Raw genomic sequence first — 57671 nt, forward strand, 5'->3', positions numbered from 1 at the left:
CGCGAGCGTGAGCGGCGGTTCCGGGGACGCCGCTTCAGCCGGCGTTCGCAGTGCGAGACAGGCCAGCGCCGGCCAGACGGCCAGGGTGGCCAAGCCTGCCAGGGCCGCTCTGGCGAAGGCCATCGGGGGCGCGGCCGGCGCGCCGGAAGCCGGCGTGTCTGGTTTCGCAGGCCGTACGTCGCGCCAGCGCGCGCCGACCCAGAACATCGAGGTCGCGACCAGGCCGAAGAATAGCCAGCCATAGATCAGATGGTCGATGCCGACCGCCAGGGTCATGTTGCTGTAATGCCCGATCAGCACGATCATGAAGGCGCGCGCGCCGTTGGCGACGATGGGCAGGATGAGCGACATGGCAACAAACGCCACCTGGCGAGCGCGGCTGTGGTAGCTCAGGTGGGCGTAGAGCGTGCCCAGCGCGGCCGAGGCGATCAGGTAGCGCAGGCCGCTGCACGCTTCCTCCACCGACCAGTTGCCGCTGGGCAGAGATAGAAGATTGTTATCGCGGAACACGGGGATGCCGGCCAGCTGCAAGGCGCCGACCGTGAAGCTGGCGGTGAAGTCGATCAGTGGCGAAATGAACACTTCGCCGAACGGGACGGCAAGCAGCAGATAGGCCAGCGCGAAGGTGATGGCGCGCGCATAGGACCAGCCCAGCACCAGGGCGACCAGCGCCGCCACCATCAGCACCAGGCTGTACTGCTGCAGGACAGGGACATTGGCCACGGCGGCAAGCAGCCACAGCAAGCCCAACGCCGCCAGCGGCAGCAGCATGAACGGCGAGGGGCGGAGGGCGCAGCCGGCCAGCCGGGCGCGCTGCCGCCACGCCAGCCAGCCGCTGACCGGCGCCACCACCAGCCCGTGGGCGAAGGTTTGCGAATGCCACCACAGGCCGGCCATCGCCGCGACAGTGGACCAGTGCAGGGCCAGCAGGCCAGCGAGCGCCGCCAGCAGACAGGCATGGGCCCAGCGCCCGGCCGGGGTGGCTTGCGGATCGGCCGCCGGTAGCGGCAGTGGGGACAGCGCGGCAGTCATGGCGCAGGCTCCGGCTGCGGACTGGCCGTCGCGCAGACGTAGAGCACGTCGCCGAGCCGCTGCAGGTTGCGCTCCCACTGATAATCGTGCAGCACGCGTTCGCGGGCGGCCGTTCCGAGCGGCTGCGGTGCATGCAATTGCTCGCCGATGCGCTGGATAAATTCGATGGCGGTGGCGGCGCAGATCAGATCCTGCCCGGGCACGGCGGACAGTCCTTCCAGCGCTTGCGGCGTCGCCACCACGGTCTTTGCCATGGCCATGGCTTCCAGGATCTTGTTCTGGATGCCGCGCGCGATCTGCAGCGGCGCCACCGCCAAGGCTGCGTGTTGCAGGTAGGGGCGGATGTCCGGCACCGCGCCGCTGACGTGGATGCCCGGCAGCCGCGCCAACATCCTCACCTGCGGACCGGGCCGTGCGCCGACGATGTGGAATTGCAGGCCGGGGAAGCGCCGCCGCAGCGCCGGCATGACCCGCTCCGCCATCCAGACGACGGCTTCGATATTGGGCGGGTAGTCCATGGCCCCGGTGAACACCAGCGCGCGGGCGCCCTGGTAAGGATCCGGCACGTCGGGCTGCGGCGTGAAGTAGGCGGTGTCGACGCCGTTGCTGAAATATCCGGTCTTGTGTCCGGACTCGGGCGCGCGCAGCCGGAACAGATCGGCTTCCGCGCGGGAGACCAGCAGTACCTGGTCGTAGCCGCGGGCGGCTGCCCGCTCGAATTCCAGCAGGTTGCGGCCTTCGCGCCGGTACAGCGTTGACATCGGCCAACGCCGGTGGTCGGCATAGTTCTGCCATTTTTCGGAATCGACATCGACCAGGTCCAGCACGCGGTGCAAGGGCCCACGCGCGGTGCGGGCCGGAAGGTATTGCGCCATGGGGCCGGAAAAAGCCAGGGCGGTGTCGATGCGGTGTTGCGCCAGCGTGTCGCGCACCCAGTCGCGCATGGCCGGGTGACGATAGTAGGCGACGCTGAGCGCTTGGCCGCGCCACAGCGCCGGGACGCTGGACAGCCGCGCCAGGCGCGGATGCAGGCGGATGAAAAAGGCGCTGGCGCAGCCGGTGGCCAGTTGCCTGGCGTATTGCAGGTCGGCCGGATCGTCGATGAAGGTGCCCAGGTGCACGCGGAAGTGGCGTTGCAGGTAGCGCAGCACGTTGTAGGCGCGTATCTTGTCGCCCTTGTTGGGCGGAAAGGGGATGCGATGCGTCAAGTACAGCAGGTCGCGCATGGCATTACCCCAATTGCCGCACGATGTGCGGCCCGATCGCGTTCGCCATCGACAGCGGCAGCAGCCGCCAGGCGCGTATCAACCACCGCAGGCGCGGATTCAAGGGCTGCATGTCCTTGAGCTGCTTGCCGCGATGTAGCTGGTAGTCGTAGCGCAGCGGCTGCGGCTCGAAGCCCCAGTTCTTTTTGAAGTGGAAGGCACCGGTGCCATACTTGCTGCGGCCGAAGTCGAACAGGCTGCGGCCGCGGTCGGCGGCGCGGCGCATCACTTCCCAGTACATGAAGTCGTTGCCGGCGCAGGCGCGGGCGGCGTCGCCTCCGCCGCCGTAGTAGGGCAGGATTTCGCCGCGAAAATGGAAGCTCATCACCGAGCAGATCGCGCTGCATCCCTGTTGCACGCTGAGGATTTCACAATCGTCGCCGAAGGTGTGTTGCAGGGCGTGGAAGTAGCGCCGGCTGAATACCGGCGTGCCGAGCCGGTGCACGCTGGTGGCGTAGTTGGCGTAGAGCCGGTCGCTATTGGTGTCGATCGTGGCGCGCAGGCCGGCGGCCATGCCTTTGCGCACCATGGCGCGCTGCTTGCGCGGGATGGACAGCAGATTCTGGTCGTTGTCGGCGGCCAGCGGCTTGCGGAAGGTGGCGTACAGGTCCTTGTGCAGCCAGTCGGCGTGCCGCGTTTGCAGGTGGCGGTATTCCAGGTGGTCGACCCGCAGGCGGCTGGCGAGCTGCTGTGCGGCCTGATCGAGCGCGGCGGCCGCTTCTTCCTGCTCGGCGGCGATGCCGCCATAGACGCAGAACGGCAGCGAACACAGCGTGTTGCCGAACAGCCGGCTGTTGACCTGGGCCAGCGGCAGCACGGCCTGGATCTGGCCGGCCGACTCGGCATAGAAATACCAGGTGGGATGGTCGAAGACGTCTTCCATGATCCGTTGCCAGCCGGCGCGGTGGAAAAACGTGGCGTCCGGGCAGCGTTGGACGAAGGCGTCCCAACGTGCGCGGTCATGTGCCCCCATTTGTCCCACGTTCCACTGCATCATGCATTCCCAAGAAAGATGTGGTCGATCCGGCCCCAGTCGAAGTCGCGCAGCAGGCGGACGATGCGCCCCTCTGTGCGGTGCAGGTTGAGGTAGTGGCGGAACCTGGTCTTGAAGCCAACGCCGCGCTGCCTGGGCTGGCCGGGATCGAGCTCCCACGGATGAAAATAGAATATGCCAGCTTGGCCATCGACTGAATTGATGCGTCGCAAGGCCCAGCGCGACACGGCGTAGGGCAGCAGGCGGAAGTAGCCGCCGCCCCCGGCCGGCCAGTTGCGGCCGGCGATGTGGAGCGTGCTGATCGGCAGTTCGAGCACGCCGGCCTCCCCCCTCGGACGCCAGGCGAAACGGGCGCCGTCGGGCATGCCGTAGTGGTCGTGCTGGATGGGATAGATGCTGGAGCTGTAGCGGTAGCCGGCCTCCAGCAGGCTGTCCAGCGCCCGCAGGTTGCGCGCGCCGATGGAGAAGCTGGGCGCCCGATAGCCGAGCACGGCTTTGCCGCTCAGCTGCTCCAGCAGGTGTTTGCTGCGCCGGATGTCGTCGCTGAATTGCGCGGGCGTCTGTTCGCTGGCGCGCAGGTGGGCGTAGCCGTGGCTGGCCAGCTCATGGCCGCTGTCGGCGATCCGCCGCACCAGCGCCGGGTAGCGCTCGGCGATCCAGCCCAGCGTGAAGAAGGTCGCTTGGGTGCGCCGCTGGTCGAGCAGGCCGAGGATCAGGTCGACGTTGCGCTCGACGCGGCATGGCAGCGTTGCCCAGTCCGCGCGCCTGATGTGGGCGGCGAAGGCCGAGACCTGGAAATAGTCCTCGACGTCGATCGTCAGCGCATTGCGCATCAACCCGGCTCTCCGTTGATGCTGAGCCAGCGTGCGATATGCCCGCCGATGCGTTCGGCTGCGTGGCCGTCCCAGAAGGCAGGGATGCGTCCGGCCTTGCCGCCGTAGCGCAGGATGTCGCGGCTCAGGGCCAGGATGACGGAGGCGTCGCGCCCGGCGATGGCGTTGCTGCCCTCGGTGACGGTGACCGGGCGCTCGGTGCTGTCGCGCAGGGTCAGGCAGGGAATGCCGAGCGCGGTGGTTTCTTCCTGCACGCCGCCGGAATCGGTCAGCACCAGGCTGGCCTGTTTCATCAGCCCCAGCATGGCGCGGTAGGCTTGCGGCGGCAGGCAGGCGACGCGCGGGGTGTCGAGCAATTTGCCGAGCTCGTACCGCTGCAGCATCGCGCGGGTGCGGGGATGGAGGGGAAACAGCACTGGCACGTCCTCGCTGAGTTTGACGATGGTCTCCATCAGCATGCGCAGCCGGCGCGGGTCGTCGACGTTGGAGGGACGGTGCAGGGTCAGCAGCGCGTAGCGCGTATCGTGCTGGAGGAAGCCGGCGAGGTTGACCTGGCGCAGCACCTCCAGCACCGGCGTGGCCCGCGCCAGTTCGCGCTGCAAGGTGTCGATCATGACGTTGCCGACGAAGTGGATGCGTGCCGCGGGGATGCCTTCGCGCAGCAGGTTGTTCATGCCGCTGGCCTCGCTGGTGAACAGCAGCGTCGACAGCTGGTCGGTGAGGACGCGGTTGATCTCTTCCGGCATCGCGCGGTCGTAGCTGCGCAGGCCGGCTTCCACGTGCAGCACCGGGATGCGCATCTTGGCCGCGGTCAGCGCGCACGCCAGGGTGGAGTTGACGTCGCCGACCACCAGCACGGCGGCCGGCGCGGCCGATTCCAGCACCGGCTCGAAGCGCTCCATGACCAGCGCGGTTTGCGCTGCGTGGCTGCCGGAGCCGACCTGCAGCTGGATGTCCGGCGCGCGCATTCCCAGCGTGGTGAAGAAGTCACCGTCCATGTCGGCGTCGTAGTGCTGGCCGGTGTGGACCAGGATGGATTCAATCGGCGTGTCGCAGGCGGCCAGGGCGCGCAGGATGGGCGCCATCTTCATCAGGTTCGGGCGGGCGGCGACGACGCAGGCGATGCGATAGGGCGTGGACATCTTGGATTCCGTTCAGAAAGCGATAGCGAGCGCGGCGCCGATACCGTTTTCACGATAGCCGCCGCCCGCGTTGCTGGTGTGGCGGACATGCCGCAGATCGACGCTGGCGCTGACCTTGGGCTGCAGTTGATGGGTCAAGGCCAGGGTCAGCACGCTGTTGCGGTCGCTGCGTCCGGTGCTCAGCGATTCGGCCCTGCTGTGGCTGGCGCCCACAGTGACGCTGCTGCGCGGCGACATGCGCCAGTTCCAGCCGGCTTGGGCGGCGCTCTGGCGGGTGCGGTCTTCCAGCGCCAGTTCGTCCGGCTTCAGCAGGGGACTGTCGATGGCGCTGCTGCTTTGCGCGGTGCGGCGCGTGGTTGTCAGGCTGAGCGCCAGGGCGCTGCGCGCGCTGGTGTAGACGGTGGCCAGTTTCCAGTCTTTCTGCAGGAAGTAGCGATGGCTGAAGAAGTTGACGTTGCCGTTCGGGCCCAGCATCTGGGAAATCAGCAGGAAGGCCTTGATGGTCTGCAGGCGGGTCTGCGGGTCGGGGATGCGGGTAGCCCACAGCTGGTAGAGGAAATCGCTGAGGCCGGTTGGTTCTATGCGGAGGAACTCGCCGTGCGTGGTGGTGATGTCCTCGTTGTAGTTGAGCGACCAGAACATGCTGTGCATCCGGTATGCGGCGTCCAGGCTGTAGGTGTTGCCGAAATAGCGGCGGCCGACGCTGGCCGCGACCTTGGTGCGCGGCGATGGCGTCCAGTTGCCGCCGGCTGACCAGTAGCTGCCCTGCGGCTGCGCGCCGCCGGTATGGTAGTCGCTCTTTTCGTAACCGCCGGTGGCCGACAGCGACAGCCGGCTGTTGAGTGGATAGCTCAGCGTCAGCGCGGTGTCGTTCATGGTGACGGGCGGCAGCGCATTGTCGGCGATGTGCTTGCGGTCCGCGCGCATGTCCCAGTTCCAGCCCTGGCCGTCGTTGTCGCCGGTTAGGCGCAGGCTGGTGTCGTCGCTACGCACGCCGAGCAGTCCGCCGCCGGTGACGCGCTGGTAATCGTAGCGCAGCTGGGCGGTGGCCAGGCCGTGGAAATGGTGCTGCAGATAGGGACTGATACTGGTCGCGCGTACCGTGCTGCTGTTGGCGGTGACCTGGGTCGGCTCCAGCACTTGGGGACCGAAGGCCGACATGTTTTGCTGGCTGATGCTGGAGCGGGCGTCCAGGTACAGCCAGTCGCGCACCAGGCCGGCATGGCCCTGGGCGTCGAGCTGCTGGGTGCTGCGGTCCGTGCGGTGCGTGTAATGGATTTGTTGCAGAGAATAGTCCAGCGCCAGCTTGAGGTGCGGGCCGTCGGTGCTGACGGCGATGCCGGGCGCCAGCTCGGTGGTGAACTCGCCTTGCGCCTGGCCGGGCGGGGCCAGGTTCATATTGTCGGTGTAGGATTCCCGCATGCGCAGCGAGGGGACGACGGTCCACTCGGCCGGGATGGCGCAGGCCGGCAGCGACAGCAACACCAGCATGCTCAGTTGATACGGGGCGCCGCGCGGAGCCAGGTTAATCATAATAACCATAGTATTCGCCGCCGGGGAAGGCCTTGCTTTTGTTGTAGATCAGGCTGACATGCGGGCATTGCTCGATATGGCGCAGCGCCTCCTTGACCGCATGCTGGCTGGTGGTCTCGGACTCGACCACCATGACGATCTGGCCCATCTGGGCGGCCAGCACGCTCGCTTCCGTGGTCATCAGCAGCGGCGGCGAGTCGAAGATGACGATGCGGTCGGCGTAGCGCTCGGCGATTTCGGTCAGCAGGCGGCTCATGCTGCGGCTGGCCAACAGCTCGGTGGCGTGCTTGTTGGCACGGCCGGCCGGCAGGATGCTGAGCGTGGCGACGTTGGTCTTGAGGATCACATCGGAGAGTTCGGTGCGTTCGCGCAGCAGGATGTCCATCAACCCGGGCTCGGCGGGCAGGCCCAAGACCTTGAGGACCGACGGCCGCGCGACATCGGCGTCGACCAGCAGCACCGTGATATCCATTTCCATCGCAATGCTCATCGCCAGGTTGACGGCGCAAAAGGTCTTGCCTTCGCCGGGGAGGGCGCTGGTCACGACGATCAGGTTGCCGTGCCGTAGCGGGGCGACATCGTGGTCGCCGCGGGCATTGCGCAGCAGCGGGCGCTTGATGATGCGAAAATCCTCGGCCACGGCAGTACGGCCGCCGTCATGGGTGACCATGCCCAACTGGCTTAACCGTTCGAGATTGATTTCGATATGCCGCGGGACGCCGCCCGAATGCGGCGCATGCTCGGTGTGTTGCTCCATATGCTGCTCCTAGTATCGAAAGGCCGACACCGCCAGGACGGCGCCGTAGGCCGCAAACAGGCAGGACAGTGCGGTGCCGAAGGCGTAGCGATCGCGTTTGCGTTTGATTTGCTGGCTTTCAGTCCAGGTCATCGATACCGTGCCCAACACCGGCAGGCCGGTGCGTTCGCGCAGCTCGCTGGGGCTGAGGAAGGTGGGGCGCACCTGGCTGATCAGCAAGGCTGCCGCCAAGCCGGTGAGCAGCGCCCCGCCCAGCACCAGGCTGGCCAGCAGTACGCGGTTGGGGCCGACCGGCAATAGCGGGATGATCGGCGCGTCGATGATCTTGAAGGTCATCATGTCGGTGTTGGAGCTCAGTTCGCCCGACAGCTTGGCCGCTTCGCGCCGGCCGATCAGCTTTTCGTAGTTGTCCTTGTTGATCAGATAGTCGCGGTTCAGCTGGGCCAGTTCGGATTCGATTTCCGGCACCGCGTTGGCCTGGGCCAGCAGACGCTGGTGGCGCGCGGTGTACTCCTGTACGCGGGCGCTGATGGCGGCCACCTTGGCGTCGGCCTCGGTTTGCGCGACCTTGAGCTGCTGCAGCATCGGGCTGTAGTTCTTGCCCGGGTCGCCTGCAGGCTTGAGCTTGCTTTCCTCCACCTTGCGCGCCTCCAGCTGCGCCACCAGACGCTTGGCGGCGATGATGTCCGGATGGAGTTCGGTGTATTGCATGCGCAAGGCGTCGAGGTTCTTGTTCAGGGCGGCAATGCGGCCGTCGAGCTCGGGGCTGTCGATGCTGGCCGGATTCAGGTCCGCGCCCAACACGGGCTCGTCGCCGCTGATCTGGCTGCGGATGGCGTTGCGCGCCTGCTCGGCTTCCACCAGCTCCAGACGGGCGGTGTTGAGCGTGTCCGCCGACTGCATCAGCTGGTTGCTGTAGTCGACGCCCTGGCGCGGCAACAGGCCGTTGTTCTTCAGTTTGAATTCCTTGACGGCGTTTTCCGCGCTGATCAGCTTGTCTTCATATGCCTTGATCTGGTCGTCAATGAACTGCACGGCCTTTTTGGTTTCGCCATTCTTGCCTTTGAAACTGCCTTCGACAAAGATGGTCAGCAGGGATTGCACGACGTCATGCACCAGCTTGGGGCTGCGGCCGTTGTACGTGATGGTGTAGATGTCGTTGGTGCCGGTGCTGCCGATCTTGATCTTGCTCATCAGCTCTTCCAGCTGTTGTTCGTGGTCGCGTGCGGTCTTGGTGTTCAGGTCCAGGTCCACCGTGCGTATCACGCGCTCTATGTTCGGACGGCTGAGCAAGGTGCGGCTCATGATGGAGACCTGTTGCTCGACATTGGGCACGCTGGTCATGCCCGCCAACAGCGGCTTGAGGATGCTCTGGGTGTCCACAAAGACGCGCGCCGAGGTTTGATAATCGTCGGGCAGCAGCGCCACCTTGGTCCAGCCCGCCAGCGCCACCAGCCACATGACCGCGATCGCATACCAACGATATTTCCATATCCCCTGCAAACTGATTAACAGCTGGCTAATCATCTGCTCCATGTTGCGATTGCTCCGTTGGCCTGGGGAAGGTGAAGCTAAATTATATGGCTCGTTATCCGGGATGTTTTCCTAATTGCTCAGTGATTGAGACAGATCAAGCAGCGCCGGGCGGCTTTTCTGAATCATGAAAGCTGGACCATTGAAGCGAGATTCGTCATGCATCCACTATTGCGTATTGCCGCCACAGCCTGGCTCTTGTTGGTGTTGCTGGCGGGCTGCGCGCACCGCGCCGCGCTGCCGCAGGAAGAGCTGTCCGCGCCGCCGGGCGACTATCTGATCGGCGCCGGCGACGTGGTCAACATCAATGTCTGGCGCAATCCCGAGGTTTCCGTAAGCGTGCCGGTCCGGCCGGACGGAAAGATCACCACGCCGCTGGTCGAGGACTTGCAGGCGGCCGGCAAGACATCGACCCAGCTGGCGCGCGATATCGAGAAGGCGCTGGAAAAGTATATCCAGCAACCGATGGCGACCGTGATCGTGACCAGCTTTGTCGGCCCGTACAACCAGCAGATCCGGGTGATCGGCCAGGCGGCCAAGCCGCAGGCGCTGGCCTACCGGCAGGGCATGTCGCTGATGGACGTGCTGATCGCGGTGGGTGGCATCACCGACTTCGCGGCAGGCAACAAGGCGCAGATCATCCGGACGGTACGCGGCAGCCGGCAGAGCTTGCCTGTACGCCTGCAGGACCTATTGCGTGACGGCGACATTTCTGCCAATGTGGCGGTGCAGCCGGGGGATGTGTTGGTGATCCCGGAAAGCTGGTTCTGAAACGTAAAAATATATTTTGATTGTTGGGGAACTTTCTATCAAAAAGGCAGGTCTGAAGAGCATGAGCCCCAGTTTGTCCTAATTTGGCAACTGGCCGACAGACCTGACAGGATCCCCACCGTGCAATATGACGACGCGATAGTTTCATTTGAAGCCGGTCCAGGCCTGCGCGACCTTGTGGTCGGCGAAGGCACCACCAACAAGGAACTGGACCACACAATAGACCAGCAGATTTTCCATATCCGTATGGCGAACTCGCAAGGCCGCCGCGAAGCGGCCAGCCTGTTGCTCAAAAAGATGTACGGGTGGCGCGGCTACTCGGTCGACCCCGGCGCGCCCCATGCGCTCAACAAGATTACGCTGTTTGCCGAGACCAGCGGTCAAACCGTGGGCACGATGTCGCTGTGCCTGGACAACGATGAAATCGGCTTGCCGGCCGATGAGAACTTCCGGGACAAGCTTGACGATCTGCGCGCCCAGCACCGGCGCCTGTGCGAGCCGTCGCGGCTGGCGATCGACAAAGGCGTATCCAAGCGCGTGTTCGCGGCGCTGATTCATATTTCGTATATCTATGCCCATAATATTCACGGCTATACCGATTATGTGATCGAGGTGAATCCACGCCACGTCATGTTCTACAAGCGCATGTTGGGCTTCCGGGATTTTGGCGGTGAGCGGCCGTGCACGCGGGTCGGCGCGCCGGCCGTGCTGTTGCGCCTGGAACTGGACTACATGGGCGAACAGATCCGCAAGTTCGGCGGCCTGATGGAGCAACAGACCACGGAGCGTTCGTTTTACCCCTACTTCTTCCCGACCTGGGATGAGCCGGGTATCACCGGACGCCTGGTCAACGGAAAAAGTTAGCTACTCCGGCGGCGTGCGAAGGAAACTGATTGGTATCGCGTAAGCGATGCCGCTGGGCGCGCTGATCGCTGTTTCCTTGAGCCCTTTCACGAACACCATGTTGACGACACCGATCACCTCGCCGGTGTCGGGATCGAACAGAGGACTGCCACTGTTGCCGGGATAGGCTGTGCCATCGAGTTGGAACACCAGATAGGGGGACTTTTGCAGCTGGTTCAGCAGCTTGCCGTCGAGCTTGCTTGAACTGAGCGTAGGCATGGCCACGGGGGTGATGGCTGAGACCGTGCAGCGATGGGTCACCTGGCGCAGCCCCAGCACCATGCCAAGTGGAAATCCCATGAAGGCCAGCGACTTTCCTTCGTGGATTTCGGCGGAATCGCCCAGTTTGAGCGCGGGGATGGGCGCGCCACGCACCCGCAGGCGGGCAAGGTCGTGCTCCTTGTCAAGCATCGTGATCGTGGCGGCGCGGAATTGCGAACTTTCGCCCTGGCGCACCAGGACGCCCAACATGTCGCCCTGGTCAGTGCGGAGCAGCTCGCTGACCACATGGGCCGCGGTGACGATGGTCAGTCCGTCGTCGATCGCGAAGCCGGAGCCGATAAACGACAAGGCCGGGCTGCGGGTTTTCTGAAAGCTGCCTATGCCGACCACCGAGGGTTTCACCAGTTCGATGGTACGGCTGAGCTCGTCGGCGTGGGCCTGCATCGCAAGGCACAAGGCCAGCAGCATGGCACGGTGGAGAAGTTTCAGCATGGGGCACTCCTTGCAGGCATGGCAGATGGTGCCGCCTGAAGCGCGGAAGCGCACAGCAGCAACATGAAGAGCAGCGTGATGCGGGGGACGTCAAACAGACTGTCGAACAGGCCTACCACCTGAAACGCGACCAGCGCTGCAAGCAGGGCCAGCGACAAGGCCTTCTCGTGGTCGGCGGATGAGCGACGCAACAACTCCGCCCCCGCGCTGCCGAGCAGGCTTGCGTAGGCCAACAGGCCAGGCCAGCCCATTTCGAAATACAGGTTAAGGCCGAGGTTCTTGATATGCCAGGGTAAATGATAACGATCGCTGCTGAAGAACCAATAGTCGTTCACCGCGGAAAATGAGCCATTGCGCACCAGCTCATGTTGATCGGCCTGTCTGCGCAGGCTGAGGTTGTCCAGGTCCAGCACGGCCTGATCCCCCTCGATGGCGAGCTCCAGTTGCACCCGGCGGCCCGACCGGCCAAGCATGCCGGAGGACAACTTGAATTGATACCGCCGCCAAGCCTGCGTCAATGGCGTTTGGTGCAGGGGCAGGGCGATACAGCCTTGTGGGTAGAGCAGTTGACGTTCGCATAAATTCACGTGCAGGAAAGCTGGAGCGCCGGTGTTACGGACGTCCAGCGCCAGCAGGTAGGAGGTATCAGGCTGAACATCGACGACTTGCAGCACACGCAGCATTTCGCCGTAGCCTGCCGCATATTCGCCTGCGGTGAGCCGAAGGTAACGGTTGCCGTCCTGGTCCATGTAGCGATAAGTTGGCGGGACCTCATGTTGCTGGTTGCGCCAAAAATACATCGATGGAAATGTACCCAGGCCCGCACCCAACAGCGTGCTGCGCCAATCGTCATCCATCAACTGGAGTGTCTGCTTCCAGTGCTGTATTCGCGTGGACAGGTCGCCTCCGGTGTGGGCAAAACGCTCGCCGACGAAGTAGCCGTTGTAGACGGGAATGACGGTCGCCAGCACCACCACGCCGGCCATCAGCGCGGTCAGGCCATGCGGACTTGAACGCCAGAGGGATCGGCCCAGCAGGAGATTGAGGATTAGCGGCGACATGGCGATTAGCACCACGCCGACGCTCATGGCTAAGGTTGCCGGCCCCGCGTGATGATAAGCGATCCAGACCATGGTGACCGACAACCCCGCCAATGCCAAGGTGGAGAGCGGCAGCAGGCGGGCCGGGCGCCGGATGCTCAAACCGAAAGCCAGCGATGAGCCCAGGAAGAGCAGATACGGCGTCTTCAACAGCCCCCATGGCGGTTCGCCCACCGGCAGCATCCAGGCCAGCGCGCCGGCGACCAGCATTCCGCAGATTAAGCCGCTTGCGGCGACTAGCGGCCTCATGGTGTGTGCCGCCATTATCAACCCAGCCGCCAGCAGCACCAGGGCTGCGCAGAATCCGCGATAGCCGCTGCTTTTAAATACCGCATCGAGTACGTAGGCAAGCACTGCAATGCCCATCGCGACGGGCAACGCCATACGCCAGCGGCGCCATACCAGGCCGCCGTTCCACATGCCTAGCAGCATGAGCGCGGCGGCGGCATGGGCCAGATACAGGCCGCGGGAAAATGTGCTCAGTCCCGCATAGAGCGCCAGCGGCAACAGCAGTAGCGCGCTTGCCCGGCGCGTCAGCGAATGCGTGCCAAACAGCCACGCCGCAAGAAGCGGCGTGCTCATCGCGAGGTAACCATCCAGCGCCGCGCCGCCTGTATGCATGGCGGAAAAGGGCGCCGTAATGCGATAGTCGCTGGCGAAATTGAGTAGGCCAGGAAACTGCCAGCGCTCCAGCGTGGCAGCGCCCGCCACCACTGCCAACCCGATCAACATTCCGGGCAGCAGGAAGCGCTGCAAGCCTGCCAAGTCCGGGCCGGCGGCTTGCTTCAGGGGCGGCAGCAGGACGAATGCCCAGAACCAGGCCTTGCCAACGCGTAGCGCGTTATAGGGGCTGAGATAACTGTTGAAGGAATTGGCGTCGATCGGCGGCAGTGGTTGTAGTCCCCGCCAGAGAGCTATGCCGGTGGCGCCCGCCAGGATCAGCAAGCCGATCCTGAACAGCGGCGGAAAGCGCGGCCGAGGGCCGAAGGTGTCGAGGTGCCAATAGCTGAAGCCTGCGGTTATCAGGAGCAGCAGGTCGATTTCCTCGACGAAGAACCAGCCGGTGTGCGGTGCGAGGTCCAGCACCGGAAGCAAAGCGGGTAGGGCCGTCAGCCATAGCACGGGGCGCCACCAGAGCAGCGCGCCATACGCCAGCAGGATGCCGGCCAGCCAGCTGTCGTCCAGCGGATAGACGGCAAGCGCCAACAACAGACCGCCAAAGAATGCCCACGAAAGCAGGCGTGCGCACAACATGAGAATCTCCCCGCCGAACGGAAGGGATAGAGTAGGAACTCTCATCGCAAGCCCTCTTGATCGGCCGCAAATGGACGCGCCTTGCCGCGCATTCGTCGCCGGTTTGCGGCATCTCAACAGCAGCCCGGGCGCGCTCCGTAGAATCGGCCCAGACGTGTGTCTAACGCTTTTACGCGAGGTGCGCTATGGAAGTGGTCGCCGTGGTGGGACTGGGGTATGTGGGCTTGTCGCTGGCGGTGGCGTTCGGGTCGCGCCGACGCACCATCGGGGTCGACCTGTCGGCGCGCAAGGTCGCCAGCTACCGGCGCGGCATCGATCCGGCGTGCGAGGTGACGGGCGAGCAGTTCGCCGCCGCGCGCTGGCTGGAAATGGGCTGCGATCCCGCCGTCCTTAGCGAGGCGGACTATATTGTGGTCGCCGTGCCGACGCCGGTCGACAGCGCCCACAATCCGGACTTCTCAGCGCTGATCGGCGCCAGCCAATCCGTAGGCCGCTATATGAAACTGGGCGCGGTCGTGATCTTCGAGTCCACCGTCTATCCCGGCGCCACCGAGGAAGTATGCGTTCCTGTGCTGGAGCAGTGTTCTGGCCTGAAATGGCAGCGCGACTTCCATATCGGCTTTTCGCCGGAACGCATCAATCCCGGCGACAGCGAGCACACGCTGGCAACCGTGCGCAAGATAGTCGCGGGCGATGATGAACCGACCTTGCGGCGCGTGGCGGCGCTGTACGAGGAAGTGGTGGGCGCCGGGGTTCACCGGGCATCGAGCATCATGGTCGCGGAGGCCGCCAAAGTCATAGAAAACACCCAGCGCGACCTCAATATCGCGCTGATGAACGAGCTGGCGATCATCTTCGACCGGCTCGGCATCGACACGCTGGAAGTCCTGCAGGCGGCCGGCACGAAGTGGAACTTCCTGCCGTTCCGGCCAGGACTGGTTGGCGGCCATTGCATCGGCGTCGATCCCTACTACCTGACGCACAAGGCGGAAATGCTGGGCTATCATCCGCATGTGATCCTGGCCGGGCGCCGTATCAACGACGGCATGGCCAAGTTCGTCGCCGAGAAGACCGTGAAGGAGATGGTGCGCGCCGGGTTCCGGCTCAAAGGGTGCCGGGTCAACGTGCTGGGCCTGACGTTCAAGGAAAACTGTCCCGACCTGCGCAACTCCAAGGTCGCCGACCTGATCGTGGAGCTGCAGTCCTACGGCTTGCAAGTGCATGTCCATGATCCGGTGGCGGATCCGGACGAGGCGCAACACGAATATGGCGTGCAGTTGGAGCAATGGGATGATCTCCCGTGCGCGGAAGCGTTGATCAGTGCGGTGGCCCATCGCGAGTTGGCCGAGCGTCCCTTGCAGCAGATCCGGGCCAAGGTTGTGCAGGACGGCTGCTTCATCGACCTCAAGTCCCAATTCGATGAACAGGCGCTGCGTCAAAGCGGCCTCAGCGTGTGGAGGCTGTGATGGCCGACTACGACGACGGCACGCCCGCCAGCTCCTGCTACCAGGACGTGCGCGAACATCTGCTGCAGCAGCAATATCGCTGGGTCATTACCGGCGTGGCCGGGTTCATCGGTTCGAACCTGTTGCAAGCGCTGCTGGAGCTGGGCCAACACGTGGCTGGCGTCGATAATTTCCTGACAGGCTATCGCCACAATCTGGAGCAGGTGCGGGACGCGGTGGGGCAGGACGCATGGCGCCGCTTCGAGCTGATCGAGGGCGATATACGCGATGCAGCCACTTGCACCCGGGCCTGCGACGGTGCCGATTTCGTACTGCACCAGGCGGCGCTGGGCTCCGTGATCCGCTCGCTGCACCAACCGCTGCTGTGCAACGATATCAATATCGGCGGCCACCTCAACGTGCTGGAGGCGGCCCGGCTGGCGGGCGTGCGGCGCGTCGTCTATGCCGCGTCCAGCGCCAGCTATGGCGATCATCCGGCCTTGCCCAAGCAGGAGGCGCATATCGGCAAGGCCTTGTCGCCGTACGCGCTGACCAAGTGCGTGAATGAACTGTATGCCGACCTGTATGCGCGCTGCTATGGCGTGGAAACCATCGGTTTGCGGTATTTCAATGTCTTCGGCCCGCGCCAGGACCCCTCCGGCGCCTATGCCGCAGTCATTCCGCAATGGATAGCGGCAATGATGGGCCGGCGCCGGCTGGTGATCAACGGCGACGGCGAGAGCAGCCGCGACTTCTGTTATGTCGCCAATGCCGTGCAAGCCAACCTCCTTGCCGCCATGACCGAGCGTCAGGACGCCGTCAATCAGGTCTACAACGTCGCGCTCAACAAGCGCACCAGCTTGAACGAGTTGTACCTGATACTGCACGGCTTGCTGGTGGAGCGATATCCGCATCTGCGCGACTACCAGCCGGACTATGGCGAGTTTCGCTCCGGCGATGTGCGCCATTCGCAGGCCGATATCTCCAAGGCCAGGGCTTTGCTGGGCTATGCGCCCACCCACGACCTGCAACGCGGGCTCAGGCAGGCTCTGCGGTGGTATGCGCAGTACCTGGAGCGTTGACCGTCAACAGCCTTGGCAGGCCGCGGAAATCTACCGTATGCAAGGTGACGGGCTTGCGCCAGACACGCGCCACATAGTTGAGCACCTGCTCAGCCGCCGCCAGATCCAGGCCCCGGCCGTCGCTCGCGTGGTCGTGCCGTAAGATCAGTGAGCGGTCCTCCTGCACCCGTTCGACGGCGATGCGCGGCGCGCCATAATTGTATTTCGGCGCCAGGATTGCCTCTCTCACGTCGTGCAGATCGCGGCTGAGCATGCGCGTCTCGCCATCCTTGCGCGCCTGATAGCTGAACAAGCCCAGCTCCGCAGCCAGGTCCGCATCCAGGTAATTGCGGATGAAACCGAAGTCGTCCTCCTCGCTGCATATGCGGCGCGCCGCATCAATGCCTTGCTGTTCGATGATGCGTTCCCACATGCTGTAGCCCAGATGGTAGGGATTGACCGCAAGCGCCAATTGGCGGTCGCCGGCGTAGGGCCGTACCACGTCCGAATGTGCCTTGACGGCCTGCAGGTAGAGGGCGTGTGGCAGGAAGTCCGCTTCGCGCAGCAGGCGGGCGTGCCAGTATGAGGCCCATCCCTCGTTCATGATCTGACAAGCGTGCACCGGATAGAAGTAGAACGATTCCTCGCGCACCGCGAGAAAGATGTCGCGTTCCCATGCCTGCAGCGCTGGCGCATGCCGGGCGATAAACCATAGCAGGTCGTACTCCGGGTAGGGCGGCAAGTCCGGATGGCCCGTGGCCGGCGCTGCGGGTGGCGCTTCGCCAGGGAGAGTTTGGTAGCGTTGTTGAAATGGTCCTGGCGCCGCCGGTGGCCGCTGCGCGGCTTCCGGGTAGGGCGCGCGGTACAGGTCTTTCTGGATGTCGATATGCGGTTCCAGCGCCAGCGCCGCGTCCAGCACCGCCTCCACCTCCTGTTGGCCATGACGGGCCAGCGCCAGTTCCAGGCGATGGGCGCGGGCCGCGCTTTGTTCGAGGATGCGTCCGCCCGCCATGTTCAGGAAGCGCTCGAACAGCGCGTTGCGCCGGACGAAATCCGCATGGCCGATCACATGGGCAGCGACCAGCGTGTTTTCGGCCAGACTGTTTTGATTCATCATGTAGGCCCGGCATGGGTCACCAGGAAACATCACCTCGAAGATGCGCGAGTGGCCCATGTTCTGGTGCAGCAGCTGATGGATGTAACGCAGCCCGAACGACCAGTGATGCATGCGCACCGGCACGCCATAGACGGCAATCTCCAGCATGAAGTTCTGCGGCACCAGTTCGAAGTCGACCGGGTAGTATTCCAGCCCCAGCCCGTCGGCCAGTTGCTCGAAGTGGGTGATGTAGTCCTCGAGCGTACTCATGCGCTGTCCTCCATCGTAGCCTGGCGCGTCAGGAACTGCTTGAGCGCGCCGATGATTTCCTCGCTGTGGGTCAGCACCACGCTGGACACCGGCAAGCCCTGTCTTTCCCGCTCCTTCCACAGCCGGCCCATTTCGGTCTCCATCATGCGCGGCATGCCGGGCAGGGTCTCAACGTAGCCCAGATAATTCATGCGGTCCGCCAAGTGCCCCAACAGCTTGCTTGCCGCCGCCCGGTCTTCGGAGAAATTGTCCCCGTCCGAAGCGTAGAACAGATAGCTGTTGTAGTTGGCCGCGTCATAGCGCTCATCCAGCATCGACAGCACCAGCTGGAAGGCGGTGGAGGCCATGGTGCCGCCCATGCCGCTGACCTCGAAGAAGTCTCGTTCGTTGAATTCCCAGGCGCGGGCCGCATGCGCGAGAAAGCGCAGTTCCACGTTCCCGTAGCTGCGCCGCAGGCCTTGCAGCGCCAGGAAAAAGAAGGTCTTGGCCAGCCGGCGTTCCGCCTGCGTCATGCTGGTCGAGACATCCAGCACCATGAAGACCACCGCGTTGCTGCTTGGCCGCGGCCGCTCGATCAGTTGCCGGAAACGCAGGTCATCATTGGTGAACGGCGCCGGCGTGCCCTGCACGGCGCGCCGTTTGATCGCCTCCTTGATGGTGCGGCGCCGGTCCAGGCGCGAGCGGGCGCCGTGCTTGTCCCAGCCGCGATGCAGCACTTCCGGCTGCTCCAGCGTGGCATTGCCGCGAGGCTGCAGCAGCGGCAACTGGAATTCCTCCCACAGCCAGTCCAGGATATCGTCCACGGCGAATTCCATCATCAGCGTCACCTCGCCCGGCGCCTTGCCGGCGCCTCCGGGCTCGCCGTCGTCGCCGGGCGGGAGCAGGAGATCGCCAGGCTGGCCCGGTCCCTGGCCCGCGCCGGTGGTGCTGTTGTTGTCGGCAAGCCGGAAGCGCGCGTGCTCCAGCAGGCGCAGCGGCACTTGCACGCTGCCCTGGCCGGACTCGCTGATCAGCTCGGACGAGGAAATGATGTCCGGCAGATGGTCGCGCACCGCGTTGCGGACCTTCTCGTTATGCCGCAACCAGTCGCGCGCGCCGCGCGAGAACAGTTCGTACCAATCGCGTTCGCCCGTTTGCATGGCCCGGCCTCATTCCTGCGCCAGCAGCGTGGTGACGTAGTTCAAGGCTTCGCGCGCGCAGTGGCTGTCGTAGCCATATTCATCGACCAGGCGGCGTTCGACCGCCGAGATCTTCGCACGCACGTCGTCATCGGGGCGCTTGCTGGAGCTGACCAGGCGCAGTACATCCCGGCGCTGCTCGAACAGGTATTGCTGCAAAGCGTCGCGCAATTGCGCATGGCTCCCCAGGCCGAATTGCTCGCCGCGCTTGTAGGCGCTCATCGCCTTGCGCACGACTTCCTGCCGGAACGACTGCTTGCCGGAATCGGAGATGGAAATCTTTTCCTCGACCGCGCGCAGGAAACGTTCGTCCGGCCTGCGCTCCTCGCTGGTGATGGGATCCTTGACCTGGCGGTTGTCCAGCATGGCCTCGACTTCGTCCAGATACTTGCCCAGCATTTCCTCGACCTCTTGCTCGAAGGACACGAACAGCGCCTTGTGCACATCCTCCTTGACCCAGCGGTTGTAGAAATCCTTGCGCGTCAACACCAGATAGTCCACCCATTTGCGCTTGCGGGCTGGCTCGATGCGGGCGTCGCTTTCGATGCCGTCCTTTAACGCCAGCAGCAGGTCCATCGTGGTCAGGCTGCTGCGGGACGTCTGGATGATCGCGTTCGACAGGGCATTGATGACAAAGCGCGGGGAAACGCCGGCCAGGCCCTCGTCCGGCGCCTTGTCGCGATGGCGCAGCCGCTGCGCCTCCGCCGGGTGGATGCCGTCCATGTCCTCGCCGGCAAAAATGCGCACCCGCCTGGCAAGATCGCCGTCGCGTTCCTCGCCTTCGTGCAAGCGGGTCAGCACCGCGAACACGGCTGCCGCATGCAGCACGTGCGGGTCCAGGTGGACGCTGCGGAAGGCCGGCGCGGCCGCCAGGATCAGCTTGTGGTAGATGCGTGCCTCTTCGCGATAGTTCAGCGTGTACGGTACCTGCACGATCACCATCCGGTCGAGCAGGCCTTCGTTCTCGCTCTCCTGCAGGAACTTGCGGAATTCGGCCAGGTTGGTGTGGGCGAGGATGGTTTCGTCGAGGTAGATCAGCGGAAAGCGCGCCACCTTGACGTTCTTCTCCTGCGTCAGTGTCAGCAGCAGGTACAGGAACTCCCGCTTGACCTTGAGGATCTCGATCATCTCCAGCATGCCGCGGCTGGCCGCGTACACCGCGCCGGACCACGACCAGGCGCGCGGGTCGCCCTCGTCGCCGAACTCGGCCACCTTGGAGAGGTCGACCGATCCCACCAGGTCGGCGATGTCGGCCGTGTTGGGATCGTGCGGCGCATAGGTGCCCACGCCGACACGGCCGGCTTCCGAGATGAAGATGCGCTCGACCGGCATGCGCAGGAAGTCGCCGCGCAGCTCATGCTCCTGCCGTGCGCGGCAATGCGGACACAGTTCGCCCGTCACTTCGACGCCGTAGGTGTCGCGAAAACCCGAGCGCATGGTGTGCGGCACCAGATGCAGCGGCGATTCGTGCACCGGGCAGCCGGCGATGCCGAACAGCGCGCCGGCGTCGGTGTAGCTGTATTCCTCCAGCCCGCGCTTGAGCCGTATCACCAGCGTGGACTTGCCGCCCGACGGCGGCCCCAGCAACAGCAGCAGGCGCCGGCCGACCTCCGATCCGGCGGCGGCCGCCTTGAAATAGTCGGCCACGCGCGCCAGCGCATCGTCGATACCGAACAGTTCGTCGGCGAACAGCTTGCAGCGCGGCTTGCCGCTTTCATCCTGCTGGCCGCTCCAGCCGAGCATGTCCCAGATGTACTGATGCGAACTGCGCACGAACTGGCAGGGCGCCACCGGCAACACCTGTTCCATGAATTGCGCGAAGCTGCCGCTCCAATGCCCCGCCCGGTGCTGGCGGGTGAAGGCCTGCAATTGTTCCCGATATTGTACGCGTGGATCCATCGTCGCATCCCCTCCTGTGCGGTCAGCCCATTGAGTATCCGCGCTAGGGCAGGCAGGCCGTATGACCTGCGTCAAAAGGATTCGGGGATCCTTATGGTCGAAAACTAGTCGGCACGGTCCCACGGCGGGATGCCGGCAAACTGCTCGACCAGGAAGTCGATCATCACCCGCACCTTGGCGCTCAGGTGGCGGCGGCTGGGGTAGACGGCCATCACGTCGATGTCCGGCAGGTGATACTCGGGCAGCACCCGGACCAGCCTGCCCGCGCGCAGGTCGGCGCCCACCAGGAAGCTCGGCTGCCAGATCACGCCCAGTCCGCCCAGGGCGGCGGCGCGGGCGGTGTCGCCATTGTTGGTATGCATGGCGCACTGCACCTTGACCGCGTGCGGCTGCTCCCTGGCATCGAGAATCTGCCATTCGTCGGCCGTGGCCGCGTAGCTGTAGCCGATGCAGCTGTGCTGCAGCAGCTCGGCGGGATGCAAGGGCATGCCATGCTGCTGGATATAGTCCGGCGACGCGCACAGGATGTTGTGCGACGTGGCCAGCTTGCGCGCCACGTTCGATGCCGAACCGGCGCGCGAAATGCGGATCGCCATGTCATAGCCTTCCTCGACGATGTCGACCACGCGGTCGATCAGCGCGACATCCAGCTGCACGTCGGGATATTTCCGCATGAAGCGGGCCCACAGCGGCGCCAGGTGCAGCACGCCGAAGCTGAGCGGGGCATTGATGCGCAGCACGCCATGCGGCTGCATGGTGGCGGATGAAGCGATCGCTTCCGCCTCCGCCACGTCGTCCAGGATGGACTTGGCCCGTTCGTACAGCGCTTCGCCGCTGGAGGTGAGCGACATCTTGCGCGAGCTGCGGTTCAGCAGCCGGGTTTGCAGATGGGCCTCGAGGTCGCTGATGTAGCGGGTCACATTGGCCGGCGAGGTGTCGAGCGCCTCGGCGGCGCGGGCAAAGCCTTCCCTGCGCACCACTTCCACAAACACTTCCAGTGCACGCAACCTGTCCATACGCCGGTCCTTTGATGTCTTGTCTAATAAAAAAGCCGCAGCACCTGGAGGGTGTCGCGGCTCAATGGCGAAGCGGGCAGGGGGCTCAGCGCGGCAGATAATTCACGTTGGCTGCTTCCTTGATCACGCGGCCGGCGCTGATGGCCGAATTACCGCTGCCGCTTTGCATGGCCGCGGTGTTGCCGTGATACATACCGACCAGTCCTTCCGCGGCCTGGGCGTCGCCGGCATTGGCGGCACGCTCGAACAGCTGCATGGCTTCGTGGCGCTTGGCCGGGTTGGCCAGGTAACGCAACGCCAGCTCGCGCTGGGCCACTGGAGAACCCTGGTCGGCCCATTCTTGCAGCCGGCGTTCGGCGGCGGTCTGGCCCATTGGACCCATTTGCATGGCGGCGGCTTCAATCACGGTCGGCGACGGGATCGCGTCTTCTTGCGCCTGGCAGGCGATCAATGCGCCCACCAGCACCAACACCGACGATACCAGTACACCCGACTTGTTGAATAATTCCATATTTTAGTTACCCTTGGTTAAAGCCATACCGTTGTCGGAGAGGAAAGCCTTCCTGCTAATCTACCCAAGGCTAAAAAAACCGATGCCGTCTGCCCCGGCACTTCAAGTTCGATGCGCAAGTTGCCACCGCCTCGATGCAATGCACCATTATACTTGCACTGAGACAAATTATCAATTGCGCAAGATGCTGAATTGCAATAGTTTGGCTTTCCATTCTACAAAACAGCGGAAAAACGTGGCGCACGCCAGCTTCTGTCTTGCTAGCTGCCATCGCTTATCAATTCGGAAGGGATCTTATCACGAAGATTTTCAGGCTCCTGTTTGCAAGGCCATAATCAGGGTAACAATTGTAACCATTCGTTAAGTGGGGCGAAAAAAGCGCGGCGCGGCTCGCTTGGTTGCACTGCAGCATAGGCCGAAATTCACAATTACTGAACGATACACTGCCGCTTTGTTGAGCGCAATGCCGGTGGTGTTGTTATTTGTTGATTTCGGGTCAAGGCGGTGCGAGATCGTGCCGGCCGTCAGGTGACTCAGGCTTGGCCCGCTGGGCCGCCTAGTGGCGCGCTCCGTTGCAACCAGGCGTCGGCGGACTGCAGTACCAGTCGGTATTCGGACTCGAGCGCGGCGAACAGGGAAGGAATTTGATCCAGACGACGTTCGGCGATCGCCTGCTCCAGCTTGAGCGAGGTGCTGACCAGGCGTTTGGCGCCCAGCGTGCCGATCGAACCGCGCAGGCTGTGCAGGGTCTTGCCGGCGTCGGTGTAGCGCTCGTCGCGCAGCGCTTCGGCGGCCTGCTGCATCGGCGCCAGGCCGGGCGCGCAGGCGTCCCGGACGATTTTCGAGACCACGGCCAGCGCCTTGTCGTCATTACCCATGTACTTGATCAAAGTATCGACCGAAAAGATCTGTTCCTCGGATACCGGCGGTGTGGCATCAGACATGCAGCGCTCCGTGAGTGTTGAATTTACCTCCATCATACTCTGTCCCGATGGCTGGAGCCGGCGGTTACTGTTGACCGTCGTGGAACTGTTGCGTGAGCGTCTGCAATGGCGTGGTCGACGCCGCGGGCGCCGCCACGCCGGCCGGTGGCGTCACCCGCACCGGTTTGCTGCCGGTGTGGGTCGAATGCAGCACATTGGCGGTCGCTTCAGGGGCGGCGTTCCAGACCGGGTTGTCCAGCCCTTCGAATACGCGCTTGAGCTGGTGGCCCCAGGTGTTGCGGATCATCTGGAAATACTGGTTGCGCTCGTCAATGGTGACGAAGCGGGTCACCGCCAGCCTGTCGCGCTCGTACACCAGCAGGTCCAGCGGCAGGCCGACCGATACATTGGAGCGCAGCGTGGAATCCATGGAAATCAGCGCGCACTTGGCCGCATCGTCCAGGCCGGTGGCCGGCGTCACCACGCGGTCGATGATGGGCTTGCCGTACTTGGCTTCGCCGATCTGGAAATAAGTGTTTTCGTCGTGGGATTCGATGAAATTGCCGGCCGAATAGATCTGGAACAAACGGCAGCGCTCGCCCTTGATCTGGCCGCCGAAAATGATGCTGACATTGAATTCAATGCCGAACTCGGCCAGCGCCTTGGCTTCCCGCTCGTGCACCTGCCGCACGGCATCGCCCAGCAGGCGCGCGGCCTCGTGCATGCTGGTGGCGTTCCAGATGCTGTGGCCGTCGGCGTTTTGCTGCTCGGCCACCAGCTGGCGTATCGACTGCGAGATCGACAGATTGCCGGCGGTCATCAGCACCATCATGCGGTCGCCGGGAATCTCAAACACGCTCATCTTGCGGAACGTGCCGACCTGGTCCACCCCGGCGTTGGTGCGCGAATCGGAAAGAAACACCAGCCCGGCATCCAGGCGCATGCCCACACAGTAAGTCATCGTTGCAAGTTATTGATTAGAATAATTATTATTGTACACCCGTCGCCGGGGTGCCCATTGTCCACTCACTGCGGCACGATCTGCACGTCCACGCTCATCGACTCGGTGCCGCCGCCGCGCCGCACGCCGCGCACCGGCGCCGCCGCGTCGTAGTCGCGCCCGATCGCCAGGCGGCAATAGGCGTCGGTCATCAGCCGCGCGTGGGTCACGTCGATGCTGACCCAGCCGGTGTAGTCCTTGTCCTCGGCCCAGGCGTCCACCCAGGCATGGCTGGCCGCGTGATCGCTGGTTTCCGGGTCGATATAGCCGGACACGTAGCGCGCCGGTATGCCATGCGCATGGCAGCAGGCCAGGAACAGGTGCGCGTGGTCCTGGCATACGCCCTGGCCCAGTGCCAGCGCGTCGCTGGCCGTGGTGGTGACGGCGGTCGCACCGCTTTGATACCGGACCGCACCAAAGATGTGCTCGGCCAGGCGCAGCAAGTCCTTGGTTTGCGCCTTGCCGTCCGGCAGGCAGGATGCCGCCAGCTCCAGGATGCCGGGCGTGGGCTCGGTCAGGCGCGTCGACACCGTGTAGATCAGCGGCGACAGGCTGTCGCCGTTGGGAATGCGGCCCTGTTTCGGGCTGGTGGTTTCCACCACGCCGGCCGCCACGATGGCCAGCCCCTGGTGCGGCACGTCCATCGTCATCATGTGCGACAGGTTGCCGTACGCATCGGTGTAGGCATGCACATGGCCCGGCATCGCGATATTCCACGACAGCACATGCTGCTGCGCCTCCGCGCGCGGCGTCAGGTGCAGCTGCTGGATGGTGTAGGCCAGCGGCGTGGTGTAGGTGTAGCGCGTTTCGTGACGTATCGTCAGTTGCATGGGTTGCCTCGTTTCAAGCCGCCAGCGGCACCAGGAAATCGCGGCTGACGCGGTTGCCCAGTTGGTAAATATCGGCCAGGAAGCCGGTCAGCGTGTCGTGCAGGCCGGTCGCCAGGATGTCGTCGATCTTGCCGAATTGCAGTTCCGCGCGCAGCTTGCCGGCGAAACGCTCCGTGTCGGCCGACACGTCGTTGCGCACCTCGCGCAGGTTGTGGACCACTTCGTCCATGCAGGCCAGCAGTGAGCGCGGCATATCGCCGCGCAACATCAGCAGTTCGGCGATGCGCGCCGGCGTGATGACGTCGCGGTACACCTTGCGGTAGATCTCGAAGCCCGACACCGAACGCAGCAGCGCGCCCCAGTAGTAGAAATCGCGCTGGGTCATGGTCTCGCCGGTGCTCTCCGCGCCGCCGCCATGGAACTTGACGTCGAGGATGCGCGCCGTGTTGTCGGCCCGCTCCAGGAAGGTGCCGAGGCGGATGAAATGCACGGCCTCGTCGCGCAACATGGTGCCCACGGTCACCCCGCGCGACAGGTGCGAGCGGAACTTGACCCATTCGAAGAATTTGCTGGGATCGTTTTCCAGCAGGTCGCTGTCCAGCCGTTTCTGCATGTCCAGCCAGGTCTGGTTCTGGATTTCCCACACTTCCGTGGTCAGCGTGCCGCGCACGGCGCGGGCGTTTTCGCGCGCCTCGGTCAGGCAGGCCACGATGGAGGAGGGGTTGTCCGGATCGCGCACCATGAAGTCGATGACGGCGCGCGCCTCCAGCGAGTCATACTTGCGGTCGAAGGCGGACTGCAGCTCCGAGATGCCGAGCATGGCGCGCCAGCCCTGGGCGTTTTCCTCGTCGGACTGGGGCAGCATCGACGTCTGCACATTGACGTCGAGCATGCGGGCGGTGTTTTCGGCGCGCTCGGTGTAGCGCGCCATCCAGAACAGGTGGTCGGCGGTGCGGCTTAACATGGTGTCTCCTTAACGTTCCAGTATCCAGGTGTCCTTGGTGCCGCCGCCTTGCGACGAATTCACCACCAGCGAGCCTTCCTGCAGCGCCACGCGGGTCAGCCCGCCGGGCACCATGGAAATGGTCTTGCCCGACAGTACGAAGGGACGCAAATCGATGTGGCGCGGCGCGATGCCGTTTTCCACGTAGGTGGGGCAGGCGGACAGCGCCAGCGTCGGCTGGGCGATGTAGCCGTCCGGCTTGGCGATCAGGCGCTGGCGGAAATCCTCGATCTGCTGTTTGGTCGAGGCCGGTCCGACCAGCATGCCGTAGCCGCCGGCGCCATGCACTTCCTTGACCACCAGATCGGGCAGGTTGGCCAGCGTGTAGGCCAGGTCTTCCTTCTTGCGGCACTGGTAGGTCGGCACGTTGTTGAGCACCGGCGCCTCCGACAGGTAGAACTTGATCATGTCGGGAACAAAGGGATAGATCGACTTGTCGTCCGCCACGCCGGTGCCGATGGCGTTGGCCAGCGTGACCCGTCCGGCGCGGTAGACCGACAGCAGGCCCGGCACGCCGAGCGAGGAATCCGGGCGGAACGCCAGCGGATCGAGGAAATCGTCGTCGAGGCGGCGGTAGATCACGTCCACCCGCTTGGGGCCGCGCGTGGTGCGCATGAAGACGGTGTTGTCGCTGACAAACAAATCCTTGCCCTCGACCAGTTCCACGCCCATCTGCTGGGCCAGGAAGGCGTGCTCGAAGTAGGCCGAGTTGTACATGCCCGGCGTCATCACCACCACGGTGGGATCGTTGATGCCCATCGGCGCGACCGAGCGCAGGTTATCCAGCAGCAAATCGGGATAATGGTCGACCGGCGCGATCTTGTTGCGGGCGAACAGTTCGGGGAACAGCCGCATCATCATCTTGCGGTCTTCCAGCATGTAGGACACGCCGGACGGCACCCGCAGGTTGTCCTCCAGCACATAGAACTCGCCCTGGCCGGCGCGCACGATGTCGACGCCGGCGATGTGGGCGTAGATGTCCGACGCCACCTTGATGCCCTGCATCTCGGGCCGGTACTGCGCGTTCTTGTAGATCTGCTCGGCCGGGATGATGCCGGCCTTGATGATGTTCTGGTCGTGATAGATATCATGGATGAACATATTGAGCGCCTGCACCCGCTGCACCAGCCCGGCCTGCAGCTGCTTCCACTCGCCCGCCGGGATGATGCGCGGGATGGTGTCGAAGGGAATCAGCCGCTCGGTGCCGGCGTCGTCGCCATAGACGGCAAAGGTGATGCCGACCCGGCGGAAGGTCAGGTCGGCCTCGGCGCGCTTGCGCTCGATGGTTTCCGGCGACTGGCGCTGCAACCAGCCGCAGAACTCGCGGTAGTGTTCACGGACCTCGGCGCTGGCGTGATGGGCCAGCCCGTCGGCGGTCATTTCGTTGAAGAATTTAGCCATATCGAACATTCCCTGATGAGTACGTTTATGATCTATCAAGAAACGTGCCAGAGAAAATGCCCGGTTTTGGTGCGGCTACTCCTTCAGCGCCTGCCGGCGCAGCTGCTCGATCTGGCCGCTGTCGCGCATCTTCCTGATAACGGCCGACAGCCGCAAGGCCAGCTTTTCGTGCTTCTTGTTCAGGTAGGCATAGATCGGCATACGTTCCAGCACGCCGGCCTGGCGGATGCCCGCATGCATGAATTCCGGGCTGGCCAGCATGGGATCGACCACCTCGGCGGTGTCGACGTAGAGATCGGTGCGCCCGACCACCAGTTTGCGCAAGCCCAGCTGCGCGTTCAGCACGCCGCTGAAGCTGCCTGGCGGCAGCACCGCCGCCAGCCGCTGCTGGATCACCGGGTAGCCGAAACGGAAATCCACGCGATAATTGGTGCCGCGCAGGGATTCCCAGCCGTTGGACAGGTGGATGTCGGGATTCCGGGTGTAGGCCGCGCTGCTCGCGGAGAAGGGGGCTTCGGGCACGCGCATCAGCGCCGTCTGCATGGCGCCATAGTCATAGCCGCGCGCCAGCTCGCCGTCGACGTTGCCGGCGATCGCTTCGGCGCTGGCCCGGGCGGCGGGCAAGCTGCGTATTTCCATCGCCACACCCAGTTGCTGGAAGGCCTCGGTGTAGATCAGCCTGAGCCAGCGTCCGGCAAAGCCGTTCTGCTGCTCCAGCATGGTGGCCATGACAAGGTGCGGGGCGTCGTCGCCGGCGCGCGCGGGGCCGGCGGCCAGGCCCAGTAGAAACATCAGGGCGAGGACTGGCCTGTGCCGCATAAGCGTTCCAAATAGTTGTCAAATGATGCTGTGAGTATAGCAACAACTTACTTGGCCAGGTCGATTTGCCAGAAACCGCTGGAGGTGACGGTCTTGCGCGCCGCCATGGCCGGCGGCAGCGTCACTTCCAGCGCCGCCATGCGTGCCGGGTCGACCATCACGGTCGGCGTCTCCTGGCGCAGGATGGGCAGCACATCCGGCTTGGTGTGGCGCTGCAGGATCTTGGCCGCCTGGTTGCCGGCCAGCCGCCCGACCTGGGCGAAATCGGCGCCCACGTACAGCGCCGCGCCCGGCACCCGCACCATCGCCAGCGTCACCACCGGCACCTTGTTTTCGATGCCGAAGTCGCCCAGGTCGATGGCCGCCTCGTAGCGGTGCAGGCCGTAGTAGGTGTCCAGCGGCACGGCGAACATCTGCACGCCGCGGCCGGCGCCGTACAGCTCCTTCAGCGACGGCGCGATATGGTCGGTCTTGTTGACCAGCCTGGAGCTGACGTCCAGGCCCAGCGGCTTGCCGCTGCGGGTCGCCGCCGCGACGTTGGCGACGCCGTTCTCGTCGTCGGTGTAGACCATGCCGATCCGGCGCACATTCGGGAACACGTCCTGGACCAGCTTGAGCGAGTCGGCCATGTCGGTGTACAGCGTGGAGCCGGTCGCGCCTTCGCCGCCGTCGACCAGCGACACGCAGCCGGCGTCCTCGGGATTGGCGACCGCCGTGAAGACCAGCGGGATATGGGCGTCGGCCAGCATGCCGCGCGCGTACTTGGTGGCCGGCGTGCCGATGGTCAGCACCAGGTCGGGCTTGGCCTCGACGATGCGGCCGGCCTCCTGGCGGATGCGCAAGAGCACGCCCAGCCGGCTCCAGAAGCCGCCTTTTTCGATGTCGAAGTCAATCGCCACCTTGTTGATGCTCAGGTTCTTACCGGCCACCAGGCCGCTCGATTGCAGCGATTTGAGGAAGCCGTTGTACGCTTCCTGGTAGGGTTCGATGTCCGTCACCTGCAACACTTCCACCTTGAAGACGCGGGTGTCGTCCATGGTCTCGGGTGGCAGGGGTTCGAAGGCGAGGGTGGGGCCGGCGCACAGCGCCAGCGCGAGCAGGGGAACGGCGAAGGATTTTTGCATGGTCGGTCTAATTGCTGTTGGTACAACAATTAGACCAGAGATGCCCGCAAGGCATGCCTGCTATCGCATGCCTTGACGAGCCAATCTGCGCGTTCTGTGGGCCAGCCGCTACAGCGTGCCGCTGCTGCTGCCGGAAGTGCTCCTGCTGGCGCTGCCGGGCTGGTCGCTCTGCAGGCTGCCGGTGCTGCTGCCCATCACACTGCCGCTGGCGGTGCGGGCGCCCGGCACGTTCTGCTGGGTGCCGTAGAAGTTGTGGATCTGCGTGCTGAACTCGGTGCTGGCCATGTCCGGCCAGTTGTCCTTGTTGAAGCCGGGGGCGTTTTTCAGGTGTTCCTTGGATACGTCGAGCAGGAAGCGCTTGTTGGCGGTGTCCAGCTGCAGCGCCTGCCAAGGGACGGCGAACAGCTTGTCGCCCATGCCCAGCCAGCCGCCGAACGACAGCACGGCATAGGCCACTTGGCCCTGGCGCATGTCCAGCATGATTTCCTTGATGTCGCCCAGGTCTTCATCCTGGCGGTTGTAGACATCTTCGCCGATCAGCGTATCCGCGCCCATCAGGCGGGGGCCGGGGCCTTCCGAGGTGTCACTGTAAATGCCATAGGTATCACGGTCTAGGTAGCTCATGGTGGTCTCCAGATAGTTGGTGCGGTCCCGCGTCAAATAACGAGGTGACAACACTCATCATCCTTGGAGCGTGACCGTACAGGTATAGGTGCGCGCGCAGTGTGGATGTAGGACGGGGATGAGTTCCCAGGGAACCAAGTCAGACGGCCACGGGCGCTTCGGACACCACCTGGTTGCGGCCGTTGCGCTTGGCCCGGTACAGCGCGCTGTCGCAGCGTTCGATCCAGCCGTCATGGCTGGCGTCCGCGGGGTCGAACAGCGCGATGCCGGCGCTGACCGTGAAATGGAAGGCACCGTGCTCGCTCGCCACCGGCACCGCCGCCACCTGCGTGCGCAGCCGCTCGGCGAACCCATGGGCGCCTTCGGCGTCGGCCTGCGGCAGCAGGATGACGAATTCCTCGCCGCCGTAGCGGCAGGCGCAGTCGATCTCGCGCGACAGCGCACGGATCTCGGACGCCAGGATGCGGATCGCCTCGTCGCCGACCGGGTGGCCGTGGCGGTCGTTGATCTGCTTGAAATGGTCGATGTCGATCATCACCAGCGCCGCCTGCAGGCCCAGCCGTTGCGCGCGCTGCCATTCGGCGGCGATGCGCTCGTCGGCCACGCGGCGGTTGTGCAGGCCGGTCAGGCTGTCGGTGCCGGCCAGCATGTACAGCCGCTGGTTGGCGTGGCGCAGGTCGGTGACCAGCTGGTTGGTCAGCGTCTGCCAGTGGATGAACATGTGGTAGCCGAACGCCGCGATGAACACGACAATCAGCGCGAACACCCAGTAGAACGCCCAGGTCGTATCCCGGGCAACCTCGAGCGCCCGCGCCAGCGCCGCCGGGATGCCGGCCGCCTGCGCGTGCAACAGGTTGTCGGCCAGCTGCAGCGTCACGAAACCATAGATCAGCACGCCGACCGTCACGCAACCGAGCAGGCGCAGCACCGAACCGCGCGGATCGGCCGCGGCATCGGCCAGCAATTGCGGCCTGGCTTGCTGCCAGCGCTCCAGGTGCGGCCACAGCAGGGCCAGCGCCGGCGCGCACAGGAACACGCTTTGCAGGAAGGCGCCCAGCCACCAGCCCTGCCAGATCGGCAGCAGGGCGGTCGAATCAATGCGGTTGGTGTAGCACCAGACCAGCGCGCCGCTGGAGCTGAAAATGGCGCTCACGAACGACAGTTGCACATAAAACAGCATCGCGCTCATGCTGCTCAAATTCCGGCTGATGGCGATGGCCCGGTAGCCCAGCCCCATGACCGCGAAGCCGAGCGGATTGGCGGCGCTGAACAGCAGCGCCCAGGACAGCGGCATGCCGCCGTAGAGGGCGAGCGTCAGGGTGGCCAGATAGGCGGGAATGGCGCCCCACCACCAGCCGCAGGTCAGCGTCCACACCAGGCAGATCACCAGCGGCGGATAGACGGTGATGTACAGCTCCAGCCCGCCCAGGTGGACCGGCAGGCCGGACCACTTGAAGATCACCGAGATCAGCCCCAGCCCGATGCTGGCGGCCAGCGACAACAGCCACAAGGCCGAAACCGACAGCAGTTCGTGCCGGCTGCCGTCACGCAGCAGCCGGCGTATGGACACGGCGCGCGCCATCTGTGGGAGTTCCGCGGAGGGCAGGCTATTTCTCATCGAGTAATCCTAGTTGCATACAAGGATTGTACGCGAGCGCCTGTTGTTTTGGCATGCCACCTTGCGGCGAGGCGGCTGGTGCGCAAATTTTCCGGCTTGTCAGCGGCGCGGCGCCAGTCCGGCCAGCGCGGGCGGGAGGGGCGTGCCGCCCAATAAACCCGCCAGCAGGCTGGCGCTGCCGCAGGCAAAGGTGAATCCCAGCGGCCCGTGGCCCACGTTCAGCCACAGATTGCGGTGGCGGGTGGCGCCGATGATGGGCGCGCCGCCGGGCGTGGCCGGACGCAAGCCGGCCCAGGCCTCGGCCTGTCCGTAGTCGGCCGCGCCGGGCATGGCTTCGCGGGCCAGCCGTACCAGGCTTTGGATGCGGCGCTGATCGATGCGCCGGTCCGCCCCCACCATGTCCACCATCGCCGCGACGCGCAGCTGCGGGCCGATACGCGCGTACAGCACCTTGCGTTCAAAGTCCGTCACGCTGATTTGCGGCGCGTTGTCGGCGGCGCGGATCGGTGCGGACAAGCTGTAGCCCTTGAGCGGATACAGCGGCAGGTAGATCCCGGCCCCGGCTGCCAGATCGCGGCTGGCGATGCCGGCCGCCAGCACGTAATGGTCGGCGCGCAACGGACCGGCGGTGGTATCCAGCCGGTCCACGTTGCCGCGCTTGATGTGGATGCGGTTCACGTCGCGATGCAGCACGCCGTTGAAGCCGGGATGCGCACGCAAGCGCTGCAGCAGCGCCAGGCAGAAGGCATGGCAGTCCGCCACCGCCTCGCCCGGATTGAAGATGCCGCCCGCCAGCTCGCCCTGCAGCGCCGCCAGCGCGGGTTCCCGCCAGGCGATCGCGGCTGGCGTCCACAGCTCGGCACCGGCCTGGGCGAGTCCGGCGGCGTGCTCGAACAGGCGCGCGCTGCGGTACACCACCAGCTTGCCCGCGTCGCGCCAGCCGAATTCGGACAGCGGCACATGCAGCGACAATTCGCTCATCGCGTTGCGGCTCAACTCGCCCAATTGCAGCAGCGTCGCGGTGGTGCGGCGGTTGGCGGCCGCGTTGCAGTTGGCGAGGAAGCGCGCCAGCCAGCGCCACTGCCGCGGATCCGCCTCGGGCCGGAAGCGCAGCGGTCCATCGGGCTGGAACAGCCAGTGCAAGGCCTTCAAGGGCACACCGGCGTCCGCCAGCGGCGACACGTAGCGGTAGCTGAGCTGGCCGCCGTTGCGGTAACTGGCCACGCTGCCGACTTCGGCCTCGCGCTCGACCAGCGTCACGCGATGGCCGGCCTCGGCCAACCACCAGGCCGAGGTCAGGCCCACCACGCCGCCGCCGATGACGATGACTTCGCTCATCGCTTCACCTGCCGAGTATGGCGTGGCGATACAGCGCGGTCAGGATGCGCTCCTCGCTGCGCGTCATCGCCGAGTAGCGGCCGGGATTGCTGTCCGGGTCGGTGCCGGTGCCGCCGATCAGCGACACCATGCCGTTGCCGTGCTGCAGGTCGACCACGAAGGTCGAGATCAAGCCATAGGCGTCGCCCAGGTGGCCGGCGGCGTTGAAGCCGCCGCCCTCGACCAGCCGGCCGCGCCCGAAGCGCTGGTTGCCCAGTCCCCAGCTTTGATACAGGCCGCGATAGGTGTCGCCGTTGCTGCCGTTGTGCTTCCACTGCTGGCTGAACATCAGCGTCACCGATTCGGGCTGGAGGATCTGGCGGTCCTGGTAGCGTCCGTGCTGGATCAGCATCAGCATCACCTTGCCCAGGTCGGCGGCCGAGATGCGCAGGCCGCCGGTCGGACTGAACAGCGTGCCGTTGCTGCCGATGACGTAGGTGGCGACGTTCGCGGGCGCGGCCGGCGGGCGGACGCTGTAGTCGTCCACCTGCGCGATCCACGGGCCGCCGGGGTTCCACACCTCGGTGTCGACGGTGCGCTTGCGGTACAAGGTCGCCACGTTGTCGAGGTCCTCGGCCGTGAATTCGGATGGATTGTAGCCGCCGCGCAGTCCCATCGGATCGAGCAGCAGGCGCTTCATCAGGCGGTCGAAGCGCTCGCCGCTGACCTTCTCCATGATGGTGCCGATCACGCCCCAGTTCAGGTTGGTGTACATGAAGTAGTCGCCCGGCCCGGCCTCGCTGGCCCACATGCCGGGCGCGCCGCTGGTCAGCTGGTCGCGGATGGCGACCTCCGCGCCCCAGAAGTAGCCGGCCCCGTCGCGCAGGGACGAGGTGTGCGTCAGCAGCATGCGCAGGGTGATGGGCCGGTCGGGGTAGTGCGGATTGCGCAGCGCGTAGCCGAGGTAGTGGCCGACATCCGTGTCCAGCTCCAGCAGATGCTGCTCGATCAGCCGCATCACGCCAAACGTGGTCATCATCTTGGAAATGGAGGCGATGCGGTACATGGTGTCCGCATTGGCCGGCGCGGCCGCGGCGCCGATGCGGCGCTGGCCGGCCTGGAATTGATAGTGCACCTTGCCGCCGCGAACGGCCAGCACCGACAGGCTGGCCAGCGGCATCGCCTGGTCGGCCGCCACGGCGGCCAGTTCCTGGTCCAGGGTCGCGGCCATGCCGCTGGCGCCCGCCATCAACAACATGCCCATCAATGCCTGCATTTCTCGTTTCATGTGGGGCCTGTAGTGTACTCGATGGTAGCGAGAATACTGTGAGCGGGTGGTGGTCGCCAATGAAAACCGGCTGTAACCATATAACTTTTCGGAATGCCTTCCTGGCAAGCTTTCATGGGCGCAGGCGCTTGTTCAAGACTACACTTTCTGCATGCTCAACACTGAACGCCCCAGTCAGGAACATGCCGGCCTGGACGAATACCCGGTCCCCAAGCTGGTCGGCACGCTGATCGCCGACCAGTTCCAGGCCGTCGCCGCCGTGCAGGCCGCCGCCGATGCGATCGCCGCAGCGGTCGAGGCCGCCGTGCCGCGCATCGCCGCCGGCGGGCGGCTGATCTACGTCGGCGCCGGCACCTCGGGGCGCCTGGGCGTGCTGGACGGCGTGGAGCTGCACCCGACCTTCTCGTGGCCGCACGAGCGCGCGTTGTCGCTGCTGGCCGGCGGCAAGCGCGCCATGTTCGCGGCGGTGGAGGGCGCGGAGGACGACGCCAGGCAAGGCTTCCTGGACCTGGCCGCCTTGCTGCCCCAGCGCGACGACGTGGTGCTGCTGCTGGCCGCGTCCGGCAGCACGCCGTATGTGCTGGGCGCGCTGGACGCGGCCCGGACCGCCGGCGCGCTGACCATCGGCATCGCCAACAATGCCGACGCGCCGGTTGCCGCGCGGGCCGAGCTGGGCATCACGCTCGACACCGGCTCCGAGGTCATCTCCGGCAGCACGCGCCTGAAGGCAGGCACTTCGCAAAAGATCGTGCTCAACACCATCTCCAGCGCCATCATGGTCAGGCTGAACAAGGTGTACGGCAACTTGATGGTCGACATGAAGGCCACCAACGCCAAGCTGCTGCGCCGCGCCGTGGCGCTGACCATGCACGCCACCGGCGCCGACGAGGCCAGCGCCCGCTTTGTGCTGGAGCAGTGCGACCACCACGTCAAGGTCGCCATCGTGGTGCTGCTGCGGCAGGTCCCGGTGGTGCGGGCGCGCGGGCTGCTGGCCCAGGCTCATGGCAGCGTTCGCTCGGCACTCCTGCTACAGTAGCGCATCGTCATAGCGAAAGAGGAAGATGCGGCTGCGTCACATAGAAGTTTTTCACGCCATCATGCAGGTCGGTACCATCAGCGGCGCGGCGCAAGTGCTGCACATCTCGCAGCCGGCCGTGACCAAGGTCCTGCAACACTGCGAACTGCAACTGGGCATGCCCCTGTTCGAACGCGTGCGCGGCAAGCTCTACCCCAAGCCGGAGGCGCACCGCCTGTTTGCCGAGACCGAAAAACTGAACCGCGACCTGCAGGGCATCCGCCGCCTGGCCGCCAGCCTCAAGGGCCGCGCGGTGGAGACCGTGCGCCTGGTGGCGACGCCGACCCTGGCCGCCAGCGTGTTGCCGCAGGCGATGAGCAACTGGCGCCGCGCCTTCGCCGACACCCGCTGCGAACTGGCGACCCACCACACCAGCGAGATCGTCAACACCCTGCGGCTGGGCGAGGCCGACCTCGGCCTGTCGCTGCAGGACCCGCGCCATCCCGGCATCGTCGCCGAGCCGATCGCGCAGGGCGTGATGACGGTGATCGCGCCGCCCGGCCGGTGGTCCGGCGCGCAGCAGGCGCAGCCGTTCTCCGCGCCCGAGCTGGAAGGCGAGCTGATAGGCTACGCCGACAACGATCCGCTCGGCGACCTGGTGCTGGCGGCCTGCGAGGCCCAAGGCATGCAGCCGCACTTCCACACCGTGGTGCAAACCTACCAGATCGCCCGCTCGCTGGTGGAGACCGGCGGCGGCATGGCGGTGGTCGATCCGTTCACCGCCGCGTCCGGACGCGGGCAGCTTCAAAGCCGGCCGTGGGCGCCGGAAATCCCGATCCACTTGTACCTGCTCACTCCGGCCCACGCGCCGCTCTCGCACGGCGCCAGCCAGCTGGCCCGCAGTATCGCCGAGGCCGCCCGAGTGCTGTTATCTTCGGGAAATGTGGTTTAAAAGATACAAATGTCTTTCCTGAAAGTCACTCCCACTGGCATGCTGCGGGGGAGGGCGCCGCTACATGAGTAAAAGTTATACGGACAAAAGCTATTTTCATTGGCTGGTCAATGTTGCAAGGCGCTAATCTGGAAAAATAAGCATTCAGATTCACCACAGGGAGAGACCGTGAAGGTTAAAAAACTGGCGCATGCGATTGCGCTGATGGGTGTATTCGTCCCGGCCGCAGGTCCGGTGTTTGCGCAGGAAGTCATGCAGCGCGTGGAAATCACCGGCAGCAGCATCAAGCGCCTGGCGAAGGAGGGCGCCTTGCCGGTGCAGGTGATCAATTACGACACCATCGAAAAATCCGGCATCACCAGCACCGAGCAGCTGATCCGCAGCTTGTCGGCCAACGGCACCGGGGCCGACAACATGACCTCGGGGAACAATGTGTTTGGCGCGGATGCCGACCGCGTCAGCGGCGGCGCCTCGTACGCGTCGCTGCGCGGGCTCGGGCCCAACAGCACGCTGGTGCTGCTCAATGGGCGCCGCATCGCCACCTTTGGCGCCAGCGCCAAGGCGGTGGACCTGAACGCCATCCCGCTGGGCGCGATCCAGCGCGTGGAGATCCTGAAGGACGGCGCCTCGGCGATCTACGGCACCGACGCCATCGGCGGCGTCATCAACTTCATCCTGCGCACCGACTACCACGGCGCCGAAGTCTCGCTCAACGACAACTTCACCCAGCACGGCGGCGGCGCCACCCGCCGGCTGTCGCTGCTGGGCGGCATCGGCTCGGTGCAGAAGGAAGGCTTCAACGTCATGGGCAGCGTCACCTATGACAACAATGAAAAGCTCAGTTCGCGCGACCGCTCGTTCGCCAACGGCTTCCAGCCCGAGCGCGGCCTGTCGCCGGACACCACCGGCACGCCGTTCGCCAACCAGCTGAGCGGCGCCGGCACCGCGCTGGGCACCGGCTTCAAGCGCCCGGGCGACAACACCACCTACCTGCAGGCCAATCCGCTGAGCTTCCAGGGCAAGTGCGACAGCATACCCGGCATGTCGCAGTACCAGACCGCGCTGTGGAAGGATGTCACGGCCGCCACGCGCAGCACCTATTCCTGCGCCTACGACTACGGCGCCGACTACATCATCAGCGTTCCGGTCGAGCGCCTGAACGCGGTCGCGCGCGGCACGCTGCAGATCAGTCCCGACCACAAGCTGTTCGTCGAGGCGCTGTACGGCCACAACAAGGCCCTGGCGGAGTTCACGCCGGTGCAGATCCAGACTTCGCTGGCCGCCGGCAACGCCTACCCGGTCGGCGGCGCCTATTACCAGGACTTGTCGGCCTACATTCCGACCTTCGACAAGACCAAGCCCATCATCTACAAGTGGCGCGCCAATGCATGGGGCGACCGCAAGCAGGAAAACGTCACCGACAACCTGCGCCTGCTGGTCGGCGCGGAAGGCGTCCTGTTCGGCAAGTGGGATTACCGCGCGGGCTTCTCGCATGGCGAAAGCAGCACCAAGACCGCGCTGCTGGACGGCTACGGCTACACCAGCCAGATCTATGCGGCGCTGGGTAGCGGCAAGATCAATCCGTGGCTGACCGCCGGCCAGACGCAGACGCCGGAAGCGATGCAACTGGTCGAGTCGACCAAGTTCCGAGGCGCTTTCCAGCACGGCAAAACCACGTTGACGCAGCTGGACGGCAACCTGTCCGGCGAGGTCTGGCAATTGCCGGCCGGCGCGGTATCGATGGCGGTCGGCTTCGACCTGCGCCGCGAGGGCTACAACTTCGGGCAGGATGTCGACGCCACGCAAATCCTGCTGGCGCCGGGCAACGCCGCACTGAACGATGCGAGCCGCGACATCAAGGCGGTCTACACCGAGCTGATCGTGCCGATCACCAAGGAACTGGAAACGCAACTGGCCGTACGCCGCGACCACTACAGCTTGTTCGGCTCGACCACCAATCCGAAGATCTCGTTCCGCTACCAGCCGACCAGCATGCTGGTGTTCCGCGGCTCGGCCAACAAGGGCTTCCTGGCGCCGAGCTTCACGCAGCTGTACTCGGGCCGCTTGTCGCAGGAACTTCCGAACGGCACCATCGACCCGATATTCTGCCCGACCCATCCCGGCGATCCGGCCTTCTGCGCCATTGCGCGCCTGCCGTACTTCAGCGGCGGCGACCCCGCGCTGAAGCCGGAAACGTCGAAGCAGGGCAGCCTGGGCATGGTGATCGAGCCGGTGCGCGGCTATTCGGCCTCGCTCGACTACTGGGCGGTCAACTCGCAGAACCGCATCCTGAACCGCACGCCGCAGGTGGTGCTGGCCAACGCGGCGCTGCTGTCCCAGAACATCGTGCGCAACCCGGACAACACCATCGCCTATGTAAACGCGGGCTGGATCAACGCGGCCGGCATCAAGACGCGTGGCGCCGACCTGAGCTTGCATGGCGAAGGCAAGGTCAATGCCTACAAGTGGATCTTCAACCTGGACGGCACCTACACGCAGAGCTTCAAGTTCGCCGAGATCGAAGGCCAGCCGTACAAGGAATACGTCGGCAACTTCTACACGCGCGACCTGTACCTGCGCTGGAAGCACAACGCCAGCATCACGCTGTCGCGCGGGGACTGGAGCGGCATGCTGGTCCAGAACTACAGCTCCGGCTACAAGGACCAGCTGCCCGATGGCGGCAAGGCGGCGCCGCCGCCGGGCTTCAATCCGGACGTGAAGGCCTACACCAAGTACGACTTGTCGGCCTCGTACACCGGCTTCAAGAACCTGACGATCACGCTCGGCATCCAGAACCTGCTGGACACCAATCCGCCATTCACCGCCCATAACGTGGACGAGGTGGTGGGCGCCGGTTGGGATCCACGGGTGGCCGATCCGCGCGGGCGCTCGCTCAACGTCCTGCTCAAGTACAAGTTCCTGTAATGTCCACGGCGAACGGGCGGCGGCGCTTCGGCCATCTGCTGGCCGCCGCCGCGCTCGGGGCGGGCGCCTTGCCGGCGTCCGCCGCTCCCGTGAGGAAAAGATCGATGCGACTGATCAAACCACCGCGCTTGCAGCCGGGCGACCTGGTCGGCCTGATCGCGCCGGCCGGCCACACCAACGACGCCTCGCTGGCCGAGGCCGTCGCCAATATCGAGTCGCTCGGCCTGCGGGTGCGCCTGGGCGACAACGTCAACTACGTCTACGGCAATTATGCCGGCACGGTCGAGCAGCGGCTGGCCGACCTGCACGCGATGTTCCGCGATCCGGAAATCAAGGCGGTGTGGGCGGTGCGCGGCGGTTCAGGCTGCATCTCGCTGCTGGAGCATGTCGACTACCGGCTGATCCGCGCGCATCCGAAGGTGCTGATCGGCTACTCGGACATCACCTGCCTGCACCTGGCCCTGCTCAAGCAATGCGGACTGGTCACGTTTCACGGCCCGGTGGGCTCGTCCACTTTTTCGGACTACTCGGTGACGCAGATGCGCAGCGTGCTGATGTCGCCGCAGGGCAGCTACACCATCGCCATGTCCGCCGACAACCCGCCGCCGCGCACCGTGCATGGCGGCGTCGCCACCGGGCGGCTCATCGGCGGCAACCTGTCGCTGGTCGCCGCGCTGGCGGGTACGCCGTACGCGGCCGACTTCAAGGACGCCATCCTCTACCTGGAGGAAGTCAACGAGGAACCCTACCGCATCGACCGCATGATGACGCAACTGCAGCTCAGCCAGGGCTACCGCAACGCCGCCGCCGTCATGCTGGGCGTCTTTGAAAACTGCGAAGGCGCCGACGGCGAGAGCGCGCTGTCGCTGGACGACACGGTCGACCAGCACCTGCTGCCGCTGACACGGCCCGCCGTGGCCGGCTATTCCTTCGGCCACATCCGCCACCAGTTCACGCTGCCGGTCGGCCTGCGCGCCCGCCTGGACACCGAACAGCAAACCTTGACTTTGCTGGAGCCGGCGGTCAGCTAGCCGCCGCATTTGCTACACTGCGTCCTTTTCAAAGCTTCAAGGAACATCATGTCGAGCCCAACCGAGTTGCGCGCCTACGCGCTGCATTGCCTGCTGGAGAACGATCCCGGCGCGAAAGTGACGGCGGTGGCCGCCATGGCGGCGGCATCGCGCGCGGGCGGTTGCGGGCTGGACCCGGCCAGCGTCATCGTGCCGGCCGGCGCCATTCCGGGCCGCCCGGACAAGCCGGACCTGGTGCCGCCGCTGTTGGTGGGGCGGCGCTCGATGGCCACGGTGGAGGGCAGGGCCATGCTGATCCACGCGCTGGCGCATATCGAATTCAACGCGGTCAACCTGGCGCTGGACGCGCTGTGGCGCTTCCCCGATTTGCCGCTGGAGTACTACATCGACTGGCTGCGCGTGGCCGCCGAGGAAGCCACGCACTTCGCGATGCTGGCCGCCCACCTGGAGACGCTGGGCTACCGCTACGGCGACTTCCCGGCCCACGACAGCCTGTGGGAAATGGTCGGCAAGACCACCGAGGATGTGCTGGCCCGCATGGCGCTGGTGCCGCGCACGCTGGAAGCGCGCGGCCTGGACGCGATCCCGCCGCTGCGCGCCAAGCTGGCCCAGGCGGGCGACCGCGATGCGGCGGCCATCCTCGACATCATCCTGCGCGACGAGATCGGCCACGTCGAGATCGGCAACCGTTGGTACAACTACCTGTGCCAGCAACGCGGCCTGGAGCCGCGCGCCACCTACGCCGAGCTGGCCGTGCGCTACAAGGCCCCCACGCCGCGCGGCCCGTTCAACATCGACGCCCGCCTGAAGGCCGGCTTCACCGAGGAAGAGGTACGGGCTTTGTAGCCGCTGTGTGAACGAACGTACAGTTCGTCCGCAGGGGGCGGTCTACCATCGAGGTCGCCGATACGCCCCCCGGAGACGCAAGCCCATGAACGACTTCAGCGACATCAACCACGCGCGGCGCGATCTGTTGATCGCGGGCGCCCTGTCCGCCACAGCCGCCGCTGTGCCCTCGATGGCCGATGCCCAGCCGGCGCAGGCCGCCAGTCCCGCAAGTCCCGCCAGTCCGGCGCCGGTCCATGCCGGCGTATCGCTGAAGGTGAACGGCAAGGCCGAGCATCTCGACCTCGACACCCGCACCACACTGCTGGACGCGCTGCGCGAGCATCTGCACCTGACCGGCACCAAGAAAGGCTGCGACCACGGCCAATGCGGCGCCTGCACCGTCATCGTCGACGGCCGCCGCCTCAACTCCTGCCTGACGCTGGCGGTGATGCACGACGGCGCCCAGGTGACCACCATCGAAGGCCTGGGGAGCAAGGACAAGCTGCACCCGATGCAGGCCGCCTTCATCAAGCACGACGGCTACCAGTGCGGCTACTGCACCCCGGGACAGATCTGTTCGGCGGTGGCGGTGCTCGATGAAATCAAACAAGGCATCCCCAGCCACGTCAGCGCGGACCTGAACGCCAGGCCGCTGCTGAACCCCGACGAGCTGCGCGAACGGATGAGCGGCAACCTGTGCCGCTGCGGCGCCTATTCCAACATCATCGACGCCATCACCGAGGTCGCGGGGAGGACGGCATGAAGGTGTTCAGCTATCAACGTGCGCAGTCGCCGACGGCGGCGGCCGCCGCTGCGGCCAGCACGCCGGGCGCCAAGTTCATCGCCGGCGGCACCAACCTGCTCGACCTGATGAAGCTGGAGATCGAAACCCCGGCCCACCTGATCGACGTGAACGGCCTCGGCCTGGACAAGATCGAGGCCACCGGACAGGGCGGCCTGCGCATCGGCGCGCTGGTGCGCAACACCGACCTGGCCGCCGACCCGCGCGTGCGGCGCGACTATACGGTGCTGTCGCGCGCCTTGCTGGCCGGGGCATCGGCCCAGCTGCGCAACCGGGCCACCACCGCTGGCAACCTGTTGCAGCGCACCCGCTGCCCGTACTTCTACGACACCAACCAGCCTTGCAACAAGCGGGCGCCGGGCAGCGGCTGTTCGGCCATCGGGGGCCACAGCCGCAACCATGCGGTGCTGGGCGCCAGCACGGCCTGCATCGCCACCCATCCGAGCGATATGGCGGTGGCCATGCAGCTGCTTGACGCCAGCGTCGAGACGGTAAGGCCGGACGGTTCCGCGCGCAGTATTCCGATCGCCGATTTCCACCGGCCGCCCGGCAACACGCCGCATATCGAACACGCGTTGATGCCAGGCGAACTGGTGACAGCGGTGACGCTGCCCGCGCCGCTGGGCGGCACGCACATCTACCGCAAGATCCGAGACCGCGCCTCGTACGCGTTCGCGCTGGTGTCCGTGGCGGCGGTGGTACAGCCCGATGGCACCGGCAGGGTTGCGCTGGGCGGTGTCGCCTACAAGCCATGGCGCATGCCGGCGGCCGATGCCAGCATGCCGCGCGGCGCCAGGGCGGTGGCCGAGCAACTGCTGGCCGGCGCCCAGACCACGCCCGACAATGCGTTCAAGCTCACGCTGGTGCAGCGCACGCTGCATGCGGTGCTGACGCAAGCGAAGAAAGCCTGATGCGATGAAATTCACCAAGCCCGCCACCACCAATCCCATCGACCGGCTCAAGGTCGTCGGCCAGCCGATCGACCGCATCGACGGCCCACTCAAGACCACCGGCAGCGCGCCCTACGCCTACGAGCAGCACGCGGCCGCGCCCAACGCGGCGTATGGCTATGTGGTCGGCGCCGCCATCGCCAAGGGACGCATCGCCGCGATGTCGCTGGACGAGGCCAGGCGCGCGCCGGGCGTGATCGCCATCGTCACGGCCGAGAACGCGGGCAAGCTGGGCAAGGGAAAAATGAACACCGCCAAGCTGCTGGGCGGACCGGACATCCAGCACTACCACCAGGCCGTGGCGCTGGTGGTGGCGGAGACGTTCGAGCAGGCGCGCGCCGCCGCGCAACTGGTGCAGGTGAGCTATACGGCGGAGAAGGGCGCCTACAACCTGGCCGCCGCCAAGGACCAGGCGACGGCGCCCTCCGGCAAGGACAACGGCGACACCCGCACCGGCGACTTCGAGCGCGCCTTCGCGGCCGCCCCGGTGCGGCTGGACGCCAGCTACACGACTCCGGACCAGGCCCACGCGATGATGGAACCGCACGCGTCGATAGCCGCGTGGGACGAGGCCAGCGGCCAGCTCACCGTCTGGACCGCCAACCAGATGATCGACTGGGGCAAGGGCGACCTGGCCAGGACGCTGGGCATCCCCAAGGACAAGGTGCGCCTGATTTCGCCGTACACCGGCGGCGGTTTCGGCGGCAAGCTGTTCGTGCGCGCGGAGGCGCTGCTGGCGGCGCTGGGCGCCAGGGCGGCGCGGCGGCCGGTCAAAGTGGCGCTGCAACGGCCGCTGATGTTCAACAACACCACGCACCGCCCGGCCACGATACAGCGCATCCGCATCGGCGCCGGCCGCGAGGGGCGGATCACCGCCATCGGCCACGAGAGCTGGTCCGGCGACCTGCCGGACGGCAAACCGGAAACGGCGGTGCAGCAGACCAAGCTGCTGTACGCGGGCGCCCACCGCATGACCCGGATGCGGTTGGCCGTGCTCGATCTGCCCGAGGGCAACGCGATGCGCGCGCCGGGCGAGGCGCCTGGCCTGATGGCGCTGGAGATCGCGATGGACGAAATGGCCGAGAAGCTCAAGATGGACCCGGTCACCTTCCGCATCATCAACGACACCACTTCCGATCCCGCCAAAAAGGAGCGCAAGTTTTCGCAACGGCGGCTGGTGGAATGCCTGCGCACCGGCGCCGACCAGTTCGGCTGGAACAAGCGCAGCGCGCGGCCCGGCCAGATGCGCGATGGGCCCTGGCTGATCGGCATGGGTGTGGCCGCCGCGTTCCGCAACAACCTGGTGACCAAGTCGGCGGCCCGCGTGCGGCTGGACCGCGCCGGCGTGGTCACGGTGGAAACCGACATGACCGATATCGGCACCGGCAGCTACACCATCATCGCCCAGACCGCGGCGGAAATGATGGGCGTGCCGCTGGCGCGGGTGGTGGTCAAGCTGGGCGATTCGGACTTTCCGGTTTCATCCGGATCGGGCGGGCAGTGGGGCGCCAACAGTTCGACTGCCGGCGTGTACGCGGCCTGCGTGGCCCTGCGCGCGGCGGTGGCGCAAAAGCTGGGCGTGTCCGCTGACGAGGCGGTGTTCGCCGACGGCGTGGTCAGCGCGGGCGGGCGTTCGGCGCCGCTGGCCCAGGCCGCCGCCGACGGCGAGCTGGTGGCCGAGGATTTCATGGAGTACGGCGACTTGGACAAGAAGTTCCAGCAATCGACCTTCGGCGCCCACTTCGTCGAGGTCGCGGTCGACGCCGCCACCGGCGAGACGCGCATCCGGCGCATGCTGGCGGTGTGCGCGGCCGGCCGCATCCTCAATCCGAAATCGGCGCGCAGCCAGGTGATCGGCGCCATGACCATGGGCGCGGGCGCCGCGTTGATGGAGCAACTGGTGGTCGACCAGCGCGGCGGCTTCTTCGTCAATCACGACCTGGCTGGCTACGAGGTGCCGTCGCATGCCGACATCCCGCACCAGCAGGTGATCTTCCTCGACGAGACCGATCCGGTGTCGTCGCCGATGAAGGCCAAGGGTGTTGGCGAACTGGGCATCTGCGGCGTGGCCGCGGCCATCGCCAACGCGGTCTACAACGCCACCGGCGTGCGCGTGCGCGACTATCCGCTCACGCTCGACAAGCTCATCGCCAAAATGCCGGAGAGTGCTTGACGCCACACTTTCACTAAATCTGCCAGGAAAGATATCAACCGCAAGTCGATTGGAGGTAGTATCAGCTTCGGAACTATTGATGCGCAGCAAATAATAGAGTTGATCACCATCGATCGGAGGCAGAAATGTTATCCAATTTGAAAGTTGGTATTCGCTTGGGGCTGGCGTTCTTTCTTCTGACCCTGCTTTCCATCGCACTGGGCTGGATCGCCGTCCACGAAACCTCGGCCATGAACGAGCAGTGGCAGACCATCAAGCAGGACGCGCTGGCCAAGCGCAGCGCGATCAACAAGGGCTCGAACGCACTGGGCGCCGGCATCCACCACTTCAAGAACTACATCCTGCGCGGCGGCGACTACGACAAGAAATTCGAAGCCGACATGGTCGATGTCGACCAGACCCTGCGCGACTACAAGGCCACCGGCTTCGTCACGCCGGACGAGGAGAAACTGCTGGGCCAGCTGAGCGAGGGCGCGGCCGCCTACCGCAAGGACATGGCGACCCTGGTCGCCCTGCGCGCCAAGACCGACAATCCGAACGAGCTCGACAAGGCAGTGGCCGGCGCCGACAAGCCGATCAACGCCGCCCTCGCCAGCCTGCGCGAGAAGACCGAGGCCACCCTCAAGCATTCGGACCAGGTGATGAGCGAGGTCAGCGCAGCCGCCCAGGTCAAGGTGCTCGAAACGCTGGCGGTGATCGTGGTGCTGACCATCGCGGCGGGCACCTACATCACGCTAAGCATCACGCGGCCGATCGGCCAGGCGGTGGCGGCGGCCGAAACGCTGGCGCGCGGCGACCTGAACCTGACCATCGACGTGAAGTCCACCGACGAGACCGGCCAGTTGCTGGCGGCGATGAAGCACATGATCCTGAAGCTGCGCGAGATGATCGACAGCCAGCGCGGCATGGTCGAGTCCGCAAATCGCGGCAATTTCTCCCTGCGGATCAGCACCACGGAACTGCAGGGCTTCCAGAAGGACATGGCGGACGGCCTGAACATGCTGATGCAGACCACCGGCGCCAGCATCGACGATGTGGTGCGGGTGATGGGCGCGATGTCCGAGGGCGACCTGTCGAAAAGCATCGACAAGCCCTACGAGGGCGCGTTCGGCGAGCTGAAGGACTATGTCAACCACATGGCCGCCAAGCTGAAGCAGGTGATCGAAGGCCAGCGCCGGGTGGTCGAAGCCGCCAACCAGGGCGACTTCAGCAACCGCGTCGACGTGGCCGGGCTGCAGGGCTATCAGAGGGAGATGGGCGAGGGCTTGAACAACCTCGTCACCACCACCGGCGCCAGCATCGACGACGTGGTGCGGGTGATGGGCGCGATGTCCGAGGGCGACCTGCGCGTGAGCATCGAGAAGAGCTACGCCGGGTCGTTTGGCGAGCTAAAGGAGTTCTGCAACAACACCGTCCACAAGCTGGCGCAGGTGGTGACGGAGGTCAACGGCAGCGCCGAAGCGCTGGCCAGCGCCTCCGAGGAAATCAGCGCGACGGCGCAGACCTTGTCGCAGGCCGCCAGCGAACAGGCCGCCGGCACTGAGGAGACCAGCGCGTCGATCGAGCAGATGACGGCGTCGATCTCGGCCAACACCGAGAACGCCAAGATCACCGACGGCATGGCCAGCCAGGCGGCCAAGGAAGCGGTCGAAGGCGGCGACGCCGTGCGCGCCACGGTGGCGGCGATGCAGCAGATCGCCAAGAAGATCCAGATCATCGACGACATCGCCTACCAGACCAACCTGCTGGCGCTGAACGCGGCCATCGAGGCGGCGCGGGCCGGTGACCATGGCAAGGGCTTCGCGGTGGTCGCCGCCGAGGTGCGCAAGCTGGCCGAGCGCAGTCAATTGGCGGCGCAGGAAATCGAGCATGTGGCCACTAGCAGCGTGGACCTGGCGGAGAAGGCCGGCCGCCTGCTCGACCAGATGGTGCCGAATATCCGCAGGACTTCGGACCTGGTGCAGGAGATCACCGCCGCGTCGGAAGAGCAGTCGGCAGGCGTGGGACAGATCAACAGCGCGGTGGGCCAGCTGAGCCAGACCACGCAGCAGAACGCGTCCAGTTCGGAAGAGCTGGCCGCCACCGCCGAGGAGATGAGCGGCCAGGCCGAGCAGCTGCAATCGGCGATGTCCTTCTTCAAGCTCGAAACCAGCGGACGGCCGACTCCGGCGGCGAAGCGCCAACCGGTCGCGCCGCGCGAGAGCCGGCGCCATGGCGGCGTCCAGGCGTTTAGCCCGATGAGCAGCGCCGTGCACGAGGTCGACGAAAGCCGCTTCACCAAGTTCTGATTTTCCCCTGTGCCGCATCGACGCCGCTTGCCCGGCGCCATGCGGCACAGCCGTTTCTGGACCGTTCGCGTCCGTATTCCCCTTCTTTCAGCAGTGCCATTCCAGAATACAATTGCAAATCGAAATGATAGTCATTATCATTTGCATCGATTTGTTTATCGAGAAGAAGGCTATACCCGATGCGACACCAGTTGACCAAGCAGGACTTGAAACCATTGGCTCGGGCCGTCACCGGCGCCATGCTGCTGATGGGCGGCTATCACATGAGCGCGGCCGCGAGCGACGCCGCGCCGGCCGAGACAACCCTGTCGACCGTGGTCGTGCAAGGTGAAGCTGATGGCATCGCAAAACGCAGCAGCGTAGGCAGCAAGGGCGACACGCCCATTCTCGAAGTGCCGCAATCGATATCGGTACTGAGCCGCGAGCGGCTGGATGCGCAAAAGGCGCCCGGCATTCCGCAGGCCTTGCGTTACACCGCAGGCATGCAGACGGAGAGCTACGGCGTGGACCCGCGCTTCGACCAGTACATGATACGCGGCTTCGAAGTCGGCTCGAACGGCATCTTCCGCGATGGCGTGAACCTGCCCACGCGCGGCTTCACCGGCTTTACGATGGAACCGTATGGCCTCGAAAGCATTGAAGTGCTGCGCGGTCCCAGCTCCGTGCTGTACGGCCAGGCCGAGGTGGGTGGCATGGTCAACGCCGTCAGCAAGCGCCCGACGGCATCCCGCTTGCGGGAGGTGGAAGTCAGCTACGGCAGTTTCGACCGCAAGCAGGTCGCCGCCGATATCGGCGGGCCGGTGGACGATCAGGGCGCGTGGCTGTACCGCGCCACCATGATGGCGCGGGAAGCCAAGGGCGCTGTCGACTACACGAAGGACAACCGCCAGTACTTCGCGCCGTCGCTGAGCTGGCACCCGGACGCCGACACCTCGCTCACGCTGCTGGCCTATCTGCAAAACGACAACGTGCCGCCGAACTTCTACCTGCCGTCGACCGGCACGCGGAAGCCCGGACCGTTCGGCCAGATTCCGGTCAACCGCTTTGTCGGCAAGCCGGGACTCGACCACTTCAAGACGGAACAGCGCAGCATCGGCTACGTGTTCGAGAAGCGCTTCTCGCCAGCGTGGAAGGTGCGCCAGAACCTGCGCTACGCCACCGAGAAGGTCGACTATCACAGCCTGTACATGACCGGCCTGCACGACGACGAGCGCACCATCGACCGTGCCAACTTCTCGTCGCAGCAGAAAGCCCGCGTGTTCGCGGCCGACCAGAACGTCGAGTGGAACAGCCGTTTCGGTGACATCGACAACACCTTCGTGGCCGGCGTCGACTACAGCCGCGCGGTGCAGGAAGGCCAGAACTACCTGGGTGTGGCGCCCACGCTGGACGTGATCGCGCCGGTCTACGGCCAGCCGGTCGGCCAGGCCGACAAGTACGAGGACAAGCGCAGCACCCTGAGCCAGGCCGGCGTCTACGCGCAGAACCAGCTGAAATTCAACGGCCAGTATCTGCTGACGGCGGGCCTGCGCCGGGACCGCAGCCGCAGCGACAACGACGACTTTTTCAATGCCGCGCAAAACAGCCAGACGGACAACGCGACCACCGGCCGCCTGGGCGTCACCTGGCTGGCGCCCCATGGCGTATCGCCGTACCTGAGTTACGCCACGTCGTTCCGTCCAGTGATGGGGCAGACCTTCGACGGGCGAAACTTCGAGCCGGAGAAGGGCAAGCAAGTGGAGCTTGGCGTTAAGTGGGCGCCTCTCGACAGGCCGGCGTTGTTGACGGCCGCGTTGTTCGATCTGCGCAAGAGCAATGTGCTGACGGCCGACCTGCAACACACAGGCGTCGGCGCCCAGATCCAGCGCGGCGAGGTGCGCGTGCGCGGCCTGGAACTGGAGGCCGAAGCAAAGCTGGACCGCAACTGGAAGGTCAACGGTTCCCTGACGGGACTCGATGCGAAGATCACCCGCAACAACGACGGCAACGAAGGCAAGCGCCCGTCGCTGGTGCCGCGCGTGAACGTGGCCGCGTGGGCGGAACGCACCATCGGCGAAGGCTGGCGCGCCGGCGCCGGCGTGCGCCGCATCGGCAAGACCTTCGGCGACGACGCCAACACGTTTGAAAACCCCGGCGTAACGCTGGCCGACGCGATGTTTGGCTACCGCCACGGCCACTGGGACTTTGCGCTCAACGTCAGCAACCTGACCGACAAGATCTACCTTGGTAACTGCTCGACGGAGGGCACCTGCAACTACGCCGCCCGCCGCCAGGCCCAACTCACAGCCCGCTACGTGTGGTAACACAGTGCCAGCAGGCGGGAGACCCTCCATCGATTGAACCTTTACAGGTTGTGAACTAATGCGTCGAATCGCTACATTGCTGCATCGCTGGGCCGGCCTGACGATCGCCGGCTTCCTTTTCATCAGCGGCATCACCGGCGCCGTGATCTCCTGGGACCACGAGCTGGATGAACTGCTTAACCCGCACCTGACCGATGCCGCGGGCGTCGGCCCCGCGCAGCCCGCGCTGCAATTGGCGCGCGCGGTGGAGGCGCGCCATCCGCAAATGCAGGTGCTGTCGGTGCCGCTGGCGGCGGAGCCGGGCCACTCGCTGGCCTTCTACGTGGAGCCGCGTGTGAACCCGGCCACCGGCGCGTTGTATCCGGCGCCGTACAACCAGGTGTTTGTCGATCCCGTCACCGGCGCGGAGCTGGGTGTGCGCAAATGGGGCGCGGCGTGGCCGATCACGCGCGAGACCTTGGTGTCCTTCCTGTACCAGCTGCACTACACGCTGCATGTTCCGCAGATGTGGGGCATCGACCGTTGGGGCGTGTGGCTGATGGGCGGCATCGCGATGATCTGGACGGTGGACAGCTTTGTCGGCTTCTACCTCACGCTGCCTGTGCGGCGGCGCGCGGTGGTGGCGGTTGGCCCGCAGTCCAGGAGCTGGTGGCAGCGCTGGCGGCCGGCGTGGCTGATCCGCTTTGGCGCCGGTGGCACCAAGCTCAATTTCGATTTGCACCGTGCGCTCAGTTTGTGGACCTGGCTGCTGCTGATCACCATCGCCTTCACGGCGTTCTCCTTGAACCTGTACCGGGAGGTGTTCTTCCCGGTGATGTCGCTGGTGTCCGACGTGACGCCGTCTCCCTTCGATAGGCGTACGCCGATCGCGCCGGAAAAAACGCTGGCGCCCGCGCTGGCCTATGCCGATGTGCTGGCGAAGGCGCAGCCGGAGGCGGTGCGGCGCGGCTGGCGCGAGCCGGCCGGCAGTGTGTCGTTTGCGCGCGAGTACGGGATTTACTCGGTGGCCTTCTTCCAGCCGCAGGACGAGCATGGCGCCGGCGGCGTGGGCCCCCGGCAGCTCTACTACGACAGCCGCAGCGGCGCGCTGCTGGGCGAGCGCCAGCCGTGGAAGGGCACGGCGGCCGACATCTTTGTGCAGGCCCAGTTCCCGCTGCATTCGGGCCGCATACTCGGCATACCGGGCCGCGTGCTGATATCGCTGATGGGGCTGGTCGTGGCCACGTTGTCCGTGACCGGTGTTCTGGTCTGGTGGCGCAAACGCAGCGCCCGCGTCACCGTGGCGGCAAGGCTCACGGCGCAACAAGCGGCAGGCGCTCGTCGTTGACCAGGCCGAAATTGCCGTCGTGACAATCGGTGATCTTTTTCAATGGGGCAACATGATATTCTCGGCAATCCCACTGAAAGGAAACCATGGCATCAAAGGATATCGACCCGCGTTTGTTAGGCTTGCTGCTCATGGGCGTCAAGGAAGTTCCGCCGCTCCGGTCCAGACTTGCGGGCCGGTTTGTTCGCTGGTTACTAGGCTTCCATGGCTGGCCCAATGCCGAGAGTCGGATATTCGATGTCCTGAATGCGGAATCGACAACCGACGATAAGATCGGCGAGGCGATAGAAACGCATTTGCGCTACATGGCCGACCTGGGCCTGCTACAGCCCGTCCGGACGGTGGGCGACGGCGTCGTGCCGCCTTTAGCGAAGTGGCGTCTCAGTTCGGCTGGCGAGCTGAGACGCCCGCCCCCGTGGGTCACGAACGGCGGCGGAGGAGGCGGCCGGCGCGGCGGCGACGATCGTGAACCGGAGCGTGGTGACGACGGCGGCGGCGGGGGCGGCGTGCGCGAGGTCTTAAGCCATCCCACGCTGTTCGCCTTGCCGCAAGAAGAATTCGAAGACTTCGTGCAGGGCCTGTTTGATGAGCCGGGGGCGCAATGAAGAAAAAGAAACCCGTCATATCGAAGAAGTTTGAAGAGATCGACAGCCTGAGCCTGCTCGCGCACAAGGTGGCGTCCAACGTCTTCGACCTGTCCAGCGGCCAGGTCAACGTCAGCATCCGCGATCAGATGGTGCGCGCCCAACATCTGGTCAGTGACCTGCGGCGCGCCGATCCCGCGGCGAAGTCTCTTCTGATCGTTGGCATGGGCGTGGCGGGCATGAACGCCGCACTGGCTGCTTGCGAGGCGGGATTTTCCACCGTATGCGTGGTGGAGACGGCGCCGCGCCCATTCAATATGTTCCGGGAAGTGACCTCCCGCTTCGTGGGGCCGTATATGTACGAGTGGCCCAGTCCCTTCCACGCGCGTCAGTCCTACCCGTCGCACTATTCGACGCCCTGGGCCGCGCATGGCGTTTCACCGCTGGCGTGGGAAGCTTCGGAGCCGATCAGCGCCGCCGACCTGGCCATTCGGCTGGACCAGGGGCTGCGCGCCTGGTGGGCGGTCGCCAAGTCGAAACCGTATCTGGTTGTCGGCATCGGAAAGAAAACGGTACGGGACTTCGTCGTCAAGTTTGCCAGCACGGAGAAACTGCGTGCGGCGCAGCGGGAAGCCGGTGGAAAAAAGATGGACGCCAAACAGCAATTTACGCTCGCGACGTTTGGGGCGCGCGCCAAATTGTGGCACGAAGTGAAGCAGGCGGCGCCCCCCCCGTTCTTTGAACCGGACTACGTGATACTTGCCGCGGGCATGGGCAAGGAAGTGCTGGATATTCCGAATGGACCGGTCCCCGCGACGCCGCGATTCTGGTCGAACGACGGACTCAAGGCACCAACGGTGCCGATGCAGCGCGTGGTGGTGCTGGGCGGCGGCGACGGCGCCATTCAAGACGCGCTGCGGGCATTGACGATCCACCACCACCCGGCGTCCTTCATCGACCAGCTGGAAGCCATGCCGGCGGTACGGCAGGCACTGGACAACGAGAAGGCCGCGTTGCTCAGTGCGGATCGCCAGCTGCGCCAGCACAGCTCGTGGTCGCTCAAGCCATCCGGCTTTGCCATGGCGGACCTGGCTTGCCGCCAGGCTGCCCGTAATCTCGCCAGTAACGCCGCAGTCAAGGAGCAGGTGCTGAAGGCCTTGCGCAAGGGGACCGGCGAAGTCATCCTCTACGTGCGGGAGGCGACCCTGGGCAAGGCCTACATGCTGAACCGGTTTGCTATCTATCTGCTGGCAGCCTGCGTGAGCCGGGATTGCGGAAGAAACGACGGCGGCATGGGCTTTGTGCTGCAGTTCGATACCGAAGTGAAGCAGGGATTGCCACCGGGCGGGGCGCGCAAAAAATTCGCCTTGGAAGTCGGCGCTCCCAACGCGCTTGTGCCCAGTGTCGAGATCGTCGATGAGGTGGACCACACCGTGGTGCGCTTCGGTATCGACGCGGATACCATCCCCGGGCCGCAGCTGCTGCAGCTGAGCGCGGACGACAGGATGTACCGTGAGCGCACCACGCTCAAGCGGGTCGAGTTGCCGTTTGTCGCCATGCGGTAGCGATTCAATTGCGGAAGTAGCGCGCGGGCGATGCGCCGAAGTGGCGCTTGAACATGGCGATGAAGTTGCTGGTCGTGGCGTAGCCCAGCGCGTCGGACACGGCGTTCACCGCTTCGCCCTGCGCCAGGCGCTCCAGCGCGATCGACAGCAGGAATTGCTGGCGCCACTGGCCGAAGCTGCAGCCGGTCTCGCCGCGGAACAGCCGGCTCATGCTGCGCGGCGATAGGCCCGCCCATGCCGCCCATTCGGCCAGGCTGCGGCCGTCCGCCGGCGTGGCGGCCAATGCCGCCGTGATGCGCAGCAGCCGCCGGTCCTGCGGCATCGGCAGGTGCAGGGCCGCTTGCGGCTGTTGCTGCAACTCGTCCAGCAGCACCGACAGGATGCGCTTTTGCGGCGGCGTCAGCGCCGTTTGTTCCGGCCAGTTGGCGGCTTGCCGCACCAGCGCGCGCATGATCTCGGTCACGCCGATGACGGCCGGGTGCGGCGGCAGGTGTTTGCTGGCGGCGGGCGTGAGCAGCACGGTCCAGCCGCTCATCGCGCCGCTGACGCTGACCTGGTGCAGCTCTCCCGGCGGCAACCAGCCCGCCCGTTGCGGCGGCAGCAGCCATGAGCCGGAGGCGGTCCGCACGTGCACCAGGCCACTCTCCACGCAAAAGACCTGGCCGCGCCGGTGGCGATGCCAGTCGTATTCCCGCGTGCCGAGCTGGAACTCGCGCTCGTGGCCGGCATCGCCCCACAGCACGATCAGGTCCGGGCCGTCGAGCCGTTCGCTGTGATTTTTCGGCATGGCTTAAATTCATTATTTTTCGACTAAACAACGTTATCACTGCAAGCGGGAATTGTCCAATACTGAGGCTCTTCGTTATCAGTGAGGGACATCATGCAAGAGAATGCGTTTCAAGTCGCCATCATCGGCGCGGGCCTTGGCGGCCTGTGCCTGGCGCAGGGATTGAAGAAGCATGGCATCGCCTTCGCCGTGTTCGAGCGCGATGCGGCGCTGGACAGCCGCGCGCAAGGCTATCGCATCCGCATCAACGGCGACGGGCAGTCGGCCTTGCGGCGCTGCCTGCCGCCGGAGCTGTTCGCCTTGTTCGAGGCGAGCTGCGGGGCGGAACTCAATCCGCCTCAGGCGCTGGACGTGCGGTTGAACGGCGTGGCACGCTGGAACGATGCCTGGCGTTCCGACGAGCCGGGACCGGCGGATCTCAAGGCCAATCGCCACACGCTGCGCGAGGTGCTGATGTGCGGCATTGCCGAGCACGTCCACTTCAGCAAGGAGCTGTGCGGTGTGGTCCGGCATGGGGGCGATGGCGTGTCCTTCGATTTCGCCGATGGTTCGGCCTACCGGGCCGATTTGCTGGTTGGCGCGGATGGCAGCAATTCCCGCGTCGCCGGACAGTGCTTTCCGGCCATGCGTGGCCTCGATGCCGGCGTGGCCTGCATCTACGGGAAGGCAGATGGCGCCAGCCTGTCGATCGCCGATGCGCTGCGCGGCGGCACTTCGGTGATCTTCGATAAGCAGCTGGCCATGGTCATCGACCCCATGCGATTCCCTCCGGCCGGGAACGGCGGCCTCAGCCCGGTGGAGGACTACCTTTACTGGGCCTTGATCGGCCGGCGCCAGCGGCTGGGTGTGGCCGCCGGGACGATGCCGCGCGAGGCCGATGCGCGGCGCTGCATCGCCGATCTCAGCGCAGGCTGGGCGCCGGGCTTGCGCGCCGTGTTTGCCGCCACGCCGCCGGGAATGCTGACCATGCTGCCGGTGCGGCAGTCGCCGCCGCCGCTAGCCTGGCCCCAGGGCAGGGTGACGGCGCTGGGCGATGCGGTGCACACGATGAGCCCGGCCAGCGGCCTGGGCTGCAATACGGCCTTCCTGGATGCCGCCCTGCTGGCCGCGCAGCTGGCTGGCGCCTTGGGCGGCGCGGTAACGCTGGACCAGGCCGTTGCCACCTACGAGGCGGGGATGCGCGAACAGGCGGCCGCCGCGTTGCAGGCGTCGGTGCGCGGCGCCGGGCAGCTCTACGGGGGCGACATCTGAGGATTTTGATTTGCATCAAGGATTTTGCTGCTTCAGATCAATAGACTGAATCTTGTCGCTGAACGACTTTTCGTTCAGCATCCCATTCACTCTACCGGAGCAGCAAATGTCATTCAATCATGTCGTAGCGTGGATAGACCACGTGCAAGCGCACGTCATTCATTTCAATGCCGAAGCCGCCGATCACGAGGTCATCAAGACTGTGTCGACCCATCCGCATCTGCACAACAAATCGGGCGCGGTCGGTTCCGGCCGTGCGGCCGAAAGCAAGGCGTATTTCGACGATGTGGCGCGCGCCTTGAGCACCGCCACCGAGGTGCTGATTGTCGGCCCGGCGCAGGAAAAGCTGGAACTGATGAAGTATCTGATCACCCATCATCCCGCCGTGGCCAAGTGTGTGGTGGCGGTGGAGAGTTCCGATCATCCAAGCGATGGCCAGCTGCTGAAGTATGCGCGCAAGTATTTTCTGAAGGCCGACATGCTGCGTTGAGGAAGGCGGGGCGCTGCGGCGCCCCATGCATCCACACGAGGTGAAAACTATGAAAATACAATTCCTCGGAGCGACCGGCACTGTCACCGGCTCCAAATATTTACTCACGTCGGGCGGTTCGCGCATGCTGCTCGACTGTGGCCTGTTCCAGGGCTACAAGCAACTGCGCCTGCGCAACTGGGCCGACCTGCCGGTCGATCCCTCCACAATCCAGGCCGTGGTGCTGACCCACGCCCACCTGGATCACAGCGGTTATTTGCCGTTGCTGGTCAAAAACGGCTTCCGCGGCAAGATCCTGTGCAGCGAGGCCACCTACGATCTCTGCAAGATCCTGCTGCCCGACAGCGGCCGCCTGCTGGAAGAGGAGGCGGGCCACGCGAATCGCCACAGCTATTCCAAGCACACGCCGGCGCTGCCTCTGTACACCGAGGACGACGCCGAGCGCGCGCTGAAACTGTTCTCGCCGGTCCCGTTCGGCAAGCCCTTCGATATCTGCGGCAAGCTGCGCGGCCAGCTCGCGCTGGGCGGCCATATCCTGGGCGCGGCCATCGTCACCATCAGCGATGGCGAGCGCAATGTGACCTTCTCCGGCGACCTGGGCCGGTTGCACGACGCCATCATGGTCGAGCCGAGCCATGTCGCCCGCACCGACTACCTGGTGCTGGAATCGACCTATGGCGACCGCGTGCACAATCCGGCCGATCCCGCCATCCTGCTGGGCCAGACCATCCGCGAGACCGCCGCGCGCGGCGGCGTGACGGTGATTCCCGCATTTGCGGTCGGCCGCGCGCAGTCCATCCTGTACGCCATCCACCAGCTCAAGGAGCGGGGCGAGTTGCCGTCGGCGCTGCCGGTGTACCTCAACAGTCCGATGGCCACGGACGCCACCGCGCTGTACCAGAAGCACCGCCACCTGCATCGCCTGGACCACAAGCAGTGCGAGGCCATGTGCCACGCCGCGCATATCGTCAACAGCGTGGAGGAATCGATCGCGCTCAATATGCGCCGGCTGCCGATGGTGATCATCGCCGCCAGCGGCATGGCGACCGGCGGCCGTGTGCTGCATCATTTGAAGGCGTTCGCCAGCGATGCGCGCAACACGATCCTGTTCGCGGGCTTCCAGGCCGGCGGCACGCGCGGCGCGGCCATGCTTGACGGCGCGCCCGAGATCAAGATCTATGGCGAGTATGTGCCGCTGCGGGCCAGCGTGAAACAGATCGACAATCTGTCCGCCCATGCCGACGCGGGCGAAATCCTCAGCTGGCTGGGCCACTTCGAGCAGGCGCCCAAGCGCACCTTCATCACGCACGGCGAGCCGGCGGCCGCGGACGCGCTGCGTCACCGTATCGAGGAGCAGCTGCACTGGAACTGCCACGTGCCCGAATACCTGGAACAGCAGGAGCTCACATGACCCGCATGCCAACACCGGACGCGGGGCCGCAATGCGCAGGCCCGGTGGCCGGCTTGAGCTTGCGCCGTTTGCGCGTCGACACCTATCAGGAGCCGATCGCCTTCCTGCGCAGCGATTGCCCGGTCTGCAAATCGGAGGGCTTCGAGTCGCGTTCGCGCATCGAGATCTGGCGCGGCGATCAGCATATCGTGGCCACGCTCAACGTGGTGCATGGCGATTGGATCCAGACGTGCGAGCTGGGCTTGTCGGAGGCGGCCTGGCGCGCGCTGGGCGGCGACGACGGCGAGCCTTTGCGCGTGGCGCATGCGCAGCCGGTGGCGTCGATGTCGGCGGTGCGGGCCAAGATCTACGGCCGTCCCATCGGCAGCGACGCGGCCAAGGCCATCGTGCGCGATGTGGTGGACGGGCACTACTCGGAGATCGAACTGGCGTCCCTGATCACGGCTTGTTCCGGCGACCGCATGGACGTGGCCGAAACCATTGCGCTGACCCGCGCCATGGTGGCGGTTGGCCAGCGGCTGCACTGGAACTCCGATATGGTGGTCGACAAGCATTGTGTCGGCGGCCTGCCCGGCAACCGCACCACCTTGCTGGTCGTGCCCATCGTGGCCGCTTGTGGATTGATCATTCCGAAGACGTCGTCGCGGGCGATCACGTCGCCGGCCGGCACCGCCGATACGATGGAGACGCTGGCGCCGGTGGCGCTGGACCTGCCGACCATGCGCCGCGTGGTCG

The 57671-nt window shown here is 65.3% G+C and carries 48 protein-coding genes (1 of these 48 running past the window's edge); 21 read left to right on the plus strand and 27 right to left on the minus strand.

The window, feature by feature from the left end:
- The 8 genes from xrtA to GTP90_RS16140 all read right to left on the minus strand — a co-directional run.
- Nucleotides 1-1032 (minus strand): exosortase A (gene xrtA, locus GTP90_RS16105; protein ID WP_161084507.1); only part of this gene is annotated, 1032 nt, incomplete at its 3' end.
- A complete protein-coding gene (locus tag GTP90_RS16110; protein ID WP_161084508.1) occupies nucleotides 1029-2258 on the minus strand; it encodes a TIGR03087 family PEP-CTERM/XrtA system glycosyltransferase in 1230 nt (409 codons plus the stop codon). The genes xrtA and GTP90_RS16110, both read right to left, overlap by 4 nt.
- Nucleotides 2259-2262: 4 nt before the next feature.
- Entirely contained in the window at nucleotides 2263-3270 is a 1008-nt protein-coding gene (locus GTP90_RS16115) for a FemAB family XrtA/PEP-CTERM system-associated protein (protein WP_254451887.1), read from the minus strand.
- A gap of 20 nt (nucleotides 3271-3290) precedes the next feature.
- On the minus strand, nucleotides 3291-4124 hold the full coding sequence (locus GTP90_RS16120) for an XrtA system polysaccharide deacetylase (RefSeq protein ID WP_161084509.1): 834 nt from the start codon (nucleotides 4122-4124) through the stop codon (nucleotides 3291-3293).
- Nucleotides 4124-5266, minus strand: coding sequence for a non-hydrolyzing UDP-N-acetylglucosamine 2-epimerase (gene wecB, locus GTP90_RS16125; RefSeq protein WP_161084510.1), 1143 nt, complete (start codon nucleotides 5264-5266; stop codon nucleotides 4124-4126). Before wecB ends, GTP90_RS16120 begins: the two co-directional genes overlap by 1 nt.
- Nucleotides 5267-5278: 12 nt before the next feature.
- On the minus strand, nucleotides 5279-6808 hold the full coding sequence (locus GTP90_RS16130; protein WP_161084511.1) for a TIGR03016 family PEP-CTERM system-associated outer membrane protein: 1530 nt from the start codon (nucleotides 6806-6808) through the stop codon (nucleotides 5279-5281).
- Nucleotides 6792-7556 (minus strand): XrtA-associated tyrosine autokinase, encoded by a 765-nt coding sequence (locus GTP90_RS16135; RefSeq protein WP_161084512.1) that lies wholly within the window; start codon nucleotides 7554-7556, stop codon nucleotides 6792-6794. The genes GTP90_RS16130 and GTP90_RS16135 overlap by 17 nt, the downstream gene beginning before the upstream one ends.
- 9 nt (nucleotides 7557-7565) lie before the next feature.
- Nucleotides 7566-9092, minus strand: a complete 1527-nt coding sequence (locus GTP90_RS16140; protein WP_161084513.1) for an XrtA system polysaccharide chain length determinant — start codon at nucleotides 9090-9092, stop codon at nucleotides 7566-7568.
- A 156-nt stretch (nucleotides 9093-9248) separates the two neighbouring features.
- Between GTP90_RS16140 and GTP90_RS16145 the strand changes: the two genes are divergently transcribed.
- Together GTP90_RS16145 and GTP90_RS16150 are read left to right on the plus strand one after the other, a co-directional pair.
- Entirely contained in the window at nucleotides 9249-9860 is a 612-nt protein-coding gene (locus GTP90_RS16145; protein WP_161084514.1) for an XrtA/PEP-CTERM system exopolysaccharide export protein, read from the plus strand.
- Between the two features lie 120 nt (nucleotides 9861-9980).
- On the plus strand, nucleotides 9981-10724 hold the full coding sequence (locus GTP90_RS16150; protein WP_371875064.1) for an N-acyl amino acid synthase FeeM domain-containing protein: 744 nt from the start codon (nucleotides 9981-9983) through the stop codon (nucleotides 10722-10724).
- On the opposite strand, the gene GTP90_RS16155 is transcribed toward GTP90_RS16150, so the two are convergent.
- Nucleotides 10725-11477 carry a S1 family peptidase gene (locus GTP90_RS16155; RefSeq protein ID WP_161084515.1) on the minus strand — a complete coding sequence of 251 codons (753 nt, stop codon included), beginning with the start codon at nucleotides 11475-11477 and terminating at the stop codon, nucleotides 10725-10727.
- Nucleotides 11471-13831 carry a hypothetical protein gene (locus GTP90_RS16160; protein WP_161084516.1) on the minus strand — a complete coding sequence of 787 codons (2361 nt, stop codon included), beginning with the start codon at nucleotides 13829-13831 and terminating at the stop codon, nucleotides 11471-11473. The genes GTP90_RS16155 and GTP90_RS16160 overlap by 7 nt, the downstream gene beginning before the upstream one ends.
- A 185-nt stretch (nucleotides 13832-14016) precedes the next feature.
- Here GTP90_RS16160 and GTP90_RS16165 point away from each other — a divergent pair, with 185 nt between their 5' ends.
- The gene (locus GTP90_RS16165; RefSeq protein ID WP_161084517.1) at nucleotides 14017-15297 is read left to right on the plus strand and encodes a nucleotide sugar dehydrogenase; all 1281 of its coding nucleotides are present in this window, start codon (nucleotides 14017-14019) and stop codon (nucleotides 15295-15297) included.
- On the plus strand, nucleotides 15297-16358 hold the full coding sequence (locus tag GTP90_RS16170) for an SDR family oxidoreductase (protein ID WP_161084518.1): 1062 nt from the start codon (nucleotides 15297-15299) through the stop codon (nucleotides 16356-16358). Before GTP90_RS16165 ends, GTP90_RS16170 begins: the two co-directional genes overlap by 1 nt.
- Here the strand turns inward: GTP90_RS16170 and GTP90_RS16175 are convergent.
- From GTP90_RS16175 to GTP90_RS16250, 16 genes are all read right to left on the minus strand, one after another.
- Nucleotides 16315-17703, minus strand: a complete 1389-nt coding sequence (locus GTP90_RS16175) for a SpoVR family protein (protein WP_161084519.1) — start codon at nucleotides 17701-17703, stop codon at nucleotides 16315-16317. The genes GTP90_RS16170 and GTP90_RS16175 overlap by 44 nt on opposite strands.
- Nucleotides 17700-18842: a DUF444 family protein gene (locus GTP90_RS16180; protein ID WP_161084520.1), complete on the minus strand. Its 1143-nt coding sequence runs from the start codon at nucleotides 18840-18842 to the stop codon at nucleotides 17700-17702. Before GTP90_RS16180 ends, GTP90_RS16175 begins: the two co-directional genes overlap by 4 nt.
- 9 nt (nucleotides 18843-18851) lie before the next feature.
- Nucleotides 18852-20780 carry a serine protein kinase gene (locus GTP90_RS16185; RefSeq protein WP_161084521.1) on the minus strand — a complete coding sequence of 643 codons (1929 nt, stop codon included), beginning with the start codon at nucleotides 20778-20780 and terminating at the stop codon, nucleotides 18852-18854.
- Nucleotides 20781-20884: 104 nt separating this feature from the next.
- Nucleotides 20885-21796, minus strand: coding sequence for a LysR family transcriptional regulator (locus GTP90_RS16190; RefSeq protein WP_161084522.1), 912 nt, complete (start codon nucleotides 21794-21796; stop codon nucleotides 20885-20887).
- 85 nt (nucleotides 21797-21881) lie between these two features.
- On the minus strand, nucleotides 21882-22307 hold the full coding sequence (locus GTP90_RS16195) for a hypothetical protein (protein ID WP_161084523.1): 426 nt from the start codon (nucleotides 22305-22307) through the stop codon (nucleotides 21882-21884).
- A 533-nt stretch (nucleotides 22308-22840) separates the two neighbouring features.
- Nucleotides 22841-23251, minus strand: a complete 411-nt coding sequence (locus GTP90_RS16200; protein WP_161084524.1) for an Hpt domain-containing protein — start codon at nucleotides 23249-23251, stop codon at nucleotides 22841-22843.
- Nucleotides 23252-23315: 64 nt separating this feature from the next.
- The gene (locus tag GTP90_RS16205; protein ID WP_161084525.1) at nucleotides 23316-24191 is read right to left on the minus strand and encodes a proteasome-type protease; all 876 of its coding nucleotides are present in this window, start codon (nucleotides 24189-24191) and stop codon (nucleotides 23316-23318) included.
- A 65-nt stretch (nucleotides 24192-24256) separates the two neighbouring features.
- Nucleotides 24257-25060, minus strand: coding sequence for a transglutaminase family protein (locus tag GTP90_RS16210; protein ID WP_161084526.1), 804 nt, complete (start codon nucleotides 25058-25060; stop codon nucleotides 24257-24259).
- A 13-nt stretch (nucleotides 25061-25073) separates the two neighbouring features.
- The gene (locus tag GTP90_RS16215; RefSeq protein ID WP_161084527.1) at nucleotides 25074-26024 is read right to left on the minus strand and encodes an alpha-E domain-containing protein; all 951 of its coding nucleotides are present in this window, start codon (nucleotides 26022-26024) and stop codon (nucleotides 25074-25076) included.
- A gap of 9 nt (nucleotides 26025-26033) precedes the next feature.
- A complete protein-coding gene (locus GTP90_RS16220; protein WP_161084528.1) occupies nucleotides 26034-27464 on the minus strand; it encodes a circularly permuted type 2 ATP-grasp protein in 1431 nt (476 codons plus the stop codon).
- Nucleotides 27465-27539: 75 nt separating this feature from the next.
- Nucleotides 27540-28283 carry a transporter substrate-binding domain-containing protein gene (locus GTP90_RS16225; protein WP_161084529.1) on the minus strand — a complete coding sequence of 248 codons (744 nt, stop codon included), beginning with the start codon at nucleotides 28281-28283 and terminating at the stop codon, nucleotides 27540-27542.
- 47 nt (nucleotides 28284-28330) lie between these two features.
- The gene (locus GTP90_RS16230) at nucleotides 28331-29407 is read right to left on the minus strand and encodes an ABC transporter substrate-binding protein (RefSeq protein WP_161084530.1); all 1077 of its coding nucleotides are present in this window, start codon (nucleotides 29405-29407) and stop codon (nucleotides 28331-28333) included.
- 108 nt (nucleotides 29408-29515) lie between these two features.
- Entirely contained in the window at nucleotides 29516-30031 is a 516-nt protein-coding gene (locus GTP90_RS16235; protein ID WP_161084531.1) for a PRC-barrel domain-containing protein, read from the minus strand.
- 139 nt (nucleotides 30032-30170) lie between these two features.
- Nucleotides 30171-31601: a sensor domain-containing diguanylate cyclase gene (locus GTP90_RS16240; protein WP_371875065.1), complete on the minus strand. Its 1431-nt coding sequence runs from the start codon at nucleotides 31599-31601 to the stop codon at nucleotides 30171-30173.
- 147 nt (nucleotides 31602-31748) lie between these two features.
- Entirely contained in the window at nucleotides 31749-32987 is a 1239-nt protein-coding gene (locus GTP90_RS16245) for a D-amino acid dehydrogenase (RefSeq protein ID WP_161084533.1), read from the minus strand.
- 4 nt (nucleotides 32988-32991) lie between these two features.
- Complete coding sequence (locus GTP90_RS16250) at nucleotides 32992-34254, minus strand: serine hydrolase domain-containing protein (protein ID WP_254451888.1); 1263 nt, start codon at nucleotides 34252-34254, stop codon at nucleotides 32992-32994.
- 151 nt (nucleotides 34255-34405) lie between these two features.
- Between GTP90_RS16250 and GTP90_RS16255 the strand changes: the two genes are divergently transcribed.
- From GTP90_RS16255 to GTP90_RS16315, 13 genes are all read left to right on the plus strand, one after another.
- Complete coding sequence (locus GTP90_RS16255) at nucleotides 34406-35290, plus strand: N-acetylmuramic acid 6-phosphate etherase (protein ID WP_161084534.1); 885 nt, start codon at nucleotides 34406-34408, stop codon at nucleotides 35288-35290.
- A 25-nt stretch (nucleotides 35291-35315) separates the two neighbouring features.
- The gene (locus GTP90_RS16260) at nucleotides 35316-36221 is read left to right on the plus strand and encodes a LysR family transcriptional regulator (protein WP_161084535.1); all 906 of its coding nucleotides are present in this window, start codon (nucleotides 35316-35318) and stop codon (nucleotides 36219-36221) included.
- 168 nt (nucleotides 36222-36389) lie between these two features.
- Nucleotides 36390-39146, plus strand: coding sequence for a TonB-dependent receptor (locus tag GTP90_RS16265; RefSeq protein ID WP_371875066.1), 2757 nt, complete (start codon nucleotides 36390-36392; stop codon nucleotides 39144-39146).
- 104 nt (nucleotides 39147-39250) lie between these two features.
- Complete coding sequence (locus GTP90_RS16270; RefSeq protein ID WP_254451890.1) at nucleotides 39251-40177, plus strand: S66 peptidase family protein; 927 nt, start codon at nucleotides 39251-39253, stop codon at nucleotides 40175-40177.
- A 48-nt stretch (nucleotides 40178-40225) separates the two neighbouring features.
- On the plus strand, nucleotides 40226-41023 hold the full coding sequence (locus tag GTP90_RS16275) for a ferritin-like domain-containing protein (protein WP_161084537.1): 798 nt from the start codon (nucleotides 40226-40228) through the stop codon (nucleotides 41021-41023).
- Nucleotides 41024-41108: 85 nt separating this feature from the next.
- Nucleotides 41109-41768, plus strand: coding sequence for an aldehyde dehydrogenase iron-sulfur subunit PaoA (paoA, locus tag GTP90_RS16280; protein WP_161084538.1), 660 nt, complete (start codon nucleotides 41109-41111; stop codon nucleotides 41766-41768).
- Entirely contained in the window at nucleotides 41765-42718 is a 954-nt protein-coding gene (locus GTP90_RS16285; RefSeq protein WP_161084539.1) for an FAD binding domain-containing protein, read from the plus strand. Before paoA ends, GTP90_RS16285 begins: the two co-directional genes overlap by 4 nt.
- Before the next feature lie 4 nt (nucleotides 42719-42722).
- On the plus strand, nucleotides 42723-44930 hold the full coding sequence (gene paoC, locus GTP90_RS16290; RefSeq protein WP_161084540.1) for an aldehyde oxidoreductase molybdenum-binding subunit PaoC: 2208 nt from the start codon (nucleotides 42723-42725) through the stop codon (nucleotides 44928-44930).
- 125 nt (nucleotides 44931-45055) lie between these two features.
- Nucleotides 45056-47218 (plus strand): HAMP domain-containing methyl-accepting chemotaxis protein, encoded by a 2163-nt coding sequence (locus GTP90_RS16295; RefSeq protein ID WP_161084541.1) that lies wholly within the window; start codon nucleotides 45056-45058, stop codon nucleotides 47216-47218.
- Between the two features lie 179 nt (nucleotides 47219-47397).
- Nucleotides 47398-49521: a TonB-dependent siderophore receptor gene (locus tag GTP90_RS16300; RefSeq protein ID WP_161084542.1), complete on the plus strand. Its 2124-nt coding sequence runs from the start codon at nucleotides 47398-47400 to the stop codon at nucleotides 49519-49521.
- A gap of 58 nt (nucleotides 49522-49579) precedes the next feature.
- Nucleotides 49580-50848: a PepSY-associated TM helix domain-containing protein gene (locus tag GTP90_RS16305; RefSeq protein ID WP_161084543.1), complete on the plus strand. Its 1269-nt coding sequence runs from the start codon at nucleotides 49580-49582 to the stop codon at nucleotides 50846-50848.
- A gap of 86 nt (nucleotides 50849-50934) precedes the next feature.
- Nucleotides 50935-51453, plus strand: a complete 519-nt coding sequence (locus tag GTP90_RS16310) for a hypothetical protein (RefSeq protein WP_161084544.1) — start codon at nucleotides 50935-50937, stop codon at nucleotides 51451-51453.
- Nucleotides 51450-52997 carry a hypothetical protein gene (locus GTP90_RS16315; protein WP_161084545.1) on the plus strand — a complete coding sequence of 516 codons (1548 nt, stop codon included), beginning with the start codon at nucleotides 51450-51452 and terminating at the stop codon, nucleotides 52995-52997. Before GTP90_RS16310 ends, GTP90_RS16315 begins: the two co-directional genes overlap by 4 nt.
- Nucleotides 52998-53001: 4 nt before the next feature.
- Here GTP90_RS16315 and GTP90_RS16320 read toward each other — a convergent pair whose 3' ends face one another.
- Nucleotides 53002-53784: an AraC family transcriptional regulator gene (locus GTP90_RS16320; RefSeq protein WP_161084546.1), complete on the minus strand. Its 783-nt coding sequence runs from the start codon at nucleotides 53782-53784 to the stop codon at nucleotides 53002-53004.
- A 93-nt stretch (nucleotides 53785-53877) separates the two neighbouring features.
- On the opposite strand from GTP90_RS16320, the gene GTP90_RS16325 reads away from it, so the two are divergent.
- From GTP90_RS16325 to GTP90_RS16340, 4 genes are all read left to right on the plus strand, one after another.
- Nucleotides 53878-55035: an FAD-dependent oxidoreductase gene (locus GTP90_RS16325; protein WP_161084562.1), complete on the plus strand. Its 1158-nt coding sequence runs from the start codon at nucleotides 53878-53880 to the stop codon at nucleotides 55033-55035.
- 106 nt (nucleotides 55036-55141) lie between these two features.
- Nucleotides 55142-55525 carry a translational machinery protein gene (locus tag GTP90_RS16330; RefSeq protein WP_161084547.1) on the plus strand — a complete coding sequence of 128 codons (384 nt, stop codon included), beginning with the start codon at nucleotides 55142-55144 and terminating at the stop codon, nucleotides 55523-55525.
- A 49-nt stretch (nucleotides 55526-55574) separates the two neighbouring features.
- The gene (locus tag GTP90_RS16335) at nucleotides 55575-56936 is read left to right on the plus strand and encodes an MBL fold metallo-hydrolase RNA specificity domain-containing protein (protein WP_161084548.1); all 1362 of its coding nucleotides are present in this window, start codon (nucleotides 55575-55577) and stop codon (nucleotides 56934-56936) included.
- Nucleotides 56937-56941: 5 nt separating this feature from the next.
- A protein-coding gene (locus tag GTP90_RS16340; RefSeq protein ID WP_217431984.1) for a thymidine phosphorylase family protein crosses the window boundary here: on the plus strand, nucleotides 56942-57671 show its 5' end (the start). The gene runs 806 nt beyond the window's last position; 730 of the gene's 1536 nt are visible here — the first part of the coding sequence; the start codon lies at nucleotides 56942-56944; its stop codon lies beyond the right edge, outside the window.

The sequence above is a fragment of the Duganella vulcania genome (assembly GCF_009857655.1).
Classification (GTDB): Bacteria; Pseudomonadota; Gammaproteobacteria; order Burkholderiales; family Burkholderiaceae_D; genus Rugamonas; species Rugamonas vulcania.

Bases quoted from the DNA above. Each gene is read 5' to 3' on its own strand.
- GTP90_RS16255 (WP_161084534.1), top strand. From the start codon at position 34,406: ATGCTCAACACTGAACGCCCCAGTCAGGAACATGCCGGCCTGGACGAA.
- GTP90_RS16115 (WP_254451887.1), bottom strand. From the start codon at position 3,270: ATGGGGGCACATGACCGCGCACGTTGGGACGCCTTCGTCCAACGCTGC.
- paoC (WP_161084540.1), top strand. From the start codon at position 42,723: ATGAAATTCACCAAGCCCGCCACCACCAATCCCATCGACCGGCTCAAG.
- GTP90_RS16185 (WP_161084521.1), bottom strand. From the start codon at position 20,780: ATGGATCCACGCGTACAATATCGGGAACAATTGCAGGCCTTCACCCGC.
- GTP90_RS16135 (WP_161084512.1), bottom strand. From the start codon at position 7,556: ATGGAGCAACACACCGAGCATGCGCCGCATTCGGGCGGCGTCCCGCGG.
- GTP90_RS16155 (WP_161084515.1), bottom strand. From the start codon at position 11,477: ATGCTGAAACTTCTCCACCGTGCCATGCTGCTGGCCTTGTGCCTTGCG.
- GTP90_RS16315 (WP_161084545.1), top strand. From the start codon at position 51,450: ATGAAGAAAAAGAAACCCGTCATATCGAAGAAGTTTGAAGAGATCGAC.
- GTP90_RS16215 (WP_161084527.1), bottom strand. From the start codon at position 26,024: ATGTTAAGCCGCACCGCCGACCACCTGTTCTGGATGGCGCGCTACACC.
- GTP90_RS16235 (WP_161084531.1), bottom strand. From the start codon at position 30,031: ATGAGCTACCTAGACCGTGATACCTATGGCATTTACAGTGACACCTCG.
- GTP90_RS16225 (WP_161084529.1), bottom strand. From the start codon at position 28,283: ATGCGGCACAGGCCAGTCCTCGCCCTGATGTTTCTACTGGGCCTGGCC.
- GTP90_RS16145 (WP_161084514.1), top strand. From the start codon at position 9,249: ATGCATCCACTATTGCGTATTGCCGCCACAGCCTGGCTCTTGTTGGTG.
- GTP90_RS16310 (WP_161084544.1), top strand. From the start codon at position 50,935: ATGGCATCAAAGGATATCGACCCGCGTTTGTTAGGCTTGCTGCTCATG.
- GTP90_RS16300 (WP_161084542.1), top strand. From the start codon at position 47,398: ATGCGACACCAGTTGACCAAGCAGGACTTGAAACCATTGGCTCGGGCC.
- GTP90_RS16275 (WP_161084537.1), top strand. From the start codon at position 40,226: ATGTCGAGCCCAACCGAGTTGCGCGCCTACGCGCTGCATTGCCTGCTG.
- GTP90_RS16165 (WP_161084517.1), top strand. From the start codon at position 14,017: ATGGAAGTGGTCGCCGTGGTGGGACTGGGGTATGTGGGCTTGTCGCTG.
- GTP90_RS16190 (WP_161084522.1), bottom strand. From the start codon at position 21,796: ATGGACAGGTTGCGTGCACTGGAAGTGTTTGTGGAAGTGGTGCGCAGG.
- GTP90_RS16245 (WP_161084533.1), bottom strand. From the start codon at position 32,987: ATGAGCGAAGTCATCGTCATCGGCGGCGGCGTGGTGGGCCTGACCTCG.
- GTP90_RS16195 (WP_161084523.1), bottom strand. From the start codon at position 22,307: ATGGAATTATTCAACAAGTCGGGTGTACTGGTATCGTCGGTGTTGGTG.
- GTP90_RS16140 (WP_161084513.1), bottom strand. From the start codon at position 9,092: ATGGAGCAGATGATTAGCCAGCTGTTAATCAGTTTGCAGGGGATATGG.
- GTP90_RS16220 (WP_161084528.1), bottom strand. From the start codon at position 27,464: ATGGCTAAATTCTTCAACGAAATGACCGCCGACGGGCTGGCCCATCAC.
- GTP90_RS16170 (WP_161084518.1), top strand. From the start codon at position 15,297: ATGGCCGACTACGACGACGGCACGCCCGCCAGCTCCTGCTACCAGGAC.
- GTP90_RS16295 (WP_161084541.1), top strand. From the start codon at position 45,056: ATGTTATCCAATTTGAAAGTTGGTATTCGCTTGGGGCTGGCGTTCTTT.
- GTP90_RS16130 (WP_161084511.1), bottom strand. From the start codon at position 6,808: ATGGTTATTATGATTAACCTGGCTCCGCGCGGCGCCCCGTATCAACTG.
- GTP90_RS16250 (WP_254451888.1), bottom strand. From the start codon at position 34,254: ATGAAACGAGAAATGCAGGCATTGATGGGCATGTTGTTGATGGCGGGC.
- GTP90_RS16205 (WP_161084525.1), bottom strand. From the start codon at position 24,191: ATGACTTACTGTGTGGGCATGCGCCTGGATGCCGGGCTGGTGTTTCTT.
- GTP90_RS16320 (WP_161084546.1), bottom strand. From the start codon at position 53,784: ATGCCGAAAAATCACAGCGAACGGCTCGACGGCCCGGACCTGATCGTG.
- GTP90_RS16325 (WP_161084562.1), top strand. From the start codon at position 53,878: ATGCAAGAGAATGCGTTTCAAGTCGCCATCATCGGCGCGGGCCTTGGC.
- GTP90_RS16285 (WP_161084539.1), top strand. From the start codon at position 41,765: ATGAAGGTGTTCAGCTATCAACGTGCGCAGTCGCCGACGGCGGCGGCC.
- GTP90_RS16180 (WP_161084520.1), bottom strand. From the start codon at position 18,842: ATGCAAACGGGCGAACGCGATTGGTACGAACTGTTCTCGCGCGGCGCG.
- GTP90_RS16110 (WP_161084508.1), bottom strand. From the start codon at position 2,258: ATGCGCGACCTGCTGTACTTGACGCATCGCATCCCCTTTCCGCCCAAC.
- GTP90_RS16335 (WP_161084548.1), top strand. From the start codon at position 55,575: ATGAAAATACAATTCCTCGGAGCGACCGGCACTGTCACCGGCTCCAAA.
- GTP90_RS16120 (WP_161084509.1), bottom strand. From the start codon at position 4,124: ATGCGCAATGCGCTGACGATCGACGTCGAGGACTATTTCCAGGTCTCG.
- paoA (WP_161084538.1), top strand. From the start codon at position 41,109: ATGAACGACTTCAGCGACATCAACCACGCGCGGCGCGATCTGTTGATC.
- GTP90_RS16230 (WP_161084530.1), bottom strand. From the start codon at position 29,407: ATGCAAAAATCCTTCGCCGTTCCCCTGCTCGCGCTGGCGCTGTGCGCC.
- GTP90_RS16270 (WP_254451890.1), top strand. From the start codon at position 39,251: ATGCGACTGATCAAACCACCGCGCTTGCAGCCGGGCGACCTGGTCGGC.
- GTP90_RS16330 (WP_161084547.1), top strand. From the start codon at position 55,142: ATGTCATTCAATCATGTCGTAGCGTGGATAGACCACGTGCAAGCGCAC.
- GTP90_RS16260 (WP_161084535.1), top strand. From the start codon at position 35,316: ATGCGGCTGCGTCACATAGAAGTTTTTCACGCCATCATGCAGGTCGGT.
- GTP90_RS16175 (WP_161084519.1), bottom strand. From the start codon at position 17,703: ATGAGTACGCTCGAGGACTACATCACCCACTTCGAGCAACTGGCCGAC.
- GTP90_RS16210 (WP_161084526.1), bottom strand. From the start codon at position 25,060: ATGCAACTGACGATACGTCACGAAACGCGCTACACCTACACCACGCCG.
- wecB (WP_161084510.1), bottom strand. From the start codon at position 5,266: ATGTCCACGCCCTATCGCATCGCCTGCGTCGTCGCCGCCCGCCCGAAC.
- GTP90_RS16305 (WP_161084543.1), top strand. From the start codon at position 49,580: ATGCGTCGAATCGCTACATTGCTGCATCGCTGGGCCGGCCTGACGATC.
- GTP90_RS16200 (WP_161084524.1), bottom strand. From the start codon at position 23,251: ATGTCTGATGCCACACCGCCGGTATCCGAGGAACAGATCTTTTCGGTC.
- GTP90_RS16160 (WP_161084516.1), bottom strand. From the start codon at position 13,831: ATGTTGTGCGCACGCCTGCTTTCGTGGGCATTCTTTGGCGGTCTGTTG.